58 protein-coding genes, 1 other RNA gene and 2 riboswitches (2 of these 61 only partly in view) are annotated in these 57,671 nt (G+C 42.8%); of the genes, 47 read left to right on the forward strand and 12 right to left on the reverse strand.

The window, feature by feature from the left end; translation table 11 throughout:
• From gpmI to ssrA, 7 genes are all read left to right on the forward strand, one after another.
• Positions 1 to 651, forward strand: partial view of a 2,3-bisphosphoglycerate-independent phosphoglycerate mutase gene (gene gpmI, locus ACY8D0_RS13635; protein WP_462411042.1) — the final stretch only. The gene continues 885 nt to the left of window position 1, outside the view; only the last 651 of its 1,536 coding nucleotides appear in the window; the start codon falls outside the window, past its left edge; its stop codon occupies positions 649 to 651.
• A gap of 32 nt (positions 652 to 683) precedes the next feature.
• Complete coding sequence (gene eno / locus ACY8D0_RS13640; RefSeq protein WP_462411043.1) at positions 684 to 1,982, forward strand: phosphopyruvate hydratase; 1,299 nt, start codon at positions 684 to 686, stop codon at positions 1,980 to 1,982.
• Between the two features lie 190 nt (positions 1,983 to 2,172).
• Positions 2,173 to 2,406, forward strand: coding sequence for a preprotein translocase subunit SecG (secG, locus tag ACY8D0_RS13645; RefSeq protein ID WP_462411044.1), 234 nt, complete (start codon positions 2,173 to 2,175; stop codon positions 2,404 to 2,406).
• Between the two features lie 337 nt (positions 2,407 to 2,743).
• On the forward strand, positions 2,744 to 3,490 hold the full coding sequence (locus ACY8D0_RS13650; protein ID WP_462411045.1) for an alpha/beta hydrolase: 747 nt from the start codon (positions 2,744 to 2,746) through the stop codon (positions 3,488 to 3,490).
• 58 nt (positions 3,491 to 3,548) lie between these two features.
• On the forward strand, positions 3,549 to 5,852 hold the full coding sequence (gene rnr / locus ACY8D0_RS13655) for a ribonuclease R (protein ID WP_462411366.1): 2,304 nt from the start codon (positions 3,549 to 3,551) through the stop codon (positions 5,850 to 5,852).
• Positions 5,853 to 5,942: 90 nt separating this feature from the next.
• Positions 5,943 to 6,410, forward strand: a complete 468-nt coding sequence (gene smpB, locus ACY8D0_RS13660) for an SsrA-binding protein SmpB (protein ID WP_462411046.1) — start codon at positions 5,943 to 5,945, stop codon at positions 6,408 to 6,410.
• Positions 6,411 to 6,581: 171 nt separating this feature from the next.
• Positions 6,582 to 6,918: a transfer-messenger RNA gene (ssrA, locus tag ACY8D0_RS13665) on the forward strand.
• A 514-nt stretch (positions 6,919 to 7,432) separates the two neighbouring features.
• Here ssrA and ACY8D0_RS13670 read toward each other — a convergent pair.
• From ACY8D0_RS13670 to ACY8D0_RS13680, 3 genes are all read right to left on the reverse strand, one after another.
• A complete protein-coding gene (locus ACY8D0_RS13670; protein ID WP_462411047.1) occupies positions 7,433 to 8,785 on the reverse strand; it encodes a M20 family metallopeptidase in 1,353 nt (450 codons plus the stop codon).
• 132 nt (positions 8,786 to 8,917) lie between these two features.
• Positions 8,918 to 9,973 carry a TadE/TadG family type IV pilus assembly protein gene (locus ACY8D0_RS13675; RefSeq protein WP_462411048.1) on the reverse strand — a complete coding sequence of 352 codons (1,056 nt, stop codon included), beginning with the start codon at positions 9,971 to 9,973 and terminating at the stop codon, positions 8,918 to 8,920.
• Between the two features lie 85 nt (positions 9,974 to 10,058).
• On the reverse strand, positions 10,059 to 10,391 hold the full coding sequence (locus ACY8D0_RS13680; RefSeq protein ID WP_462411049.1) for a DUF192 domain-containing protein: 333 nt from the start codon (positions 10,389 to 10,391) through the stop codon (positions 10,059 to 10,061).
• Between the two features lie 232 nt (positions 10,392 to 10,623).
• On the opposite strand from ACY8D0_RS13680, the gene ACY8D0_RS13685 reads away from it, so the two are divergent.
• The 12 genes from ACY8D0_RS13685 to ACY8D0_RS13740 all read left to right on the forward strand — a co-directional run bounded on the left by ACY8D0_RS13685 (position 10,624) and on the right by ACY8D0_RS13740 (position 20,783).
• On the forward strand, positions 10,624 to 10,794 hold the full coding sequence (locus ACY8D0_RS13685; protein ID WP_462411050.1) for a Flp family type IVb pilin: 171 nt from the start codon (positions 10,624 to 10,626) through the stop codon (positions 10,792 to 10,794).
• A gap of 58 nt (positions 10,795 to 10,852) precedes the next feature.
• Entirely contained in the window at positions 10,853 to 11,362 is a 510-nt protein-coding gene (locus ACY8D0_RS13690) for an A24 family peptidase (protein WP_462411051.1), read from the forward strand.
• Positions 11,362 to 11,733 carry a TadE/TadG family type IV pilus assembly protein gene (locus ACY8D0_RS13695; protein ID WP_462411052.1) on the forward strand — a complete coding sequence of 124 codons (372 nt, stop codon included), beginning with the start codon at positions 11,362 to 11,364 and terminating at the stop codon, positions 11,731 to 11,733. Before ACY8D0_RS13690 ends, ACY8D0_RS13695 begins: the two co-directional genes overlap by 1 nt.
• 116 nt (positions 11,734 to 11,849) lie before the next feature.
• Positions 11,850 to 12,476, forward strand: a complete 627-nt coding sequence (gene cpaB / locus ACY8D0_RS13700; protein ID WP_462411053.1) for a Flp pilus assembly protein CpaB — start codon at positions 11,850 to 11,852, stop codon at positions 12,474 to 12,476.
• Entirely contained in the window at positions 12,473 to 13,654 is a 1,182-nt protein-coding gene (locus tag ACY8D0_RS13705) for an AAA family ATPase (RefSeq protein WP_462411054.1), read from the forward strand. The genes cpaB and ACY8D0_RS13705 overlap by 4 nt, the downstream gene beginning before the upstream one ends.
• A gap of 13 nt (positions 13,655 to 13,667) precedes the next feature.
• On the forward strand, positions 13,668 to 15,011 hold the full coding sequence (locus ACY8D0_RS13710; protein ID WP_462411055.1) for a TadA family conjugal transfer-associated ATPase: 1,344 nt from the start codon (positions 13,668 to 13,670) through the stop codon (positions 15,009 to 15,011).
• Between the two features lie 2 nt (positions 15,012 to 15,013).
• Positions 15,014 to 15,976 (forward strand): type II secretion system F family protein, encoded by a 963-nt coding sequence (locus tag ACY8D0_RS13715; RefSeq protein ID WP_462411056.1) that lies wholly within the window; start codon positions 15,014 to 15,016, stop codon positions 15,974 to 15,976.
• A gap of 2 nt (positions 15,977 to 15,978) precedes the next feature.
• Complete coding sequence (locus ACY8D0_RS13720) at positions 15,979 to 16,911, forward strand: type II secretion system F family protein (RefSeq protein WP_462411057.1); 933 nt, start codon at positions 15,979 to 15,981, stop codon at positions 16,909 to 16,911.
• Between the two features lie 394 nt (positions 16,912 to 17,305).
• The gene (locus ACY8D0_RS13725) at positions 17,306 to 18,262 is read left to right on the forward strand and encodes a polysaccharide deacetylase family protein (RefSeq protein ID WP_462411058.1); all 957 of its coding nucleotides are present in this window, start codon (positions 17,306 to 17,308) and stop codon (positions 18,260 to 18,262) included.
• 108 nt (positions 18,263 to 18,370) lie between these two features.
• Positions 18,371 to 19,390, forward strand: coding sequence for an AI-2E family transporter (locus ACY8D0_RS13730; protein WP_462411059.1), 1,020 nt, complete (start codon positions 18,371 to 18,373; stop codon positions 19,388 to 19,390).
• Between the two features lie 86 nt (positions 19,391 to 19,476).
• Complete coding sequence (locus tag ACY8D0_RS13735) at positions 19,477 to 19,710, forward strand: hypothetical protein (protein WP_462411060.1); 234 nt, start codon at positions 19,477 to 19,479, stop codon at positions 19,708 to 19,710.
• Between the two features lie 98 nt (positions 19,711 to 19,808).
• Entirely contained in the window at positions 19,809 to 20,783 is a 975-nt protein-coding gene (locus ACY8D0_RS13740; RefSeq protein WP_462411061.1) for a cation diffusion facilitator family transporter, read from the forward strand.
• A gap of 258 nt (positions 20,784 to 21,041) precedes the next feature.
• On the opposite strand, the gene ACY8D0_RS13745 is transcribed toward ACY8D0_RS13740, so the two are convergent.
• Positions 21,042 to 21,554 carry an acyl-CoA thioesterase gene (locus ACY8D0_RS13745; RefSeq protein WP_462411062.1) on the reverse strand — a complete coding sequence of 171 codons (513 nt, stop codon included), beginning with the start codon at positions 21,552 to 21,554 and terminating at the stop codon, positions 21,042 to 21,044.
• Between the two features lie 142 nt (positions 21,555 to 21,696).
• Between ACY8D0_RS13745 and nadE the strand changes: the two genes are divergently transcribed.
• The 8 genes from nadE (at position 21,697) to ACY8D0_RS13785 (ending at position 31,144) form a co-directional block, all read left to right on the forward strand.
• Complete coding sequence (gene nadE, locus ACY8D0_RS13750) at positions 21,697 to 22,518, forward strand: NAD(+) synthase (protein WP_462411063.1); 822 nt, start codon at positions 21,697 to 21,699, stop codon at positions 22,516 to 22,518.
• Between the two features lie 151 nt (positions 22,519 to 22,669).
• Entirely contained in the window at positions 22,670 to 23,869 is a 1,200-nt protein-coding gene (locus tag ACY8D0_RS13755; RefSeq protein ID WP_462411064.1) for a membrane-associated sensor domain-containing protein, read from the forward strand.
• Between the two features lie 108 nt (positions 23,870 to 23,977).
• Positions 23,978 to 25,411: an amino acid permease gene (locus ACY8D0_RS13760; RefSeq protein WP_462411065.1), complete on the forward strand. Its 1,434-nt coding sequence runs from the start codon at positions 23,978 to 23,980 to the stop codon at positions 25,409 to 25,411.
• 186 nt (positions 25,412 to 25,597) lie between these two features.
• Positions 25,598 to 26,140: an NfeD family protein gene (locus ACY8D0_RS13765; protein ID WP_462411066.1), complete on the forward strand. Its 543-nt coding sequence runs from the start codon at positions 25,598 to 25,600 to the stop codon at positions 26,138 to 26,140.
• A 51-nt stretch (positions 26,141 to 26,191) separates the two neighbouring features.
• The gene (locus ACY8D0_RS13770) at positions 26,192 to 27,706 is read left to right on the forward strand and encodes a flotillin lipid rafts scaffold protein FloT (RefSeq protein WP_462411067.1); all 1,515 of its coding nucleotides are present in this window, start codon (positions 26,192 to 26,194) and stop codon (positions 27,704 to 27,706) included.
• A gap of 183 nt (positions 27,707 to 27,889) precedes the next feature.
• On the forward strand, positions 27,890 to 28,690 hold the full coding sequence (spo0A, locus tag ACY8D0_RS13775) for a sporulation transcription factor Spo0A (RefSeq protein WP_462411068.1): 801 nt from the start codon (positions 27,890 to 27,892) through the stop codon (positions 28,688 to 28,690).
• A gap of 329 nt (positions 28,691 to 29,019) precedes the next feature.
• A complete protein-coding gene (locus tag ACY8D0_RS13780; RefSeq protein ID WP_462411069.1) occupies positions 29,020 to 29,730 on the forward strand; it encodes a response regulator transcription factor in 711 nt (236 codons plus the stop codon).
• Positions 29,708 to 31,144 (forward strand): HAMP domain-containing sensor histidine kinase, encoded by a 1,437-nt coding sequence (locus ACY8D0_RS13785; RefSeq protein WP_462411070.1) that lies wholly within the window; start codon positions 29,708 to 29,710, stop codon positions 31,142 to 31,144. Before ACY8D0_RS13780 ends, ACY8D0_RS13785 begins: the two co-directional genes overlap by 23 nt.
• 67 nt (positions 31,145 to 31,211) lie before the next feature.
• Here the strand turns inward: ACY8D0_RS13785 and ACY8D0_RS13790 are convergent, their stop codons facing one another.
• The 5 genes from ACY8D0_RS13790 to ACY8D0_RS13810 form a co-directional block, all read right to left on the reverse strand.
• On the reverse strand, positions 31,212 to 31,970 hold the full coding sequence (locus tag ACY8D0_RS13790) for a (S)-benzoin forming benzil reductase (protein WP_462411071.1): 759 nt from the start codon (positions 31,968 to 31,970) through the stop codon (positions 31,212 to 31,214).
• A 134-nt stretch (positions 31,971 to 32,104) separates the two neighbouring features.
• The gene (locus ACY8D0_RS13795) at positions 32,105 to 32,848 is read right to left on the reverse strand and encodes an ATP-binding cassette domain-containing protein (RefSeq protein WP_462411072.1); all 744 of its coding nucleotides are present in this window, start codon (positions 32,846 to 32,848) and stop codon (positions 32,105 to 32,107) included.
• Positions 32,845 to 33,543 (reverse strand): ABC transporter permease, encoded by a 699-nt coding sequence (locus tag ACY8D0_RS13800; RefSeq protein ID WP_462411073.1) that lies wholly within the window; start codon positions 33,541 to 33,543, stop codon positions 32,845 to 32,847. Before ACY8D0_RS13800 ends, ACY8D0_RS13795 begins: the two co-directional genes overlap by 4 nt.
• 73 nt (positions 33,544 to 33,616) lie before the next feature.
• Complete coding sequence (locus tag ACY8D0_RS13805; RefSeq protein WP_462411074.1) at positions 33,617 to 34,486, reverse strand: ABC transporter substrate-binding protein; 870 nt, start codon at positions 34,484 to 34,486, stop codon at positions 33,617 to 33,619.
• Positions 34,483 to 35,421 carry a helix-turn-helix transcriptional regulator gene (locus tag ACY8D0_RS13810; protein WP_462411075.1) on the reverse strand — a complete coding sequence of 313 codons (939 nt, stop codon included), beginning with the start codon at positions 35,419 to 35,421 and terminating at the stop codon, positions 34,483 to 34,485. The genes ACY8D0_RS13805 and ACY8D0_RS13810 overlap by 4 nt, the downstream gene beginning before the upstream one ends.
• Positions 35,422 to 35,668: 247 nt before the next feature.
• Between ACY8D0_RS13810 and ACY8D0_RS13815 the strand changes: the two genes are divergently transcribed.
• Positions 35,669 to 36,331 (forward strand): FMN-dependent NADH-azoreductase, encoded by a 663-nt coding sequence (locus ACY8D0_RS13815; protein WP_462411076.1) that lies wholly within the window; start codon positions 35,669 to 35,671, stop codon positions 36,329 to 36,331.
• 85 nt (positions 36,332 to 36,416) lie between these two features.
• Here the strand turns inward: ACY8D0_RS13815 and ACY8D0_RS13820 are convergent, their stop codons facing one another.
• Positions 36,417 to 37,199, reverse strand: a complete 783-nt coding sequence (locus ACY8D0_RS13820; protein ID WP_462411077.1) for an undecaprenyl-diphosphate phosphatase — start codon at positions 37,197 to 37,199, stop codon at positions 36,417 to 36,419.
• Between the two features lie 205 nt (positions 37,200 to 37,404).
• On the opposite strand from ACY8D0_RS13820, the gene ACY8D0_RS13825 reads away from it, so the two are divergent.
• From ACY8D0_RS13825 to ACY8D0_RS13835, 3 genes are all read left to right on the forward strand, one after another.
• Complete coding sequence (locus tag ACY8D0_RS13825) at positions 37,405 to 38,178, forward strand: DUF4931 domain-containing protein (RefSeq protein ID WP_462411078.1); 774 nt, start codon at positions 37,405 to 37,407, stop codon at positions 38,176 to 38,178.
• Between the two features lie 132 nt (positions 38,179 to 38,310).
• Positions 38,311 to 39,480, forward strand: coding sequence for an FtsW/RodA/SpoVE family cell cycle protein (locus ACY8D0_RS13830; RefSeq protein WP_462411079.1), 1,170 nt, complete (start codon positions 38,311 to 38,313; stop codon positions 39,478 to 39,480).
• Positions 39,481 to 39,498: 18 nt separating this feature from the next.
• On the forward strand, positions 39,499 to 39,750 hold the full coding sequence (locus ACY8D0_RS13835) for a DUF2573 family protein (protein WP_462411080.1): 252 nt from the start codon (positions 39,499 to 39,501) through the stop codon (positions 39,748 to 39,750).
• Positions 39,751 to 39,780: 30 nt separating this feature from the next.
• On the opposite strand, the gene ACY8D0_RS13840 is transcribed toward ACY8D0_RS13835, so the two are convergent.
• Positions 39,781 to 39,912: a YuzL family protein gene (locus ACY8D0_RS13840; protein WP_462411081.1), complete on the reverse strand. Its 132-nt coding sequence runs from the start codon at positions 39,910 to 39,912 to the stop codon at positions 39,781 to 39,783.
• Between the two features lie 321 nt (positions 39,913 to 40,233).
• On the opposite strand from ACY8D0_RS13840, the gene ACY8D0_RS13845 reads away from it, so the two are divergent.
• From ACY8D0_RS13845 to ACY8D0_RS13880, 8 genes are all read left to right on the forward strand, one after another.
• Positions 40,234 to 42,621: a 3-hydroxyacyl-CoA dehydrogenase/enoyl-CoA hydratase family protein gene (locus tag ACY8D0_RS13845; protein WP_462411082.1), complete on the forward strand. Its 2,388-nt coding sequence runs from the start codon at positions 40,234 to 40,236 to the stop codon at positions 42,619 to 42,621.
• Positions 42,622 to 42,696: 75 nt separating this feature from the next.
• A complete protein-coding gene (locus ACY8D0_RS13850; RefSeq protein ID WP_462411083.1) occupies positions 42,697 to 43,872 on the forward strand; it encodes an acetyl-CoA C-acetyltransferase in 1,176 nt (391 codons plus the stop codon).
• A 63-nt stretch (positions 43,873 to 43,935) separates the two neighbouring features.
• Positions 43,936 to 45,717, forward strand: coding sequence for an acyl-CoA dehydrogenase FadE (locus tag ACY8D0_RS13855; protein WP_462411084.1), 1,782 nt, complete (start codon positions 43,936 to 43,938; stop codon positions 45,715 to 45,717).
• Positions 45,718 to 45,893: 176 nt separating this feature from the next.
• Complete coding sequence (locus ACY8D0_RS13860) at positions 45,894 to 46,253, forward strand: arsenate reductase family protein (RefSeq protein ID WP_462411085.1); 360 nt, start codon at positions 45,894 to 45,896, stop codon at positions 46,251 to 46,253.
• Between the two features lie 48 nt (positions 46,254 to 46,301).
• Positions 46,302 to 46,685 carry a glycine cleavage system protein GcvH gene (gene gcvH / locus ACY8D0_RS13865; protein WP_462411086.1) on the forward strand — a complete coding sequence of 128 codons (384 nt, stop codon included), beginning with the start codon at positions 46,302 to 46,304 and terminating at the stop codon, positions 46,683 to 46,685.
• A 233-nt stretch (positions 46,686 to 46,918) separates the two neighbouring features.
• Positions 46,919 to 47,155: a YusG family protein gene (locus tag ACY8D0_RS13870; protein WP_462411087.1), complete on the forward strand. Its 237-nt coding sequence runs from the start codon at positions 46,919 to 46,921 to the stop codon at positions 47,153 to 47,155.
• Between the two features lie 138 nt (positions 47,156 to 47,293).
• Positions 47,294 to 47,653, forward strand: a complete 360-nt coding sequence (locus tag ACY8D0_RS13875; protein ID WP_462411088.1) for a toprim domain-containing protein — start codon at positions 47,294 to 47,296, stop codon at positions 47,651 to 47,653.
• A gap of 3 nt (positions 47,654 to 47,656) precedes the next feature.
• The gene (locus ACY8D0_RS13880) at positions 47,657 to 47,968 is read left to right on the forward strand and encodes a thioredoxin family protein (protein ID WP_462411089.1); all 312 of its coding nucleotides are present in this window, start codon (positions 47,657 to 47,659) and stop codon (positions 47,966 to 47,968) included.
• A gap of 629 nt (positions 47,969 to 48,597) precedes the next feature.
• Here the strand turns inward: ACY8D0_RS13880 and ACY8D0_RS13885 are convergent.
• Complete coding sequence (locus tag ACY8D0_RS13885; RefSeq protein ID WP_462411090.1) at positions 48,598 to 49,080, reverse strand: nuclease-related domain-containing protein; 483 nt, start codon at positions 49,078 to 49,080, stop codon at positions 48,598 to 48,600.
• 192 nt (positions 49,081 to 49,272) lie between these two features.
• Between ACY8D0_RS13885 and ACY8D0_RS13890 the strand changes: the two genes are divergently transcribed.
• The 8 genes from ACY8D0_RS13890 to ACY8D0_RS13925 all read left to right on the forward strand — a co-directional run.
• Complete coding sequence (locus ACY8D0_RS13890) at positions 49,273 to 49,626, forward strand: SCP2 sterol-binding domain-containing protein (protein WP_462411091.1); 354 nt, start codon at positions 49,273 to 49,275, stop codon at positions 49,624 to 49,626.
• Positions 49,627 to 49,705: 79 nt separating this feature from the next.
• Positions 49,706 to 49,806: riboswitch (SAM riboswitch) on the forward strand.
• A gap of 158 nt (positions 49,807 to 49,964) precedes the next feature.
• Positions 49,965 to 51,281 carry an O-acetylhomoserine aminocarboxypropyltransferase/cysteine synthase family protein gene (locus ACY8D0_RS13895; protein ID WP_462411092.1) on the forward strand — a complete coding sequence of 439 codons (1,317 nt, stop codon included), beginning with the start codon at positions 49,965 to 49,967 and terminating at the stop codon, positions 51,279 to 51,281.
• 131 nt (positions 51,282 to 51,412) lie between these two features.
• Positions 51,413 to 51,517: riboswitch (SAM riboswitch) on the forward strand.
• Positions 51,518 to 51,637: 120 nt separating this feature from the next.
• Positions 51,638 to 52,663 carry a methionine ABC transporter ATP-binding protein gene (locus ACY8D0_RS13900; protein ID WP_462411093.1) on the forward strand — a complete coding sequence of 342 codons (1,026 nt, stop codon included), beginning with the start codon at positions 51,638 to 51,640 and terminating at the stop codon, positions 52,661 to 52,663.
• The gene (locus ACY8D0_RS13905; RefSeq protein ID WP_462411094.1) at positions 52,656 to 53,330 is read left to right on the forward strand and encodes a methionine ABC transporter permease; all 675 of its coding nucleotides are present in this window, start codon (positions 52,656 to 52,658) and stop codon (positions 53,328 to 53,330) included. Before ACY8D0_RS13900 ends, ACY8D0_RS13905 begins: the two co-directional genes overlap by 8 nt.
• Positions 53,331 to 53,345: 15 nt before the next feature.
• Positions 53,346 to 54,182: a MetQ/NlpA family ABC transporter substrate-binding protein gene (locus ACY8D0_RS13910; RefSeq protein WP_462411367.1), complete on the forward strand. Its 837-nt coding sequence runs from the start codon at positions 53,346 to 53,348 to the stop codon at positions 54,180 to 54,182.
• A gap of 360 nt (positions 54,183 to 54,542) precedes the next feature.
• The gene (gene sufC / locus ACY8D0_RS13915; RefSeq protein WP_462411095.1) at positions 54,543 to 55,328 is read left to right on the forward strand and encodes a Fe-S cluster assembly ATPase SufC; all 786 of its coding nucleotides are present in this window, start codon (positions 54,543 to 54,545) and stop codon (positions 55,326 to 55,328) included.
• 22 nt (positions 55,329 to 55,350) lie between these two features.
• Positions 55,351 to 56,661 (forward strand): Fe-S cluster assembly protein SufD, encoded by a 1,311-nt coding sequence (sufD, locus tag ACY8D0_RS13920; protein WP_462411096.1) that lies wholly within the window; start codon positions 55,351 to 55,353, stop codon positions 56,659 to 56,661.
• Positions 56,662 to 57,671 carry the 5' portion of a cysteine desulfurase gene (locus ACY8D0_RS13925; RefSeq protein ID WP_462411097.1) on the forward strand. The gene runs 220 nt beyond the window's last position, so the window shows 1,010 of its 1,230 coding nt (coding positions 1-1,010); its start codon is at positions 56,662 to 56,664; its stop codon lies beyond the right edge, outside the window.

Raw genomic sequence — 57,671 nt, forward strand, 5'->3', positions numbered from 1 at the left:
ACCCACTTCAGCGAATCAGTTGACGGGTATGTTGCGTTTAAACCAACTAACTTGGATAATACTTTGGGTGAAGTGCTGGCCCAAAATAATTTGAAGCAATTACGGATCGCAGAAACGGAAAAGTATCCGCACGTTACCTTCTTCATGAGCGGCGGTCGTGAAGCGAAATTCCCTGGTGAGGAACGGATTTTAATCAACTCACCAAAGGTTGCTACCTATGACCTTAAACCGGAAATGAGTGTTTATGAAGTAACGGAAGCTTTGACAAAAGAAATCAGTGCTGATAGGTTTGACGCGATTCTCCTGAACTTCGCTAACCCAGATATGGTTGGGCATTCAGGTAAGCTTGAACCAACGATCAAAGCAATTGAGGCTGTAGACGAATGCTTAGGAAAAGTGGTTGATTTAATTCTTGAAAAAGGCGGAGCAGCGATCATTACGGCTGACCATGGTAACGCTGATGAAGTGGTTACACTTGAAGGCGACCCAATGACTGCCCACACCACGAACCCTGTACCGGTCATCGTGACGAAGCAAGGCGTTGAATTACGTGACGGCGGTATTTTAGGTGACTTGGCACCAACCATGTTGGAGCTGTTAAATGTTCAGCAACCTGCTGAAATGACTGGAAAATCAATAATTAAAAAATAAATTTATTTTAAATAATAAGGAGAGATTTTACAATGCCATATATTGTTGACGTTTATGCTCGTGAAGTATTAGATTCCCGCGGTAACCCTACTGTTGAAGTAGAAGTGTTCACTGAATCAGGCGCTTTCGGACGCGCATTAGTACCAAGTGGTGCTTCTACTGGTGAATACGAAGCAGTAGAACTTCGTGACGGTGACAAAAGCCGTTACCTTGGAAAAGGTGTACAAAAAGCAGTAGATAACGTAAATGAAATCATTGCACCAAAATTGATTGGTGAAGGCTTCAGCGTTTTAGACCAAGTTTCTATCGATAAAGCGATGATCGAGCTTGATGGAACAGAGAATAAAGGTAAATTAGGTGCTAACGCCATTCTTGGTGTATCCTTAGCAGTTGCCCATGCAGCAGCAAACTACCTTGATGTTCCTTTATATCAATACCTTGGCGGCTTCAATGCAAAACAGCTTCCAGTGCCAATGATGAACATCGTAAACGGTGGAGAGCATGCGGATAATAACGTAGATATTCAAGAATTCATGATTATGCCAGTTGGAGCTCCTAACTTCAAAGAAGCACTTCGTATGGGCGCTGAAATTTTCCATACGTTGAAATCGGTTCTTAAAGCAAAAGGTCTTAACACTGCTGTTGGCGATGAAGGCGGATTTGCACCAAACTTAGGTTCAAACGAAGAAGCTCTTCAAACAATTGTGGAAGCTATTGAAAAAGCAGGCTACAAGCCAGGAGAAGAAGTAAGACTAGCAATGGATGCTGCTTCTTCTGAGTTCTATAACAAAGAAGATGGAAAATACCATCTTGCAGGTGAAGGCGTTGTGAAAACTTCTGCAGAAATGGTTGACTGGTACGAGGAACTTTGCAATAAATACCCAATCATCTCTATCGAAGATGGTCTAGATGAAAACGACTGGGAAGGCCACAAGCTGCTAACTGAGCGCCTTGGCAAAAAAGTTCAATTAGTGGGTGACGATTTATTCGTTACTAATACGAAGAAGCTTGCTGAAGGTATTGAAAAAGGAATTGGCAACTCTATCCTAATCAAAGTTAACCAAATTGGTACGCTTACAGAAACTTTTGATGCCATTGAAATGGCGAAACGTGCTGGCTACACTGCAGTTGTTTCTCACCGTTCTGGTGAAACTGAAGATGCTACAATCGCTGATATCGCGGTTGCTACAAACGCTGGTCAAATTAAAACAGGTGCTCCATCACGTACTGACCGTGTAGCAAAATACAACCAATTGCTTCGTATCGAAGACCAATTAGGCGAAACTGCACAATTCAACGGTATCAAGTCTTTCTACAACCTAAGCAAGTAATCTTTTTATTAAAGGCATCCATGTTTTCATGGGTGCCTTTTTATCGTTTAATGGAGGGTTCTGTCCTCTAATGTCCGGGTAGACGGCTAGTTTGCCAAAAGCTGTCACAATGCATCTATTGTTAAAACCACGATAATATGGTAAATTTAAAATATTGTGAGCATGTACGTTTCTACAGGAGGTGCACTTTATGCATACATTTTTAGTCATTTTATTAATTATCGTCTGTATTGCCCTTATTGCGGTTGTTTTGCTTCAATCAGGTAAAAGCGCCGGGTTATCAGGTGCCATTTCCGGTGGTGCGGAATCCCTTTTCGGAAAGCAAAAAGCGCGTGGGATCGATTTGATTTTGCACAGGATTACAGTAGTACTATCAGTACTATTCTTCCTACTGGCTCTTGGCGTAACCTATTTCCAAATCTAAATACCAAAAAAACCTGGCCGAATACAAGCCAGGTTTTTTTATTCTAATGATCATAGACTGTCTTGGCGACAAAATTGTCGGCCCAGAAGCAAAAACTGTCGTCAAGAAGGGGCCTTGGCGACAAAAATGTTAGTCCAGAGGCAAAAACTGTCGTCAAGAAAGGGACTGTGGGGACAAAATTTGTTAGTGAAAGATAGCCTACATTATTATTCCCAAGGTAAAAAAACTGTCTACCTGTTCCTTTGTACCCGCCATCAAGCCTTTTTGGTGGAATGTTGCCCCCATTAATGCTTAAACTAAAACAAGAGAATTTTAGTACATAAAGGAGTTTTGCATCATGAAATTAGCATTGCCAAAACCATTTACGTTTGAAGGAGGAAAGCGGGGAGTTCTGTTGCTTCATGGCTTCACGGGTAACTCATCCGACGTTCGGATGCTAGGCCGCTTTCTTGAAAATAAGGGCTACACTTGCCATGCCCCCCACTATAAAGGCCACGGTGTGCCACCCGAAGAACTGGTTCTGACCGGACCGGAAGATTGGTGGCAGGACGTTTTGGCAGGATATCATTATTTGAAAAAAAAGGGCCACGAGGAAATTGCCGTTGCCGGTCTTTCACTAGGTGGGGTATTTTCTTTAAAATTGGGATACACTGTACCTATAAAAGGAATTGTACCTATGTGTGCCCCGATGCATATAAAAAGTGAAAAGATTATGTACGAGGGCGTGCTGGAGTATGCCCGGGAGTTTAAGAGACGAGAAGGAAAATCGGAGGAACAAATTGAATTAGAGATGAACGAGTTTAAAAAGACTCCGATGAACACGTTAAAAGCTTTACAGGAACTGATTGCAGATGTCAGGGGAAATGTCGATATGATTTACGCCCCGACATTTGTGGTTCAAGCGCGCCACGATAAAATGATCAATACCGAAAGTGCCAATATAATTTATAACAACATTGAAACGGACTTGAAGCAAATGAAATGGTACGAGGAGTCAGGCCACGTCATCACGCTGGATAAAGAACGGGAACAGCTGCATGAAGACGTGTACGCCTTTTTGGAAAAGCTCGATTGGCACGAATAAGATTCCTTACGAAGGAGGGATATTTTTGGATCATATCCAAAATCATATTGAAAAATTAATGAATTATATGAAGGACGAGGCATACAAACCACTAACTGTCCAAGAGCTTGAAGCGGCATTTGGGATAGAGGACTCGGGCGACTTTAAAGAGTTTGTCAAAGCCCTTGTCCAAATGGAAGAAAAAGGGCTTGTTGTCCGGACCAGGGCCAACCGATATGGCCTGCCGGGAAAAATGAACCTAATCCGTGGAAAACTGACGGGACATGCCAAGGGATTTGCCTTTGTGATTCCGGAGGAACCAGGGATGGATGATATTTTTATTCCCCCGACGGAAATTAACAATGCCATGCACGGTGATACGGTTCTAGTTCGGGTCACTTCTGAAACCTCCGGTCAGCGCCGGGAAGGCAGCGTCATCCGGATAGTCGAAAGAGGCACGAAACAAATCGTTGGGACTTATGTGGAAAGCAAAAACTTCGGGTTTGTCATTCCCGATGATAAAAAATTTGCCAGTGATATTTTTATTCCAAAAGAAGCTTCCAAGGGAGCAGTCGAAGGGCATAAAGTCGTTGTGGAACTGACCTCCTATCCGGAGGGAAGAAAAAGTGCCGAGGGGGAAGTCGTTACCATCCTCGGCCATAAAAACGACCCTGGTGTGGATATTCTTTCGGTTATACATAAGCATGGCCTTCCCATGGCCTTTCCGGACGAAGTGTTGCAGCAGGCCAATGAAACACCTGATACGATTGATGAAAGTGAGCTCGCCAATCGGCGGGATTTACGAAATGAAGTCATTGTGACCATCGATGGCGCGGATGCGAAAGATTTGGATGACGCCGTTACGGTAACCAAATTGGATAACGGGAACTACAAGCTTGGTGTTCATATTGCCGATGTTAGTTATTACGTCCAAGAGGGGACACCAATTGACCGAGAGGCTGCGGACAGGGCTACCAGTGTTTATTTGGTGGATCGTGTAATCCCGATGATTCCGCACCGATTATCCAATGGAATTTGTTCGCTTAATCCAAAGGTGGATCGTCTGGTGCTATCATGTGAAATGGAAATTGACTCATCTGGCAACGCGGTTTCCCATGAAATTTTTCAAAGTGTCATCAAGACAACGGAACGGATGACCTATCATGATGTCAACCTGATACTTGTTGATAAGGATGAGGAGACACGGGCACGGTATGAGTCGCTTGTCCCGATGTTTGAATTAATGGAAGAACTCGCGGCAATTCTCCGCAATAAACGGATGACCCGCGGTGCGATTGATTTTGATTTTAAAGAATCAAAGGTCTTGGTCGATGAGGAAGGAAAACCGACCGAGGTGATTTTGCGCGATCGGTCCGTTGCCGAGCGGCTGATTGAGGAATTTATGCTGGCAGCCAATGAAACGGTGGCCGAGCACTTCCATTGGATGGACGTGCCGTTTATTTACCGTATTCACGAAGACCCGAAAGAGGACAAACTTCGAAAGTTTTTCGAGTTTATTACCAACTTTGGTTACATTGTCAAGGGTACCGCAAACAATGTCCACCCACGGGCACTTCAGGAGATTATTGAAGAAGTGCAGGGCAAGCCGGAGGAAATGGTCATATCCACTGTGATGCTGCGTTCGATGCAGCAGGCAAAATACGATCCGGACAGTTTAGGTCACTTTGGGCTATCGACCCAGTTTTATACCCATTTTACGTCTCCCATCCGCCGTTATCCGGATACCATCGTGCACCGGTTGATCAGAACTTATTTAATCGAGGGCAAGCTCGATGAGACGACACGGGAAAAATGGAATGCCCAACTGCCGGAAATCGCCCAGCATTCCTCTAAAATGGAGCGCCGTGCTGTCGATGCCGAGCGGGAAACAGATGAATTGAAAAAAGCGGAGTTCATGCTGGACAAAATTGGTGAGGAGTTTGACGGTATTATCAGTTCTGTCACTAACTTTGGCATGTTCGTCGAACTGCAAAACACCATTGAAGGTCTCGTCCATGTCAGCTATATGACAGATGACTATTACCGCTTTGATGAACGCCATTACGCGATGATTGGAGAACGGACCGGGAAGGTATTCCGGATTGGCGATGAAATTACCGTCCGGGTCATCAATGTGAATAAAGAAGAACGGTCAATTGATTTTGAAATTGTCGGCATGAAGGGCACACCCCGCCGGGAACGCCCCGCCGCTCCGAAAGTGTTCAAAACCGGAAGTGATACCCAAAAGCCGCGCCGCAATAAACAAGGCGAACGGCCGGCAGAGGCAGGCGGAAAACAGGGAGCAAGGCCGAAAAAGAAACGCAAGCATTATGAGAACGTTCCGATTTCCAAAAGCACAAAACGTAAAAAGAAGAAACGGTAGTAATATGAGGGCCGCTTTGGACGGCCCTCTTTTCGTTGTACGATGCAGTTTATTTTGTTAAAATATAAGTCATAGATTTGAGGTGAAAAAATGCCAAAAGGTGAAGGGAAAACAGTTGCTCAAAATAAAAAGGCCTATCATGATTATTTTATCGAGGAAACCTACGAGGCTGGACTTGTGCTTCAAGGAACCGAAATTAAGGCGATTCGTGCCGGACGCGTGAACCTGAAAGATTCGTATGTGAGGATACAAGACGGAGAAGCCGTGATTTTTGGAATGCATGTTAGTCCATATGAACAGGGAAACCGCTATAATCATGATCCTTTACGGACACGCAAGTTGCTGCTCCATAAAAAGGAAATCATGAAGCTGTTCGGTGATTCCAAAGAATCGGGCTTTGCGATCATTCCGCTAAAGCTTTATCTTAAAAATGGCTATTGCAAGGTATTAATCGGGTTGGCCAAAGGGAAAAAGAACTACGATAAACGGGAAGATTTGAAGAAAAAAGAAGCCAAACGTGAAATTGAACGTGCTTTCCGAGAACGCCAAAAGATGTAATCAGTGTTACTCTAAATTTCCAATTTATTTACAGTTACTTACAATTGAAAAATACTTCAAGTGTGGTATAATAAGTTTGTCGCTAAGATGCGACACAAACTTTAGCTCAACAACTTGCCAGTTTCCTAAACGTCTTGCTGAGGTTATCAGCACATTTTATAATGGGGACGCTACGGATTCGACAGGGGTAGTTCGAGCTTAGGTTGCGAGTCGAGGGGGTCGGCCTCGTTAAAACGCCAAAGCCAATAACTGGCAAAACTAACAATAACTTAGCTTTCGCTGCTTAATAGCGCTTAGGCTGTTCGCCCCTCCATTGCCTGTGTGGTAGGGTAGCGGACTCACTCTTAGCAGGCTACGCCGGATTCCACCGTCTGAGGATGAAGGAAGAGAACAACCAGACTAGCTGACCGGACGCCGGTCGATAGGCAAAAGGCTCAGCGAAGCGCCAATATATCGACTACACTCGTAGAAGCTTAAGTGCCGATATCTTTGGACGTGGGTTCGATTAAGTTTTAGTCGCCTCGTGTGGTAACATGCGAGTGATAATCCGGCTTTATCGGTGAAACCTAAGTCACTTTTTGTGATAAGGCAATGCCGAGCGGTATGTGGAGTAATCCAACAGCCGTGTATCGACTTATAGGCCGCCAATTTAAGTGGTGGTACTAGGATGCGTAACGCTTACCTGAATGGTAAAATTCTTGTTTCGCATAAGACGCCGGAGAACCTGTGGTACAGGTTCAAGATATAGTCAGTGCCATGACGAAAGCATGGAAGAGCACGTCCCACCGTCTCCACCATACATAGGTGGATAACAAGGCTAGCAGAAATGCTGGTCTTTTTTATTTATATCTTAAAAAAGTCGGCTAAATCCTGATGCGGTACGTTTCACGCTGATATTGACTGTAACGGCAGCTATAACATAAAGCTGAGAAAAATGGACTTTCAGAGAAAAAGAATACCCGTCAAATGACGGGTATTTCATTTGTATAGATCTTTTAGAAATCCAGAAGAATCTGAAAAACTCATCGAGTTAATTCATAAACCGCTTTTGCATAAATCGTCATGGCTTGGAACATTTTTTCTAACTCAACATGTTCATTCGGTTGATGTTCAGTTTTGAGTTGGTCGGGGAAAATGGCTCCGAATGCCACAAAGTTTTCCATCGCACGGGCATAGGTCGCACCTCCGGATGAAATCGGTTCTGACCCCAAATCCCCGGTCACTTCTTGGTAAACATTCATCAGAGTTTTAACCAAAAAATGATCCTTTGGAATGTAAATGGAGTTTAGAAAATCGTATTCCTTGTATTCCAAACCGTACTTGTTGGCGGTCGTAGAAAGCTGGTCAGCAATGGTTTGTTTATCCACCGTAACCGGAATTCGGATATCAATGGACAATCTTTCAACATCCCTGGTCATGTCCAGTTTACCAACATTGAATTTTAAATTTCCGGAAACATCGTCCTCACATTTTCCAAAAATTTGACTGGCGAATGCATCTTCCTTTACCAGGTCATTAATAAAATCAATCACTTTAGATGAGTAACCAATTTTCTTTAATCCAATTAATAAACGGTTAATGGCATTGATCCCTGTTTCCGCCACTTGAGCATGCACTGCTTTTCCCAGGACAACGATTTCCCCATCCTTCATTTCATACTCATAGCCCAACTCCTGTAAGGCATTCTTCAACTCGGCATTTTTGGGACCGCTATAGCTGGCGGTATCCGGCACTGCATTAAAGGAATTACCGGCGTTGATTTGTAATGATGATTCATTTATTCCCTCTAACTGCACCTGGAGTAAGCCTTTTTCAGCAAAAACGAGCGGGAAAACGGAGTCAGGAGCAAAACCCATCGCAGGTAGCTCCTCTAACTCGCTGTAGCGGTTCATACAGCGCCAAAGTGATTCTTCATCAGTGCCAAAAATAAATCGGACACGTTTACGAAAAGTTACGCCAAGATTCATTAAAGCTTTGACCGCGAACAAAGCGGCCAATGTCGGGCCTTTGTCATCTTGAGTTCCGCGTCCATACATGTTGCCGTTCTTAATGATAGGCTCGAAGGGCGGTGATAACCATTTGTCTAATTTTCCGGCGGGAACGACATCAAGATGCCCTAGAATGCCGATCATTTCCTCTCCTTCGCCAATCTCGGCATAGCCATAATAGCCTGCCGGGTCACAGTAGGTTTTGAAACCCAGCTGCTCGGAAATCTCCAACGCCTTCTTGAGAGCCGAATCGATAGGCTGGCCAAATGGAAAGCCTGGCTCGGTTTCTTGAATGTAGCTTGGAATGGAGACAAGCTCCATTAATGCCTGATGAAAATTGGCTTCTATATTTTTTAATTCTGCCGTTATAAGTGATAAATTGACCATGATGTCCTCCAGTACAATAATCCATGTTGTATTACTCTTACTGATTTTAGCGTTAATCAACCAGACCTTTCAACTTTTATATATAAAAAGGCGTGTCTTAAATGAGTTTTTAAGACACGCCGCTTTAACGATTTATAATACTAATTGAGAAAAAATTGGCAGGTTGAGTGGGACATCTCCGACATCACCTGGAACTTTCACTTCAAGAAAGGTGGCATTGATGGTTTTCTCATCTGCAGATAGGGAGTCAATTCTAAATGCTGCAAATCCTAATATGACGACCGTACTTTTTCCTGAACCCGTGTCACTAATAATGGGAACATACACCACTTGGCCGATTTTATTTTTAATCGCAGGTAGAATGTTCTCGCTTTTGGTAGAGATGCCGGTTTTGGTATCTACTTGCTGCCCGACGGATACGTCATAGGGAAATCCATTTTCAATAAATTCTCCAACAGATTTCGATCCACTGTTCGTCTTTCCATCGGCATCTGTATCGGAGCTTTTGCTGCTCATTGTGGAACTGGTGCAATCAAAGTCATCGATACCGTTCACCTTACAAATTTTTCCGTATAATTTTCCGTCCGGCATGATGGAGCTGAAATCAAGATAGCTGTAATTGCCCTGTTTACCTCCACCAGGTTCATATAGGAGCTGATACTCCGTTTCACCTTTTTCCTGTTTCTCTTTAAAATCATCTACTGGCAAACCGATTGGGATCACTCCCGCCTCAGCTTTAGCTATTTGTCCTATGTTGACTCTTGCAGTTGCTTTGACCTCGGTCAGCTTACCCATTCCTAAAACAGGCATTAGCAGCAATGAAACGTTTTCTTTTCCAGTTACTTGGACGTATTCCACGTTTTGGTCATCATCATGTTCAGCAATCGGGCTGTAGGTGATATTATTGCTGACCGAATCATCTTCATCATCATAGTTGTTTTCAGAAATTGCCTCTGCGTTGCCTGTTGCAATGGAATAATTGAATGCGCCTCGTGATTTATAATCGTCGATCATCGCATCCGCCCCGGCAAGCACACCGGCATCGACTGCCTTTTGCAATTGCGACTTGGCGATATACAGTCTCCCTCCATCAATTGCCAGGCCAGCAAAGCCTATTAATACCACTAATAGAATCGGAAAAATTGCCATGGATTGACCTTTTTCATCAGCAAAAACCCTTTTTAGCAAAAAAAATGCCTCCTTTCATCTTTTTGTTCTTTATAAAGAATTATAGTGCGTATCCCAGACTTTGTACAGAGAAAATAAGAACAGTCTAGCAAGGAAATTGAATGAAGCTGCCTACCTTAATAGTTAAATTATGAATGGTTCCTGCTGGTAGTTCCAGCGTAGAATAGGCATTCTTCAGGGGTTTGGTCATTTTCCATGGCTTAAGGTCAGAGTAGAGGCCAACCACTTCTTGGCGTTCGTTTAAAAGGACAACATCAATCGAAAATTTCATAAAAAACATATGAACAGCATTACAGGGCACAATCCAAAGTCCTTCATTCGTAATCGGTTCCATTCGAAACATGTATCCTTTAAGTCTAGTAAAAAATGAATCCGCTTTATTAATTTGGTAAGGTATGGCGATTGTTCTCTTTTTCATTTACAAGACTCCTTACTTTTTTTGTTGTGTTCATTATATTGTATTTTTTGTTCAATTAAAAGAACGAAAAACTAAGAAAAAAGGAGAAAAACAGAGAATTAAATTAGTTAACAAGTGAAAATAGGTAAATTTGACTAAAAGTGGAATTTTTCAAAATAGTAAGTTCGATATATACTCAAGTCAAGTTCTAAATACAGAACGACAAAACAAAACCTATTAAGGAGGAAAAGAAATGCTAGAAAAAATGAAAAATCTTGTTGTTGAAGAAGAAGGGCAAGCGTTAACTGAGTACGGGTTGATCATTGCACTAGTGGGAATCGCCTGCATAGCTGTCTTAGGTTACTTGGGAGATGAATTATTTAATAAGTTAAAAGTTGTAAAGGATGCAATTAAAAATTCTTAATAATATCTATAAGCCCTGCTTTGGCAGGGCTTATTAGTAAGATTTGGAGATGATGAAAATGGAGTTTATCGTATTATTTTTAACTCTGGGAATTTGCCTTGTTACTGATATTAAATCCAGAAAAATATTAAATATCGTTACTCTTCCTACCATACTATTTGCATTGATATATTCTATTTTTACCAATGGGTTAGAAGGCTTTTTATTTTCAGGAAAAGGGTTATTAGTAGGATTTATCTTTTTATTTATCCCTTATTTATTGGGGGGGATGGGAGCCGGAGATGTAAAGCTTATGGCAGCTATCGGTGCTCTTATGGGAACAGAATTCGTATTTAACTCTTTTATTTTCACAGCTCTGATTGGCGGTGCAATTGGGCTTTTTTTAATCATTAAGAAAAATGGATTTATAACTCTTATTAAATCAATCTACTTAAATATCGTTTATTTTAGAAATAATATTGGTTCTATTATTTTATCTAAAGCAAAAGATGGCAGAAGCATATCCTTTCCATATGGCATTGCCATTGTATTTGGTACATTGTGTTCAGTTGTTTGGAGCAGATTCTAATGAAACTTGAAAATGGTCAATCACTGGTTGAATTTGCCCTTATACTTCCTATTTTCATTATGTTATTATTCGGCATTATCGACTTTGGCCGCGCGTTTCATGCCTATTTAACCATTGATCATGCAGGTAGAGAAGCAGCACGTGCAGCAAGTATTGGTAAAAGTGATTCACAAGTCAAACAAATTGCTATGAACCAAGGGACAAGTATCCACTTAAACGAAGCATGGGTCAGTGTTTCAACTAAAACAGAGGGAACAGATAAAGTTGCAACGATTACCATTTCCTATCCTTTCCAATTTATCACTCCGGTACTTGGACCGCTTGTTAAGACTATGGAACTGAAAGACGAAACACAAATGAGAATAGAATAGAACGCTAATTATTGAGAAGACGGCTGTTGTTCTTATCGGACTATACAATGAAACACAGCTTTAATAATAGATGCAAAAAACGGTAAGAGTTAAATACCTAGATACAGGAGGACGAAATGGATACGAAAAAAATTTGGATAGTATCGTTTGTTATCGGCTTAATGGCAGCAGGAGTCCTTTACATAACTGTTTTTGCAAAAGAAGATTCACCCAAGCCGGCCATAGCATCGGTCAGCGATGAAGGGACAAAAGAAAAAGAACAAACGTCCCAAGAAAAAACTGAAAAACAGAAACAGTCGGAAAAAGATAAGGCGCTGGCAAGAGAATTTACCAATCCAATTGCCGATGTAAGCAAAGGCAAGCGGGCCATATCCATCAAAGTAGATTTAGACAGCGGGGTTTCCGGATATGTGGCCCCGAATTCCATGGTAGATGTAATTGCTTATGAAACAGACAAAGATGATGCAACAAAAAAAGAATATAAATCAGCGGTTTTAGCGCTTGAAAACGTCAAAGTATTGACATCCGGCCAATCTTCAGATGATAAAGAAGGGGCGCTTAAATATCAAACCGTCACATTGGAAGTAACGGTGGAGGAAGGAATCACCCTGAGCTTAGCTTCCAAGGATAAGGATGGGTTCTATTTAATGCTGCGCAATCAAGATGATGCCGAAACTGGAAAAGCCGGGATGAAACAGACAAGAGAAGTAATTAAAGAAGATAAAGAGGAGGAGAAACAATGAGTATAAATTGGGTTTATTTTTCCGATACAGCTTCTTCTCTTGGAGAGGTGAAAACCTTTCTGGAAAAACAGTTGTATTCATTGTACGAAACCAATGAAATGAAGCAGCTGGACTCACTATTGAGAGAATCCAATCAAACGGTTCTATTCCTGGATGCCAATACACAATACAATAACTACAGTCTTTGTCGGGAAATTTCAGCCATTTATCCGCATGTCTATATTATTTTGATGGTGTCAGAAGAAAGAGAGGACCTGAAAAAGGCGATGCTGATGGGTGCTTCTGATACTCTCCGTACTCCATATAATCTCGAAGGGCTTTCAGAAGCTGTAGCGCATGCAAAAAGATTTATGCAGCATCGTGCGAAAATGGATCATTCTCCTAATCTAGTAAAAGAAAAGAGCAGGGTCATTGCCATTACTAGTCCAAAAGGCGGTGTAGGCAGAACTTCATTCACGGTTAATCTTGCCGTAGCATTTGCCAAAATGGGAAACAAAGTCGCTGTGATTGATGGAAACCTGCAATTTGGGGAAGTTGGGGTCTATTATAATGTGAAACCCAAAAGAACGATTTATGAATGGGTAAAGGAAGCATATGGCCGTCCTAACTACTCCATCACCCAATATATGACTGAATTGGATGTCGATGTTACCGTTCTTGCCGCTCCGCCCAGGCCTGAGTTTTTCGAGGGAATCTCTGAAAAACATATCCATGATGCAATTGAAGAGGCGAAGCAGTTATTTGATGTCATCCTCATTGATATGCCGGTTTATTTATCGGAGATTCATTTGCGGTGTTTGGCCATAGCAGACGAGATTTTACTATTATCGTTAAATGAAATTTCGGGGCTGCGCCTATGTCAGCTGTACTTAGATACTTTAGAGAATGTTCATTTAAAGGATAAGGCAAAACTAGTATTAAACCGCTACGGAAAGGGCCAAGGGCTTGAATTGAAAAGGATAGAAGAGATCCTGGGTACCAAAGTTTTTCATACTCTTCCCGATCAGCCGAATGTAGTTTCTACCTCAATCAAGACAGGCCTGCCATATATGCTATCAAACCCGCGAAGCAGTATCGGCAAGGCGGTTTTAAGTTTATCGGAACAGTTAGTTGAACAAGACAGACAGAGCTCAAGCCCTGTGAAAAATGAGAAAAAGTGGTTTAAAGTCGGCAAGTAAGGGGGATAAAGGGATGTCGCTTTTTAAAAAATATATAGAAGAAACCAGTGAAATAACACCGGTCAAGGAACTAATTGAATTCCCCACACCGAAAAAAACAAAAGAATATTGGAATCTTGAAACCAATCTTCATAACTACCTTCTGGAAGAATTAAAGAAATACCCTGGACAAGATAGAGAAAAAGAAAAGAGTAAAATAGAGGAACTGTCAGAGACCTTTTTTGAGCAAGAAGGCAGCAGACTGACGTTTGAAGAAAAACAGGAAATATTGACCTATGTTAAAGATGAGCTTCTGGCTTATGGGCCGATTACCCCCTTATTGGAAGATCCGCTGATTAGTGAGGTCATGGTAAACAACTTTAATGATGTCTATTACGAGAAAAGCGGGAAAATCTATCGAAGCCATGTGCAATTTATCGATAATCAGCACGTGATAAGGGTGATTGAGCGGATTGTTTCACCTCTAGGGCGCCGCATTGATGAAAGTTCTCCAATGGTGGATGCGCGCCTGCCGAACGGCTCGCGTGTGAATGCCATCATCCCGCCGCTAGCCCTTAAAGGCCCTAGCTTAACCATCCGGAAGTTCTCTGAAACTCCATTTACCATAAAAGATTTAGTACAATTTGGCACATTAAATGAGCAGATGGCAGAGTTTTTGGAGGTTTGTGTAAAATCAAGGCTGAATGTCTTTATCAGTGGTGGTACCGGTTCGGGGAAAACTTCCACTCTAAACGTTTTGTCTTCGTTTATTCCCAACCAAGAGCGGATTATTACCATAGAGGATGCGGCCGAACTGAAATTGTTTCAGGATCATGTGGTTAGTCTGGAATCACGGCCTTCAAATATTGAAGGCAAAGGAGAAATAAAGATTAGGGATTTAGTGCGGAACTCACTTCGGATGCGTCCTGACCGGATTGTGGTCGGGGAGGTTCGGGGGGCAGAAGCACTTGATATGCTTCAGGCCATGAATACGGGCCACGACGGCGGATTAAGTACCGGACATGCCAACTCACCAAGGGATATTTTGTCCCGTTTAGAAACGATGGTATTAATGGCAGGTTATGACCTGCCAGTTAGGGCAATCCGAGAGCAAATTGCCAATGCATTGGATTTAATCGTCCACCAATCCAGGATGAAAGACGGAACAAGAAAAATTACTTATATAACGGAAGTATTGGGGATGGAAGGCGATGTGATTGTCCTTCAAGATCTGTTTGTCTATAAGGAAACAGGCTTCACCCAAGATGGGACCATAGAAGGGGAATTTATCTCTACCGGAATACGTCCTAGGTTTACGGAACAGTTGGAACTGAATGGCTTTAAAATCCCTCCATCCTGGTTTGTTAGGGAGTGGTAATAATGAACATGGTTATAGAATTATTATTTGTTATCATTGCTGTCACACTGGTTATGTATTTAATCTTAAAAAAGGTAACCCATAAGCGGAGACTGGCCAGCCGTGTAAAGGAGTTTTTGCCCAATGGTTCTGCCCAGGAAGGGACAGAGCAGCATGAAAAGGCGCCCTCCTTTTTAGCGAGTGTTATTTCTGCTATTTCCAAGTTTTTTCAGAGTGTGCAATTTAGTGAAAAGACAAAAAAACTCTTATTGGAATCAGGCAGTCAACTGAAACCCGAAGAATTCTTGGCCATTAGGGTCATCGCTGCTATCGGTGCGGGGATTCTCTGTAGCCTTTTGGTATCTAATTGGTACCTGTCGTTTTTGGCTGCTATTATTGGATTTATCATTCCTAATCTGGTGATGAAACAGAGAAGAAAAAAACGGCTGGCAAGGGTGAATTATCAATTAATCGAAGTGTTGGGAATGACTGCTAATTCAATGCGGGCAGGTTTTAGCTTTTTACAGGCCATGCAACTTGTCGGCAAAGAAGCCCCTGATCCGCTTGGTCCGGAATTTGAACGGGTTGTCCGGCAGATTGGTCTTGGTGTTCCAATGGACGAAGTGTTTGAAGAAATGATGATCAGGCTGCCCAACAAGGAACTAGAAGTGGTAATTAGGGCCATCCTCGCCCAAAGGAAAAGCGGCGGAAACTTGGCAGGATTGCTTGAGACCATGGAGGAAACCGTTCGGGGCAGAGTGAGAATATTAGAGGAACTGAACACCATGACTGCACAGGGGAGAATGTCCTCTTGGGTCATTACCATGATCCCAATTGGTCTGGGCATTTATTTAGCGTTAGTAAATAAAGAATACTTTTCCCCCATGTTTGAGCACCCATTAGGATGGATCATGCTGTTTGTCGCCTCGTTCTCCATACTTCTTGGATGGGTGTTTATCCAAAAAATTATCCGGATTGAGGTGTAATCATGTTAAACTTTTTATTCTTGTTTTTGTTTACAGCGTTTATTACCTCATTCCTGGCAGCCATTTTATTTACCATCCTTAAAAATCAGATTGTTCATCAAAAGCGGATCATGCTGTATTTTGGAGAACGTGCCAACGAGGTCCATAACATTCCAATAAACGAGAAGAAACCAGGCCGATTAAAAAGGCTTACTGAAAATTATTGGGACAAAGGGACGCAAGGACTAAGTAAACGAATTTCAAAAGTGGAACGGAAAAGGATTGACACCATGCTGAGAGAGGCAGGTTACCCTTTTAAGTCAGCAACTGACTTTAGGATGTTTCAGCTATTATTGAGCGCAGGATTAAGTCTTCCTTTCTTTATTTTTATTATGCCTTTAGCGGAAAGCAAGCTGTTAATTTCGCTGTTGATTATCACGATGGCTTTATTGGGCTTGCGTTTGCCGGTTTTCTATTTGGGAAAAAAGAAAACGGCAAGAATCAAAGCCATCAATAAGGCAATGCCTGACTTTTTCGATACAGTAAATTTGCTGCTCGAAGCAGGAATGGGACTGGATTTGGCACTGGCAGAGGTTTCGCAAAAAAATAAAGGGCCGTTGGCTGACGAATTTTTGCAAACTTTGGAAGATATGAAACTAGGAAAGTCCAGGAGGGAAGCATTTTATGAGCTCCGCAAGCGTGTCCCATCGGATTCGGTCCAAAGTGTTATTACCTCCCTGATTCAAGCCGACCAGCTTGGGATAGGGATGGTAAAGGTATTAGGCAGTCTGACCGTCCGAATACGCGAACAGCGGCGGGAGGCCGCACGGGAGCAAGCCATGAAGGCTCCTGTGAAAATGTTGTTCCCTATGGTGTTTTTCATCTTTCCCTCGATCTTTATAGTCATTTTGGGACCGCTCGTTATTTATTTGCTTACAAAGGGGCTTGGTGGATAAGCTACTATCCCCTTCTGGATTCGGGAACAGAAGAAAAGAGGCTGATAGGTCAGCCTCTTTTCTTTTGTTCCTTTTTACAATAGTCGGTCATTATCCAGGATATTTCTAATATAATTCCATCATCGAGAAAAAAGGTGGCTGTTAGACATAAAAAAAATAATGACTGCATTTTGGAAATTAATAATGAAAAATCCACACAAGACCTGCTTTTTAAGGTAAAATAAGGAAGAAGAATTTTGTTGGAATTTGTCTGAATTTCCATTTATGTGGATGAGATATCAATAGATTTGTCATTTTTTTAATAGATTTGTAACATAAGTGTAACAAAATCGTCTATAATGGTGGAGTCACGGAAATTATGAGGCAGTGAGGTAATAAAACAATGGGGAAACTTATGCGAGGTCGTTCAAAAGGGGTATTGGCGGCAGTTTTTCTGATCGGTCTTTTTGTTTTGGGCATTTTTGCAACAGAAACGACGAACAAGACTACAAACTTGCAAAACCATGAAACTAGTAAACATACAAAAGAAGCATTGCAAACTACTAAGGATTATCGCCAGGAAAACAAAAGGGGCGAGAAGCAGCCGAAAAAAGCAGAAGCAAAGGAAAATCATCAGCCGAATCAACCAGTACCAGCATCTTTGCCGGCAAATCAAGCCCCCAAACAGGAGGCGGCTAATCAACCTGCACCAACTCAAGTGGCGGCTGGTAACCAAGCGCCGACTCCGCCCCAGCCGGCAAGCACTCCGGTTGAAAATTCAAAAACCATTTATTTAACCTTTGATGATGGCCCAACGGCTTTTTCGGGGGATATTATTGCCCTTCTGGAACAATATCAGTTTAAGGCAACGTTTTTTATGATTGATGGAAACATCCGGAGATATCCTGATTCCGTAAAGTTAATGGTTGCGTCTGGAGAAGGAGTCGGACTTCACAGCGTAACTCACAGGAAGGATACCTTCTATGCTTCGGCGGCTTCAGTCATAGGGGAGCTAAACCAAAACCATAACACGCTGTTGGAAATTTCAGGGGTGGATTCTCCCCTGGCAAGAACCCCTTACGGAAGTTCACCCTATATGACAGACGAGTATAAAGCTGCGGTGAAAGATAATGGATACATCATGTGGGATTGGAATATAGATAGTAAAGACTGGTATTATAAGGACGAACGCTATATACAGAGTGTGATTGACCAAATTAACAATATGGCTGGCCATAACGGGCCCCTGGTTATTTTGATGCATGAGAAGAGGGAAACACTTGCCCATTTGCCCAAGCTATTGGATTATTTAAAATCACAAGGTTATCAATGTAAAGCGATTGATCGCTCGGTTGTTCCCGTTCAATTTTAATACACTTTTTAATTCAGGAAAATGAATAAATGATTTGGTATAATGAAACCATACTTCACAAAAATGATTGTGAATTTTTAGTAGGAATGTTGAGGTTCTAAACTAGCCATGATGAATAAACTATTACAGAGCAGCGGTTTTAAAAGAGTTCTCATATTTGTCGTTATAGCCATTGCGTTATATGCGATGCGCTCCATGATTAATTTAATTTTACTAACATTTATATTTGCGTTTTTGATGGATCGGCTTGTTCAATTTATCGAAGGGAAGGTTCCTCTCAACCGCAAATTGATTGTGGTTATTTCATACGCCAGTATCGTCGGCTTGGTATCCTATGGAGTCGTTACGTATTTGCCGATGATTGCCAGTGAAATCACCACTTTAATTAAGCAGTTAACGGCTTTTTATACTTCCAAGCATGATAATGTTGTGTTGAATTATTTAGTGAGGCGATTTGAGGAAGTCAAGATTTCCAGTTACCTTGAACAAGGTGTAACGTTTGTCCTTAAGTATTTTACCGATATCAGCAAAGTCAGCCTGCAAGTTCTTCTGGCCCTGTTGTTAAGCCTGTTTTTCCTATTGGAAAAACCGCATTTGATTGAATTTACCAAAAAGTTTAAAACAAGCAAAGTTTCATCGATTTATGTGGAAATTGAATATTTTGCCAAAAAATTCGTTGGAACCTTTGGTAAGGTAATTGAAGCGCAATTAATTATTGCAGTTGTCAATTGTGTACTGACCACGATTTCCTTGTGGCTGCTTGATTTTCCGCAACTAGGTGGTTTATCCATCATGGTTTTCATTTTGGGGTTAATCCCTGTTGCCGGAGTGATTATCTCGCTCATCCCGCTGACGATTATTGCTTATAGTATCGGCGGAATGATGAAGGTGTTATATATCGCCATTGCGATTGCGATTATCCATGGGATTGAGGCCTATATCTTAAACCCGAACCTCATGAGTTCCAAAACGAATCTTCCGGTTTTCTATACATTTATTGTGTTAATCTTTTCTGAACATTTTTTTGGCGTCTGGGGACTGATTATCGGGATTCCCGTATTTGTTTTCCTTCTGGATGTCTTGGAAGTGACAGGGACAAAACATAGATCGGATAAGGGCACTTCGTAAACAAAAGGTCAGGCTGATGCTTGGCTTTTTTCTTTTGCCGGAAACATGATATGCTATAGAAAAATGAAAACAAGGGAGGGAACCACATGGGCGAATGCAAGCTGGACCATGCGCAGGAAGATGTTAAAAAGAAGTATGAATCGCAAATTCCTTTTTTGCCAGAGGACATGAAGCCATTATTTGAGGGGTTTTTTGTCAAAGATCATACACAGGAAATATTGAATGAGGTGTTTCATCTGCTGAAGAAATATGACTTGGCTTCGGAAGAAGAAAAAAATGAGCGAAACAACAGATTGTATTTAGTGCTGCGCAATCTTTAGCAAAAATAGGTGTGAATGATAAAAAGTGATTATTTGGAAAAATTAATAGAAACAAAAGTCAATATCGATAAAATTTGATTTTGAAAATGGGGGGCACAATGGGAGAGTTATTAAAATTATTAAAGCGGGGTAATCGGTCTGCCATGCTGGCGGCTGTTGTCAATACAATTATCGCTATTATAAAGGGAGCAGCATTTATATTTACGGGGAATGTTGCCATCTTTGCGGAAACGATGCATAGTTTAGGGGATGCTGCCAATCAGTTTTTTGTATTTGTGGGTTCAGCATTAAGTAAAAAGGCCCCGACAGAAAAGTTTCCCAATGGGTTTGGCCGTCTAGTCAATTTAGTGCTTCTTGGAGCGGTATTAATCGTCGGGATTATGGCCTTTGAAACCATTCGGGAAGGGTATCATCATGTTTTGCATCCGACAGAGTCGAGCGGCTTTTGGATTAATATTATTGTTTTATTGGTTTCAACCTTGCTTGAAACCTTTGTGCTATATAAAGCCATGAAGGAGGTTCTCCATGATAATCAAGTGGAGGCCAGCGGTCCAAGTGTATTTTTCAAGAGTTTTTCCTTTTTAGGAAGAGCTAAACCGGCAACCAAGTTGGTTTTTATGGAAGACTCGGTGGCAACGTTGGGCGGATTATTAGCGATTGTGGCGGTGGTAGCAGCCCGTTTCACCGATTTTCATCAGCTCGAGGGAATGGCATCAATCCTGATTGGTGTGATGATGTTTTTGGTGGTGGGAAAGGTGTTCCTGGATAATGCAGCCGGGGTAATCGGCCAAGCTGATGAGGAAATGGAATATAAAATTGGAGAACTGGTGATGGCGGACCCTGATGTAAAGGATATTCAAGATATTACAGTGATCAAAGAAGGCGAGGACCTGCATGTAGAACTGGAAATTGAGATTGACCCTAGTCTAACCGTTGCAGCCGCCGATGATATCAAAGACCGTTTAGAAGAAAAAATTCTCGGTGAGAACGGGGTGGTCGATGTCACGATTGAAATAGATGAAGAGGACGGAGTCATGACTTGGAAAAAACAGAAAGAGCCAATCGAGGAGTGACAGGTACATATTTTATCAAAAGGTTCGCTGACAAATGCGCGAACCTTTCTTTATAAAAAAAAGAATATTGCTCGGCTTCAGTGCACTTCTCTAAAAATAAAAAAAATATATGATTATCGACTTTGAGAATTGTCCAGATCCACAAGGAAAGCTTCGGCAGCCTAGATATCGAACGAAGAAAAAGCGATAGCTTTATCGAGTAGCGCCCCAGCGCCTAGTGTCCTTCGGTGCTTACCAGGGCGCTTGCGCTTTTATTATTTATTCCCATGGCTTTTGTGTAGTGAAATAGTTTGCCAGTTCCCTGCTCAACCGGCGATGTGTTTTACGATACTCGGCCCGTTCTTTTCCGGTTTCGTGCAATTTTTTTTCTTCTTCTGTTTCCGGAATAATGACAGGTACCTTTGCGGGCTTTCCGTTCCCGTCCAATGCTACAAAGGTCAAAAAAGCCGTTGCCGCAATTTTTCTGTCACCTTTAAGCAGATTCTCCGCAATAACTTTGACAAACACTTCCATCGACGATGATCCTGTCCAGGTGACAAACGATTCCAGACAAACTGAATCATTTGGGGTAATCGGACTCAGGAAGTCTACTGAATCCGTGGAGGCCGTGACACACTCCATCCGGCAGTGCCGCGCGGCGGAAATTGAGGCAAGCATATCGATGTCGCTCATCAGTTTACCGCCGAACAATGTATTATGATTATTGACATCATTCGGGAAAATCCTGCTTGTCCTTACCACCCTTGTCTCATTACACGTTTTTGCTTCCAAATTCAAATCCTCCCATGCAGTTAAGCTACTATTACTTTACCCAAAAAGGGCAGCAATCTCAATTTTTAGTGATAAAGTAATAATTGTGGTACATTACTATAAAAGGATGATTCTATTTTTAATATGAAGGGGGTTTTTCCCATTGAGTTTACAGGAGCAAATCATCAGGGAATTAAACGTATCTGCTTCCATTGAACCAAAAGAAGAAATCCACAAACGCATCGATTTTTTAAAAAACTATTTGCGGAAAACCGGGGCGAAGGGTTTTGTCCTGGGAATTAGCGGCGGGCAGGACTCGACACTGGCCGGACGGCTAACCCAAATGGCAGTGGAGGAACTTCGAAACGAAGGGACAGAAGCGGTGTTTATTGCCGTCCGTCTTCCATATGGGACACAGAAGGATGAAGAGGATGCCAAACGGGCGTTATCCTTCATTCGCGCGGACCGTGAACTTGTTTTTAATATCAAGGTTGCCGTGGATGAAGTGCAAAACCAGTATAATTCCTCTAACGAATCGGCACCGTTAAGCGATTATCATAAAGGCAATGTAAAGGCACGTATGCGGATGATTGCCCAGTATGCGATTGGCGGCATGGAAGGCCTGCTGGTAATCGGAACTGATCATGCGGCTGAGGCCGTTACCGGATTTTATACCAAATACGGGGATGGCGGGGCTGATCTTCTTCCGTTATCCGGCTTAACGAAACGTCAGGGAAAAGCCTTGTTAAAAGAACTGGGAGCGGATGAACAGCTGTATTTAAAAACGCCTACGGCTGACCTGCTCGACCAAAAACCGGGCCAAGCGGACGAGACGGAACTGGGCATTACATATGATGAGCTTGATGATTATTTGGAGGGTAAATCTGTTGCTAAGGAAGTGGCTGAAAAAATTGACCAGCGCTACCGGGTGACAGAGCACAAACGAAGACTGCCAGCCACCATGTTTGATGATTGGTGGAAATAATGAAACGGAGATTGCCAGTACAGGCAGTCTCTTTTTTTGTCTGCACTTGAATTCGAAACATTCATAAAAATGCTACAATCTGGGCCGTTTTAGGATGATATTAGACCCTATAATAGGGTAAAGAATACAGTGAAAAAAAGGTGGTGTTTAGGTGAAGTCCAGTCTAACTGAGGTCAAGTTCCTTTTATATGCAACACTATCCATTATCTTACTGATGGTGGTCCATTTGTTCCAACCGGAATTAAATGCGATCTACAATCCGGAAAATTCAACTGGGTTCCATACCTTACTTGAGACCTTCAGTATTTCAATTTCTGCAGCTATTTTCCTTTATGGATTCAAAAACTATCAGAACACAAATTCAAGTAAAATGTTGCTGCTATCGTTTACCTTTTTACTTGTTGGTGTACTTGACCTGTTCCACACCCTTTCCTACAAAGGAATGCCTTTTTTTATAACGGATAGTTCTGTTGATAAAGCCACTTGGTTTTGGGTGATTGCCAGGATTGTTCAATCTGTCTTCATCCTGCTCATTTTAGTCACTCCAGACCGAAAACTGAAAAGGGACTATCGGCCGGGAATGTTTTTGCTGGGCATCGCCATTGCCAGTGCGTGTATATTCACAATATTTTACTTTGAAAAAAGTTTGCCGGTACTTGTTATTGATGGAAAAGGAACAACTGATTTAAAGAATGGAATGGAATATTTCATTTGCTCAGTTCAGTTCGCTTCATTAATTATCAGCCTATATCAATATTATATGAAACAATCTGAGACTAGCTTAACCTTGGCATTGGCATTGGTTTTGTTGCTGTTAACCGACTTGATCTTTACTATTTACCAAAGTGTATTTGACTTTTATAACTTCTCAGGTCATATCTTTAAAGTGGTGGGATTTTACTTTATATTAAGAGGGTTCTATTTTCTTAAATCGGTGGAGGAACAAGAAGAGCCAAAATCGGAGCTTCAAAACTTTATGTCGGAAGTTCCTGGTTTGGTTTTTAAAGCGGAAAAATACAAAAAGGAGTTTATACTTACATTTTGTCAAGGGGAGCTAATCCATCATCTCGCGCTGGAACCCGATGAAATGGCCGGAAAGCCATTTAAGGATGTTTTCTTGGGGAATCATGTATTGATTACTGATTATTGTCATTTATCTCTAAGGCTTCAGGAGAGAATTGTCTTCAACTTTGACTTTTTTGATAAGGTCTTGCTTTTCTCCATCAAACCGCATATCGAGGCAAATGAGAAAGAAGTCATCCTTGGAACGATTATTGATGTGACAGGGCTCCATGATGAACCTGCATTTGTTCAAAAAGGCAAGAAAAAGGTACCATTTTCGGTTATGTAATCCAGGAGGTTGCGTAACCTTTCTTTATATCCATTTCATAGATGTGATGCTATTTTTTACTTGAATCGGGAACAGTATTGGTAAAAACAGCAAGGAGTTTTGCTTAACATGTCAAAATCACATCAGCTTGGCTTTTGGGTACTAACCGCACTAGTCGTCGGAAATATGGTTGGTTCGGGAATCTTTATGCTTCCTAGGTCATTATCCGAGGCAGCCAGTCCTGCTGGGGTGATGTCGGCTTGGGTGCTAACCGGTTTTGGCGTTCTGATGATTGCCCTTGTATTTGGCAATTTGGCCATCCGCAAGCCGAAAATTACCGGCGGCCCTCAGGTTTATGCCAAAGAGCTGTTTAAACCTGGCTCTAAAGCTTCGATTTTATCGGGATTTATGTCCACTTGGGGCTACTGGATTGGCAATATTGCAGCCAATGTAGCGGTAATTACCACGTTCACAAGTTATTTAACAGCTTTTTTTCCGGTACTGACAAGCGGGACGGTTTTGATTGCCATGGACGGCTTCACTATAAGAGTGGGTAACGCTCTAACATTTGCGGTCTGTACATTGATGTTGTGGCTAATCCATTTTATCATCCTCCGTGGTATGGAAGGTGCCGGAAAATTAAATCTCATCGCAACCTTTGCAAAGGTTATCGGTTTCTCATTGTTTATCATAATCGGATTGTTCGCCTTTGAAAAAAGCAATATTCTTCCATTTGCCCAGGCAAGAGTGGGGGATGCCGGAAACAACATCAGTATGATGTCGCAGGTAAACAATGCCGCATTAGCGACCTTGTGGGCATTTCTTGGTATAGAATCGGCTGTCGTGTTTTCTTCGCGTGCTAAAAAACAGTCCGATGTGAAATGGGCAACCATTGTCGGGTTATTTATTGCGTTGGCCATCTATATGGCCATCAGTATTTTAGTCATGGGGATGCTTGACCAAGAGACCCTGATTCACTCTGAAAAACCATTGATCGATGCGATTGAAACGGTATTAGGAAAAACGGGCGGTCAAATTTTGGCGGCCATTGGATTAATCAGTCTCATTGGATCGATGATAGGCTGGATTATGCTAAGTGCGGAAGTGCCCTATCAAGCAGCCAAACAAGAGGTTTTCCTTCCTGGCTTTTTGAATGAAAATAAACAAGGATTTCCGGCTTTCTCTTTGCTTGTTACTAATTTAATCACCCAATTATTTATTTTTTCCACTGTTTCCAAATCGATTGCCGATGCATTTGACTTTGTCATTGTCATTGCGACTCTTGCTTACTTGGTTCCGTATTTCATCGCTTCCATTTACCAATTAAAGTTGGTTTTGACAGGAGAAACCTATTCTGATGCTCGTTCGCGGCTGGGAGATGGACTCATTGCGGCTTTGGCGACGGTTTATTCTGTGTGGGTGATAATCGGTGGAACAGCAGAGCTTAAGACATTTCTCTATGGAATTCTTTTACTTGCAAGCGGGATTTTATTTTATGGGCCGCTCCTTAAAAAGAGGGACCATGATGACGATGAAGAAACCTTGTCTCCCAATTATGACTAGAATCGACTCCGCTGTCGAAACCATTTGTATTTGACAGCGATTGCTATGTTTTTTTACAGTTTTTTGAATCTTTTTCTTTTCTGAATCGTATGAAATGACATACATAAAATGTAAAGAAAGTTCCCCGTACCGGGCTCCCTTTCTTTAATAAACAGCAACTCCCATACATGGAAAGGTGTGATGCATATGGAACTTTTCGGCCTGCCTTTAACCACGGTTTACCTGTACGGGTTAATCATTTCGGGTGTATTAACGGTTATTTATGTGCTGTTTTCGGATGTGTTTCATATTGACACAGGTGATGGCGGATTGTCCTTTTTAAATCCGGTATTGGTGTTTGCTTTTGTGACCATCCTGTCGGCAAGCGGCTATTTGTTGGAACGGCTTTCTTCTCTCAATGAGTTGCTTATTTTCGGTATCTCGGCCGCGGTTTCCTTTATTCTTGTAAGCTTGTTAAATGTATTTATCCTTATTCCAATGTCCTCAGCCGAGGAGTCGCTTGTTTATAGGGAGTCTGACCTTCGGGGCCGGATTGGAACCGTCATTACAGCCATCCCTGCCGATGGCTTTGGCGAAGTGATGATTGAAAATGCCAGCGGCAGAATTGCCAAGCCAGCGGCAAGCTTTGATGGGGAATCGATTCCAAACGGCACCCGCGTATTGGTGATTCAAGTGAAAAATGGCGTATTGGAAGTATCGATTCATCAAGAATTAGAAAGTTTTCTTTAATAAGGTAGTTTGTTAGTATTCATTAAATAGATAAATAGAGGAGGAATAGGTATGGAGTTTAGCTTTGTATGGGTAGTCATTGGTGTTGTTGTCCTCATTTTAATTGCATTAATCGGTGTTTTTGTTACAAAATACCGGACAGCAGGCCCCGATGAAGCATTAATCGTCACCGGTAGTTACCTGGGGAATAAAAATGTCCATGTGGATGAGTCAGGCAATAGAATCAAAATTATCCGCGGCGGAGGTTCGTTTATTCTGCCGGTGTTCCAGCAGGCCGAACCGTTAAGCCTGCTATCGAGTAAACTAGAAGTTACCACACCAGAGGTATACACCGAGCAGGGCGTACCGGTTATGGCCGATGGGGTGTCGATCATTAAAATCGGCGGTTCTATCAGTGAAATTGCCACTGCCGCCGAGCAGTTTCTCGGAAAACCTAAGGAAGAAAGAGAGAACGAGGCAAAAGAGGTTTTGGAGGGGCATTTGCGATCCATCCTTGGTTCGATGACCGTGGAGGAAATCTATAAAAATCGCGACAAATTTTCACAGGAAGTGCAGCGGGTGGCGTCGCAGGATCTTGCCAAAATGGGCTTGGTCATTGTATCGTTTACCATTAAAGATGTCCGAGATAAAAACGGCTATCTTGATGCACTTGGTAAGCCTCGAATTGCCCAGGTAAAGCGGGATGCCGATATTGCAACAGCAGAAGCCGAAAAAGAAACCAGGATTAAAAAGGCCGAAGCGTCTAAAGAGGCTAAGCGCTCTGAGCTGGAGCGGGCAACGGAAATCGCCGAGGCGGAGAAAACCAACCAGTTGAAGATTGCTGAGTTCCGCCGCGAGCAGGATATTGCCAAAGCGCGTGCTGACATGGCCTATGATTTAGAAAGTGCCAAAGCAAAGCAAGATGTGACCGAACAGGAAATGCAGGTTAAAATTATTGAGAGACAAAAGCAGATTGAACTAGAAGAAAAAGAAATCCTTCGCCGCGAACGACAGTATGATTCTGAAGTGAAGAAAAAGGCAGACGCTGACCGGTACGCTGTTGAACAAGCAGCTGCCGCTGAAAAAGCCAAACAAATGGCAGATGCCGAGGCAAACAAATACCGCATCGAAGCGATGGCGAAAGCGGAGGCAGAACGGGTTCGCATCGATGGTCTCGCCAAGGCGGAAGCACAGAAGGCACAAGGTCTTTCCGAGGCAGAAGTTATCCGCATGAAAGGTTTGGCGGAAGCGGAAGCCAAGCAGAAAATCGCCGAAGCGTTCGAGCAATTCGGTCAGGCAGCAGTACTCGACATGATTATTAAAATGCTCCCGGAATATGCAAAACAAGTGGCCGCACCGCTTTCAAATATTGATAAGATTACGGTTGTGGATACTGGAGGCGGTTCTGGCGTCAATGGCGGGGCGAATAAGGTGACTGGTTATGCAACAAACTTAATGGCCAGTCTTCAGGAATCATTAAAAGCAGCGAGTGGCATTGACGTGAAAGAGCTGATTGAAAACTACTCAGGAAAAGCCAACGTAAAAAGAAGCATCGATGAGCTCACAGAAGAAATGAAAAATAAATAGCTAGAATCATATAAAGCCCTTATCTATGGTTGATAAGGGCTCTTTTCATGGGCAATAAAGCACGATGGCCCGCATTATTTACAAAATATGATACAAATTGTCAAAAGATTCCCCTTGTTTAAAATAATTTTATAGTAGAAAATGGAATTATTGGGAAATAGCAATAAAGGGGAGCGGAGTATCATGATAAAAATAGCGATTGTTGATGATAATTATCAATTTACCGAGATAATGAATGATTACTTTATGACACAGGATGATATGAAGGTGGTGGGGATAGCTTATAACGGGCTGGAAGGTATGGAATTAATAAGATCAGAAGAGCCGGACCTGATCATTCTGGACCTGGTTATGCCCTATTCCGACGGGCTCTCTATTTTGGGCAACCTTCATGTCGAAAAACGGGATACCAAAGTTTTAATGCTTACATCCATGGGAACCGAAAATATTATTCAAAAAGCGAATGAGTATGGGGCGGCTTATTTTTTGATGAAACCAGTTGACCTATCTGTCCTGTCTGATAATATCAGGTCGATTTGTTCACAAGAGGGCTATGTTGCGAATCGACGGTTTCATGACCATCCAGTAATCGAGGAAAATAAGGTTTCCAACGATATGATCGATCACAAGTTGGAAATGCGTATTACGGATGTATTGCGTTCCATCGGAATACCTGCGAATTTGAAAGGCTACTTTTTCTTGAGAGAGGCCATCGAAATGGTACTAAGTGACTCAGGTTTACTGGGAGGGGCCGGCGGAATCACAAAAGTCATTTATCCGACCATTGCCGATCGACATTATACCACTCCAAGCCGTGTGGAAAGAGCGATCAGACACGCCATCGAGGTTTGCTGGAACAGAGGGGATGTCGAGATGTTAAAATCTGTGTTTGGTCCTGCCGTGGGCCAGTTGAAGGATAAACCTGCCAACGGGAAGTTTATTATGCTGATGTCCGATTATTTTGGATTGAAGGGGGCCCGTTAATTTTTCTCGGACCTTATCCTGATGGAAAGGAGCCAATTAACATTTTAACCAAGTTCATGATAGGCTCAAAAAAATGGGGTGTCCTATACAAATAGGGCACCCGTTTTATTTAAAGAGAGGTTATTTTGGGATGGGTAAGAGCGATAGCTTTACGCACCATGAAAAGATAGACAATAACTTGGGGGTCCTTGAACCTATCTTCTCTTCCAAATACAGCATTATCATATCGAAAAAGATTGAAGATGTTATGAAGAACTTGTGGTGATATTGTGAAGTTACAAAAATCACTGACTGCCCATGATATATTTAAAATATGGGGAGTGAATAGTATGAAAATATTATTAGTCGATGATGAACGCAGAATTATCGAGGTTCTTGAAGCGTATTTGGAAAGAGAAGGTTATGAGATTCACAGTGCCGATAATGGCCTCGATGCCCTAAAAAAAGTGAAAAATGTCCATCCTGATTTAATCATACTAGATTTAATGCTGCCTGACATTTCGGGAGAGGAAGTCTGCCGGCTCGTCCGTAAAGAATCGGACGTTCCCATCTTGATGCTGACCGCCAAATCAGCGGAGGATGACCGGATTAACGGTATTGTCATGGGAGCTGATGACTATTTAACCAAGCCATTCAGTCCAAGGGAAGTGGTCGTTCGTGTTCAAGCGATTCTAAGGAGAGTGAAAAAGGCAGAACGAGTGGAACGGCTTGAGTTTAACGGGAAAAAATTGGCTATCGACTTAATTAAAAAAGAGGTTACGGTAAACGGTACCCCGATTACCTTGACACCGATTGAGTATAAATTATTAACCAACATGGCTTTAAATCCTGGCAGAGTATACAGCAGAATGGATTTGCTGGAAAAAATTCAAGATGAAGGCATGTATTATGAAGGCTATGAACGCAGCGTAGATACCCATATCAAAAATCTTCGAAAAAAAATAGAACTGGATTCCAGACAGCCCGAGTTTATTATCACGGTATTTGGAATGGGGTATAAATTTGGAGGAACAGTCGATGCTGCAAACGCTGCGGTCTAAGATTCTATTTTACTTAATCATGATTTCTTTGGTCGGCATCTTGATTGTCAGCTATTTTATTCAATATGGCTTTGAAGAGAGTTTCACGAGCTATTTGGATCAAAATCGGGAAAAAAAGATTGACCGGGTGATAAAGGAAATTGAGAAGGATTACCGGACGAATGGCCATTTTACGAGTGACCCTGTATTTGGCATGCTGCATGAATATGCCATGACTGACCAGCTCTACTTTCAGTTGTATGACCGATATGGCCAAATTCAAATGGACTCTTCGAATATCCGATCCATGCTAAATAGCCTTGGCTTAACAGAACCGGAGCCGGACGGGGAAAAATGGCATTCCAATACCTACACTCTTAAGGTCAATAATACGATGATTGGAAAGCTGGTTGCCATCTATCCTGAAGGTTTGGTCGATGATGAATACAAGTTTATTCAAACCATTCAATTTTATATTTATGGGGCGGTTTGTTTAACGATTATCCTGGCAATTGTGACCAGTTTTATTTTTTCAAAACAAATCACTTCCGGCTTAAACAAACTCTCATTTGCAGCCAATGAACTGCAGATGCACCATTTGGATATCCGGATTCCTTTACAAGGTCTTCCGAGTGAAGTGAAGCAACTGGCAATTTCGTTTAATAAACTGGCGGAGTCACTCTCGAAAGAAGAGATGTTGCGCAAGCAGTTTACCGGTGACTTGGCCCATGAACTGCGGACGCCCCTCTCCACGTTACGCAGCCAAATCGAAGCGTTTCAAGACGGGATATGGGAGCCGACGCCCCAACGGCTGCAGGTCTGCCATGAGGAGCTCATGCGGCTGGTGAGGCTTGTCAACGAGCTGGAAAAATTGCTTGCAGCGGAAAATCCGCAGATTCGACTAGAAAAAATGGAGGTCGAAGCCGGCAGTGTACTGGCCGCGCTCTCGGAAATGTTTTTACCAATCTTCAAGGAAAAAGGGGTGGACCTGCAGATCAAGGAGCCCGTTCAAGAAGAGTTCTTCGAAGCGGATAAGGACAAGTTGATGCAAATCCTGTCCAATGTCCTTAACAATGCGCTTAAGTACACTCCTGAGGGTAAAAATGTAACCCTTTCGGTTGTAACCGAAAGAGAGGGCTTTGTCGGATTTAACATTCAGGATGAGGGAGCGGGCATTGCCGAGGATGATACCCCGTATATTTTTGAGCGGTTCTATCGCGGAGACAAGTCACGCGACCGAAAGACAGGCGGGGCCGGTATCGGCCTGTCGATTGTGAAGGCTTTAATGGATGCCCATGATGGAATGATAAAGGTAAAAAGCAAGCTAAATAAAGGAACGAGCATCACATTATGGTTTCCAAGGGAACTTGAGGAGAAACGGGTAACCATGTCCCCGCCATTCACAAAAAGAAAAGCGCAAGCGCCCGTTCAGTGAAGCGCATTAGTTCTCCCCGCCAACAAAGAGAATAGCAAAAGGCCCTGCACCATGCAGCGGCCTTTTGCTATTGCAACAATTCCTTAATATTATAGACTTTTCCGTTCACGGCTTTCCCGCTTAACACTAGTCTTACTAAAGCTTCCGTTACTATCTCGGGTGTTCGCAGCAGATTATCATTCTTGAATGCTTTGAATCTCTCCAATTCCTTAAACGATTCAATCGACGAGGAGCGGATGGTTTCCTGCATTTGCGTATCCATAATACCTGGTTCAAAGGCAATCAGTTTGTGCGGGGTGTTCAATGTCTCTTGCTCCATCGCGGCGGTTTGAGTGAACATAAGCAGTCCAGCCTTTGCACTGCAGTAGGCACTCCAGCCCTCTTTAGGCCGGATGGCGGCACCGGAGGTCACATTGACCACCTGGACGGTTGCATTGATCATGGGAGCCCTGCTAATTAACAGGTTAGTAATAACCATGGGCGCAATTAAATTCACCTGGATATTGCGAATGACAGGTGATGGCTCTAAGTTGCCGACTGTATGAATGGGCTCAATGAGGCCGGCATTATTAAACAGTAGGATTTCCTTAGGTTCTTTCTGAAAAATAATATGGGAGATTTCCATAAAGACTTCCTGAACTTCTGTTTCTAATGACAGATTGCAGGGAAAATGTTTATACTTCACGCCTTGTTCCAACGCAAACGTTTTGAGTTCTTGATTTTCTGTCCGGGAAACAGAAATGACGGCCACATTTTCTGTCATAAGCCGTCTTGCAATAGCCTCGCCTAATCCTTTAGAGGCCCCGGTTATGATGGCGTATTTCACCTTAAAGCCCCCCTTAAAACCACTGCTGCCAAATATTTATCCTTATTGTAAGGCTGCCGGTTTGAATAAGCAAATAATAGCAAAACCTTCGCGTTTGGATATGGAAAAAGGCAGCCCCTGTTATGGAGCTGCCATCAACGTGCAAGGGGATAGAACTTTTTCCATTCATTCAGGAAGGATTGAACGGAAGCATTGGGATGTTTCAGGACCTGAGAGGTAGGACCGGTTTGTTTTACTTCACCATCCACGATTATCGCCAGTTGATTGGTCAGGTAATGAACTTCCATGATATCATGGCTGACAAATACAGCGGTTGTTTGTGTTTCAGCCATAATTTGTTTGAAATCTTCCATTAACTTAATTTTAGTAGGAAAGTCGAGCGCCGAAAAAGGTTCATCGAGAAATAGGATCTCCGGTTCGACAATCATGGCCCGGGCAAGATTGACCCTCTGTGCCTCGCCGCCGGATAAATAGAGAGCATTTTTCTTGGCTAAATGGCGGATACCAAACAGCTCCAGCCAATGGTTGACCTTTTCCTTTATCACCATCTTAGGAACCTTGCGCAATGTTAAGCCAATTGCCACATTGTAAAATACGGTTCCATCTAACAATAAGGATTGCTGAAGGGCAATCGAAAATTTGCGCCGCAGCTCGATTGGGGCTCCTCCTGCCGGTAACAGCTTTCCGCCGTAGTAAATTTCCCCGCTTGTCGGCTTTTCCAAGCAAGCGAGTTGTTTTAATAGTGAACTTTTCCCAGCACCATTGGGTCCCATGATGCCTAGAAATTCCCCTTGTTGAATAGTAAACTCAGGAATATTTAAAATTTGTTTTTCTTGGGCACGGTAGGTCAGGTTTTTCAGTTCAATCAATGGATTCATGAAAAACGTCTCCTTTGCTGTAAGAAGGTTAACGCTGCTGTGATGAGCAAGGCAATGGATAACAGAATGAACGAGAGCGCCAGGGCGATATCAAAGTTTCCTTTGGAAACCTCCATGACAATCGTGGTAGTCAAAATTCTGGTGTCGCCTTGTATATTGCCTCCAACCATCATTGCTGCCCCCACTTCGGCAATCACCCGGCCGAACCCGGCCATAATCGCCGCCATAATGGCAACCTTTGACTGCCGCACAAGCAACATGAACATCTGCAGTTTCGTGGCTCCAAGCGCTTTAATTTGCAAGAGCATTTTGTCGTTAATCTGTTGGAACGCCGAACAGGTTAGGCTGGTGATAATCGGAAGTGATACTAGGATTTGCGCCAAGACAATGGCTGTTGGTGAATAGAGCAGACTCATTGTACCTAGGGGTCCAGAGCGCCATAACAGCATGGTTATCCATAGCCCCGCCACGACAGGAGGCAGGCCCATGCCGATATTGACAAAGGTCAACAGAATCCGCCGGCCCTTAAATCGTGTCAGTCCCAGCAGAATCCCAAGAGGCAATCCGAGGAGGGTACTGATTAACGTGGAAATAAAACAAACTCTGAGAGTTAGCCATGTAATCGCAAAAATATCCGGATTACCGGTGAAAATAATCTCAATCGCCTTTTTTAGTCCATCAATGAGCAGTTCCATATGTGCCTCCGGGATTTTTGTGTGATAAAAGGAGGCACTGGTGAGTGCCTCGCCCTAGAAAACTTTTATTCTATTATTCAGTATATCCAATAAATAAGGATTGTCCGTATTCTTTTTTGCCAAAGCTTTCAATGACTTCTTGTGTCTTCTTGTCTACCATAAAGTTCACGAATTTTTCGGCATCTTTGCTGTTCACCATATCGTGTTTTTCCGGATTGACCTGCATGACATGGTAGATGTTCATTAAATCTTGGCCGCCTTCGACAACGATTTTAAGGTTGGTTAAATTTTTCGATTGAGCAAGCCAAGTGGCACGGTCTGTTAACACATAGCCTTTTTTCTCAGCGGCCACCTGAAGGGTCTGTCCCATGCCCTGGCCGGTGGAAACATACCAATCACCCTGAGGCGTAATGCCTGCGGCTTTCCATATTTCCAGTTCTTTTTTGTTGGTGCCTGAGTCATCACCACGGGATACAAAGACAGATTTTGTTTCAGCTAATTTTTTAAGGGCGGTTTTTACATCATCTCCGCTGACTCCTGCAGGATTATCTGACGGACCGACCAAGACAAAGTCGTTGTACATTACCCGTTTGTAGTTGATGGCATCACCAGCATCTACGACCGCCTTTTCGGAAGCAGGAGCGTGCACGAGCAGGGCGTCGGCTTCCCCTTTAGTTCCCATTTCCAAAGCTTGTCCAGTGCCAACAGCAATGACTTTGACTTTCACGTTGTTTTCCTTTTCAAAAATAGGAATGATTTCATCAAGCAAGCCACTGTCCTGAGTGCTGGTTGTGGTGGCTAAAATCATTTCAGTCGGTTCTGCCTTCGGTGCCTCTTTCTTGTCCGCAGATGATGCAGTGTCCTTTGTTTCCGAGCTGCCACAAGCGCTTAACAAAAGCAGCATGAAAGCAAATAATAGCGTGAATAACTGTTTTTTCTTCATACAAATTCCTCCATGGTGGTAGTTTGGTAGATAATGTTTCCTAGTTCAGAAATATCGTAGCCTTCTAAAAGCGATAAACTATTTTTAAACTCCGTGGATTGCAGATAATGGATTAAGCTTGTCAGACTTTGCCTATTTTCATTGGTAAATCGAAATACCAGGTCGAATTTTTCTTTGGCAACCGGGATAAAGTCCAGTCCCAAATGAGTTGCGGCAGATTGAATACCGAACGCCACGTCGGCAATTCCTCGGCTTATGTAGGATGCGGCTGACAGGTGGTTCCATTCTTCGTTTTCATACCCGTTGATTCTGCCGGGGACGATTTCATGGCTTGATAGTTTTGAATCAAGCAGGAACCTTGTGCCTGAACCTTTTTGCCTGTTAATAAACTGAATTTCCTTTCGGGTTAGGTCGGGAAAATCATGAATCTGCTTGGGATTCCCTTTGGCCACGATAAATCCCTGTTCACGAGCAGCCAATCTCATCACCAAAATGGACTCATACACGAAAAGCTGTTGGATAAACGGCAGGTTATATTCGTGGGATGCAGGGTCCAATAAATGCATGGCTGCGATATCACTTTGACCGCGATATAACATCATTAAACCTTCCAAACTGCCGATGAAACTGGGCAGTATTTGCTGGTTTAGGTCTTGAGCTGCCTGTTTACTAAGGTGCTCGACCAAAAAGTCGTGGCTGCCAGATAGGATGATTGCTTGAACCGATGCATTGGCAGCGGGCTGTTCCGGCACGTTTTTTTTGGCTGGTGCTTGGGCACTTTGTTTAAATCTTTCCAGCTCTTCTTGTTCAATTCTCATTTTATTGCCGATTTTAAAGGCCTTTAGTTCTCCACGTTTAATCAATTCATAAACGGTGTGCTTGGAAATTTGAAAAATTTGGGCGACTTCATCGGGAGTATAGGCCTTTTCTTCCATTGGGTAACCTCCTTTTTCTGCCATTTTAAAAAAATCATAACATATTGAACGTGAACTTTGTTAAGTTTTGTTGTGTTTTATTATGTTTTGTTAGGAATTGTACCAAATTGTTCAATAGTAGGTATTCTGTACTAGGAAATTTCACCATTTTTACAAATTCGTCACCGATTGTTCGATTGTGAGCAAGCATAAATAGTGTAGTATTACTATTAGAAGCAAAAATATGAACTAAAAGGAAGGGTTGTTAATGTCAAAGCTTTTGTACATTACCGCGAATCCCAAAAATAATATGAAGCTTTCAAAAGGGATGCAAATTGGCGAGGTCTTTTTAAAAGAGTTCCAAAAAGTGCAGCCAGAGGTCGAAATCGAACGCTGGCACTTATATGACATGGATATCCCCGAAATTGACATGGACTTATTATATGCACGTGCAAAATTGTCTTTTATGGGTTATACAAAAGAGCAGTTGACGGAAGCCGAACGGACGAAGTTGGAGAAAATGCACGCGCTTGCGGATCGGTTTATTGCTGCCGATTATTATGTGTTTGTCACCCCGCTTTGGAACCTCGGGGCACCGGCAATCCTAAAAGCATTTATGGACAATCTGTTTATCGCGGAAAAAACGTTTACGAATACTCCAAGCGGACCTCAAGGACTGCTGACCAACCGGAAAGCGATTCATATTCAAACCCGTGGAGGCATTTATTTGACCGGACCCATGGTGGAATATGAAATGGGTGACCGTTATTTAAGCAAAGCACTGGATTTCCTTGGCTTTGAACGCTTGGAAACAATCGTGGCTGAAGGGATGGACCACTTCCCGAAACAAGCACCTGAGATTATGGCGCAAGCGAAGGAAAAAGCAGCTGCAGCAGCACAAGAAATGGCAAAAACTCCAGTTACCCTATAAAAAAAACGGTTCGAACCTATTTGTTCGAACCGTTTTTTGCACTTTTCGGGTTCCATCGGGTTTTATTTGCGAATTTACATTAAACTTAAAACTTACCGGTGAACTGGAAGAACAGAACGACTAGGCCCAATATCCAAACATAGACAGCGAACGGTTTTAGTGAGTGCTTCTTCAAGTAACCGACCATCCATTTTACGGCTACATAACCGAAGAAAGCGGAAGAGATGATTCCCACCAGCAACGCAGACAAGGTAATTTCCTCTCCGCCACTGCCAAGCAAGTCCTTCATTTGCAGGACAATCGCTCCGGCAATCGCTGGAGTTGATAATAAAAACGAAAAATAAGCGGCCGTCTCGCGATCCAATTTTCTCCAGAGAGCGGCGGCAATGGTCATCCCCGAGCGGGAAATCGCCGGCATGATGGCCACGGCTTGAAATGTTCCAATCACTAAAGCATCTTTATAGCTGATATCGTCCATTTTTTTGTAACCATTTTTCGCAGAATCAGCCAGCCACAAGAATAAGCCGGTAATCAAAAACTCCCAGCCAATCGTCACACCGGATTTTGAGATTCCATCAATAAAATCTTTAAAAGCAAGTCCGAAAATTACGGCAGGAATCGTACCGACAATCAATAAATAGGTCAATTTGCTAAATGGATTTTTGATAATTTTAATAAATTCATCCTTATAAAACACAAATACCGCGAGCAAGGTTCCGACATGAAGCATGGTGTCAAGCAAGAGTCCTGCTTCCTGCAGTCCGAATAAGTTTCTGCCAAGATAAAGGTGTCCCGTACTGGAAATCGGCAAAAACTCTGTCAGTCCCTGAATGATACCAAGGATAAGCGCTTCTAATTTCGTTAACATACTTTCCCTCACAATCTCCATTTTTTGGCGGTCTGTCCTATGATTCATATGCCATTGTTCTCTATATCATGTACATCTTTCTATTTTAGGGAAAATGCCAATAGTCGGTCAATGAAAATATTAGGTGGGCAGGAACAAAATGGGTGCAATCAGGAGGTTTCCTGCCATAAAATAGAAGTAAAGCGTTTGGAAGGGAGAAACGGGATTGGAAAACAAACATCTCTACTTTAATACAGCGATTGGTGTCAAAAAACCGGAGAATTACCGGAATAAACAGACAGCATGCCCCTTTTGCGAACGGGAAAAGCTGACAGATTTGCTAGCAGTGGACGGTGCAATTATTCTATTGAAAAATAAATATCCGGTATTGGAGAATGCCTATCAAACCGTATTGATTGAAACGGACGATTGTCACGCCGAACTATCCACCTACTCAAACGGGGACTTACATAGACTGATGAGGTTTGGTATCCGGCATTGGCTTGAAATGGAGCAAACGGGAGACTATCGCTCGGTTATTTTTTTCAAAAACCATGGCCCTTTATCAGGGGGGACGATTGCCCACCCCCACATGCAAATAGTCGGTTTAAAAGATCTGGAATACTTAGACCATGTGTTGCCTGAAATGTTTGAAGGAATCCTGATTGCAGAGGACGAGGGAGTCAGGTTTACCCTATCGACCAAGCCGAAGGTGGGCTTCTACGAGTTTAACATCTGCATGGATGATGCCGGTTATCAGCCAAAATTTGGCGAATACCTGCAGATGGCCGTTCATTATATTTTGAACCACTTCCCATTTAAGGCATCGAGCTATAATTTGTTCTTTTATCATATGAATAAGAAGATTTACGCAAAAGTGGTGCCGCGGTTTGTGACAACCCCGTTATATATTGGCTATGGCCTGCCTCAGGTTCCAAACAATTTGAATTGGATGGCGGGGGAAGTGGAACGATTATATTTTAAAAACGAGGTAGTATAAGGAATGCCTGTCATGGAGGGAACTTCCATTAATATGTAAATGTACCCATGGGCCTTTTTGAAGTTGTGATTTTGATTGTAAAAAAATATAATGGAGGAATGTACAAGTTTAATTCAAGGTGGAGACTTTCACATGACTTCCAATAAAACTGCAACTTCCAAACTGGATTACAGTCTGGTCCTAATAGTAATACTATTGTGTTTAGCGAGCTGTTTAGCGATTTATAGTGCCCAAACGACCGGGCAATACGACCGTAACTTCTTAATCATGCAAATTGCCTGGTATGCGGTGGGCGGTGTCATTATCGCAGGGGTAATGACGTTGGATTCCGATCAGCTTCGAAAAATTTCCTGGTACGTATATGGGTTGGGGATTGTGCTCCTCATCCTGTTAATCCTGGCACCGGAATCGATTGCCCCAAGGATTAATGGTGCCAAAAACTGGTTTAGGCTGCCTGGAATCGGTTCACTCCAGCCCTCGGAATTTGTCAAGGTATTTCTTATTTTGACCTTGTCGCGGGTAGTAGAAGATCACCATCAAAAAAATCTAATCAAAACCGTCCAATCTGATTTCTGGCTGTTAATTAAACTCGGATTGGTTACCATGGGCCCGTTGGTGCTGGTCGTAAAAGAGGACTTGGGAACGTCGCTCGTGTTTCTTGCCATTCTTTTAGGAATGATTTTTATTTCCGGTATCACCTGGAAGCTGTTAGTGCCAATTTTTTCAACTGGCATCATCCTGATTTCGACGATTTTTTATTTTGTGTTATGGCATCCAGAGATACTGGAAAAATATCTGGGTGTGAAGCAGTATATGTTCGGACGGATTTACTCTTGGCTCGATCCGTATAACTACGAAAGCTCGACAGGGTTCCAGCTGACAAAGTCGATGCTGGCCATCGGTTCAGGTATGACAAGCGGTAAAGGATTTGGCAATCGTGAAGTGTATCTGCCGGAGAGCCAAACCGACTTTATTTTCAGTATTGTTGGTGAGGAATATGGGTTTATCGGGGCAAGTGTGCTGATTAGTTTATTCTTTTTGCTGATTTACCATATTACCAAAGTGGGAATGGAAACAAAGAATCAATTTTATACCTATATCTGTGTCGGCGTCATCAGCATGATTACCTTCCACGTATTCCAAAATATCGGGATGACCATTGGCGTCTTGCCTATCACAGGGATTCCACTGCCTTTTATCAGCTATGGGGGCAGCTCCTTGATGGGGAATATGATGGCGTTGGGATTGATTTTCTCCATTCGCTACCATTATAAAAAATATATGTTTTCGACAACCGCGTAGGAGATGGAAGGTGTTATAATGGAAGACCAATTTTTTGAGCAATTCGAGACATTACTTGAAAAATATAGTGAATTATTAGTCGGGAAAACAGACGAAAAAACAGTAAAAAAAGTGAAAGCATGGGCACTATATACACACATTGCCAAGACCATGCCGGCACTCATCAGCCATTGGAGCGCCCTATATCCGGAAGCTCGGGCTGACATGAAAGATATCATTCAAGAGATAAAGCTCTTAAATGAGCAGCACAGGGAACAGCAGAAAAAATAAAAACAGGCAGACTATGCCTGTTTTTATTTTTTAATGCTTATATTGACTGTTCTGGCTGTTTTGCTTATCGACGCCGCTCGCTTCACGGCCTGGTCCGGCGTTACCCTTCACACTGGCTGCGCTGACTCCTGCTTTGGAAGGGTTCTTTTTCATTTTTGCCATGCTAATCACCTCATCATGTAGATTGCCCATTCCTATTGGACTTTATCGATTATCTTTAAGAATTGTCCAGTTCCACAAGGGAGGCCTTGTAGCACGGGCATCACACGAACAAAAAGCGTTTGATTTTTGGAGGTTGCTATACGGTGCTGATGAGGGCGCTTGCAATTTTCCTTTAATGTTCAAAAAAAATTCAATTTTCCACTTTTACTAATTGCAGAATTTTTCAAAATATTTTATAGTTATTAGTAGTAAAGATCTTTCACCTTATTTTTTTTACTAAAAAATGAATGAGTATTCATTCAAAGTCTGAAGGGGGAGACAATGTTGAACCAATTAATTAAAAAAGCGGCTGTACTAGGATCTGGCGTCATGGGATCGGGAATTGCTGCCCATCTGGCCAATATCGGTATACCAACACTGCTGCTTGATATTGTTCCACGCGAATTGACGAAGGAAGAAGCAGCAAAAGGACTCACTTTAGAGGACAAACAGGTACGCAATCGTATCAGTACAGCGAACATTCAAAAACTATTGAAGCAAAAGCCTGCACCCCTGACATCAAAGAAAAATATTGACCTTATCGAAGCAGGCAACTTAGATGATGACCTTGTTAAGCTGAAAGATGTGGACTGGGTAATTGAAGTTGTCGTTGAAAATCTCAACGTTAAAAAACAAGTGTTTGAGAAAGTTGACCAGTTTCGCAAGCCAGGCAGCATCGTCAGCTCCAACACTTCCGGTATTTCCGTTGAAGCGATGGTCGAAGGACGTTCCGAGGACTTTAAAAAACACTTCCTTGGAACCCACTTCTTTAATCCGCCACGCTATTTAAAATTGCTTGAAGTCATCCCAACCCAATACACCGACCCAGAAGTTTTGTCATTCATGAAATCCTTTGGCGAGGATGTTTTAGGCAAAGGCGTGGTTGTCGCGAAGGATACACCAAACTTCATCGCGAACCGAATCGGTACCTACGGCCTGCTGGTCACTGTAAGGGAAATGCTGAATGCGGACTTGAGTGTCGGTGAAGTCGATTCCATCACAGGCCCGCTGATTGGCCGTGCAAAAAGTGCCACCTTCCGAACTTTGGATGTGGTCGGATTGGATACATTCTACCATGTGGCCGGCAACGTATATGATCAAGTTGAAGGCGAAGAAAAAGAAGTCTTCCAAGTACCGGAGTTTTTGAAAAAGATGATTGAAAATGGCTGGCTTGGAAGTAAGTCAGGTCAAGGTTTCTTCGTGAAAAAAGGCAAGGAGATTTTAGAACTTGATCCCAACACATTGGAATACGGTCCGCGCAAAAAGCTGTCCGCTCCTTCCATTGAGCTAGCGAAGCAGGAAAAAGGCACTGCCAATAAATTGAAAGCGCTTGTTTATTCGGATGATAAGGCTGGACAGTTCTTATGGAATACATTTACGCAAAATATACTCTATTCGGCAAAGCTGTTAGGCGAAATCGCTGACGATATCGTCGCCATCGACCGCGCCATGAAGTGGGGCTTTGGCTGGGAAATGGGTCCTTTTGAGACATGGGATGCGATTGGCATTGAAAAGTCTGTTCAAAAAATGCAGAATAGCGGTCTTGATGTACCTGCTTGGGTACTAGAAATGCTGGAAAAAGGCTTTACTTCTTTCTATAAGGAAGAAGAGGGCGAGCTATATTTTTACAATAACGGAGAATATAAACCAGTCGAATTCAATCCTAAAGTCATAGACCTTAAAAAAATCAAAAAGCAAAAAGGGGTCATTAAGAAGAATAGCGGGGCCAGCTTAATCGATATTGGCGACGGCGTGGCACTCCTTGAATTCCATTCCCCTAACAATGCGCTTGGATTCGATACGATTCAAATGATTAACTTTGCCATTGACGAAGTGGAGAAAAATTATAAAGGTCTTGTCATCGGCAACCAAGGCAAGAACTTCTGTGTCGGCGCTAACTTGGCGATGATGCTAATGGAAGCGCAAGATGACAATTATGATGAACTGGACATGGTTGTACGCCAGCTTCATAACGCCATGCTGAAAGTAAAATATAGCTCAAAACCGGTGGTTGCAGCACCATTTGCCATGACACTGGGTGGTGGCGCGGAAGTATGTCTGCCAGCATCCAAAATACAAGCATCCTCCGAGACCTACATGGGTCTTGTCGAAGTCGGAGTCGGATTGCTGCCGGGCGGCGGTGGAAACAAAGAATTATATATTAAACATTTGGAAGGCCTCCCGAACGGAGTGCAGGTTGACCTGCAGGCAGTCGCCAACAAAGTGTTTGAAACGATTGCAACAGCAAAGGTTTCCACATCAGCAGAAGAAGCACGGGATAATAATTTCTTAAGTGCAGCTGATGGGATTAGCATCAACAGCGATCATCAGCTATATGATGCCAAACAGGCTGTTCTTGCCTTGCATGAACAAGGATTTAAACCAAAAGTCCGCCGGAAAGTTCCGGTTGTGGGTGAACCAGGCTATGCAACCCTGCTTTTAGGAGCGGAAGGAATGCGGCTCTCCGGTTATCTGTCAGATCACGATATGAAAATTGCCAAAAAGATTGCATACGTCATTGCCGGCGGAAAAGTTCCATACGGCACCGAAGTGGATGAGCAATACTTATTGGATTTGGAAAGAGAAGCATTCTTAAGCTTAATCCGTGAGCCGAAGACTCAGCAGCGGATGCAGCACATGCTGTTAAAAGGTAAGCCGTTAAGAAACTAGGGTCAGGGGCAGTAAATGGCCCCTGGAAAAATAGATTCGCATTTTTTAAACATGATAGAAAGAGAGGGAACTTTCATGAGAGAAGCGGTAATCGTTGCCGGTGCAAGAACCCCAGTCGGCAAGGCGAAAAAAGGATCGCTTGCGACGGTACGTCCAGACGACCTCGGCGCATTGGTCGTGAAGGAGACGTTGAAGCGCGCCGGAAATTACGAAGGAAATATCGATGATTTAGTCATAGGCTGTGCCACCCCAGAAGCAGAGCAGGGAATGAACGTGGCAAGAAACATTGGGGCGCTTGCAGGACTGCCTGATACGGTTCCAGCCATCACGGTAAACCGGTTCTGTTCCTCCGGCCTGCAGGCCATTGCCTATGCGGCGCAAAGCGTCATGTTGGGTCATACCGATACGGCCCTTGCCGGCGGTGTCGAGTCCATGAGCTTGCTGCCTATGGGCGGTCACGTGATTCGTCCGAATGCCAAACTGGTAGAAACCGCACCCGAGTATTATATGGGAATGGGCCATACAGCCGAAGAAGTGGCAAAAAGATATGGCATCAGCCGCGAAGAACAGGATGCCTTTGCCGTAAGAAGTCATCAGCGCGCCTATAAAGCCATTCAAGAAGGAAAATTCGTGGATGAAATTGTCCCAGTTGACGTGAACATCCGCTCGGTTGGAAAAGACAACAAGTTGGTAGAAAAGACATTCCAATTTTCACAGGATGAAGGGGTTCGTCCGGGCACCAACCTGGAAACGTTAGCCAAACTGCGCCCGGCCTTCTCTGTAACAGGCTCCGTAACAGCGGGTAACGCTTCACAAACGAGTGATGGTGCTGCTGCTGTGATGGTCATGGACCGGGAAAAAGCGGAATCTCTTGGCTTAAAACCATTGGCTATATTCAGATCCTTTGCTGTTGGCGGAGTTCCTCCTGAAGTAATGGGAATTGGGCCAATCGTAGCCGTACCGAAAGCGCTGAAGCTTGCTGGACTCGAGGTTTCAGATATTGATCTCTTTGAATTAAATGAGGCTTTTGCTTCGCAATCCATTCAAGTTATTCGCCAATTGGGTCTTGATGAGGAGAGAGTGAATGTAAATGGCGGTGCCATTGCTCTCGGACACCCGCTTGGCTGCACAGGGGCGAAACTCACTTTAACCCTTCTTCACGAATTAAAACGCAGACAACAGCAATTCGGTGTTGTCACGATGTGTATTGGCGGCGGAATGGGTGCAGCCGGCGTATTTGAATTATTGTAATCCACACTGGGGGCTTCTCCTGGGGAGCCCTCCCAAATCAAAATAAATTAGGAGGAATTATACATGACAGAAACAAAAAAAGTTGTCAAAGGCGGAAGCTTTTTAGTTGAAGATATCACTTGCAATCAGCTGTTTACTCCAGAAGATTTCACCGAAGAGCATTTAATGATTGCCAAAACGGCTGAAGATTTCGTCGAAAAAGAAGTGCAGCCGGTGCTTGAAAAACTGGAAAACCATGAGTTTGACATCACGGTTAAATTATTAAAAGAAGCCGGCGAACTTGGCTTGTTAGCGGCGGATGTTCCGGAAGAATACGAGGGTTTAGGATTAGATAAAGTAACTTCTTCTCTCATCACAGAAGCTATGGCGGGCGGTGGCGGCTTTGCTTTGTCACACGGCGCTCACGTAGGAATCGGTTCCCTGCCAATCGTTCTTTTCGGCAACGAAGATCAAAAGAAACGATATCTTCCAAAGCTTGCTTCCGGTGAAAAATTAGCTGCTTATGCTTTGACCGAGCCAGGTTCCGGTTCAGATGCACTAGGTGCCAGAACGACAGCCAAATTGAATGCAGCGGGTACTCACTACATCCTAAATGGAGAAAAACAATGGATCACCAATGCCGGTTTTGCTGATGTCTTCGTTGTTTATGCAAAAATTGACGGCGAACAATTTTCAGCTTTTATTGTGGACCGCGACCTTCCTGGCGTATCGACTGGTGCTGAAGAGAAGAAAATGGGGATTAAGAGCTCCTCTACTCGCACGCTTATTTTAGAAGATGTGCCTGTACCTGTAGAAAACCTATTAGGGGAAATCGGCAAAGGCCACGTGATCGCGTTTAACATCTTAAATATTGGCCGTTATAAACTAGCTGTCGGAGCTGTCGGCGGTTCAAAGAAAGCGCTGGAAATGACTATTAAATACGCGAATGGCCGCCAGCAATTTAAAACGCAAATTTCTCAATTTAACTTAACAAAAGAAAAGTTTGGTACCTTGGCATCTGAACTGTATGCGGCCGAAAGCTCTGTGTACCGTACGATTGGTTTATATGAAGAAAACCAAGGCAAATTGTCTCCTGAAGATACAAAAGACATTAAGAAGCTCGCTAATTCCATTGCTGAATATGCAATTGAGTGCTCTCTCAATAAGTTCTTCGCAAGTGAAGTATTAGCCCATGTTGTCGATGAAGGCGTGCAAATTCACGGTGGATACGGATTTATGCAGGAGTACCCAATCGAGAGGGCCTACCGCGATGCCCGGATTCAGCGGATCTTTGAAGGAACCAACGAAATCAATCGTCTCCTAGTTCCTGGAACACTCGTGAAAAAAGCATTAAAAGGTGAACTGCCTCTGTTCCAAAAGGCAATGGCGCTTCAAGAAGAGCTGATGATGATGATGCCAGAAGAGCCAGGAGATGAGCCGCTTGCCCAAGAAAAATATCTGGTAAGAAATGCGAAGAAAATTACCTTGCTGGCAGCCGGCCTTGCGGCACAGAAATATGGCAAAAAGCTAGAGCAAGAACAAGAAGTCTTGGCTAACATTGCCGATATTACATCTTACGTCTATGCAATGGAGTCTGTTGTATTGCGGACAGAAAAAGCCATTGCCAAAGTTGGCTTGGAGAAGAGCAAACAAAAGCTTCGGTATACGCAAATATTCTGCCAAGAAGCCTTTAATAATATTGAAGCAATCGCTAAAGAATCATTAGTGGCAGTTGAGCAAGGCGATATGCTAAGAATAATGCTGACTTCGCTGCGCAAATTCACGCGTCACACCCCGATCAATGTCATTGCGAAGAAACGTGAAGCCGCGGATGTGCTAATCGAATCTGAACGCTACATCGTTTAAGCGACTTTTGGTCCCTTTCCTATTGCGAAAGGGGCCTTGTTATTTTTTGCATAAAAGGATTTTAGGGAAATTGTCGAAAGATACTGGGGAATGCAGCTTTGCTGATTAGGAATTTACTAATGGATATGGTAAAATTTTAATGTTGCAGGACGAATAAGGTAAGGGCGGTGAACGTAATGTCTCTGACGTTTTACTGGTACCCGAAGTGTGGTACATGCCGAAACGCCAAGAAATGGCTGGATGGGCATCAGTTGTCCTATGAAGCGATACATATTGTGGAGAGTCCACCATCCCGGGACGAATTAAAGGAACTTTATCAAAAAAGCGGACTGGAATTGAAAAAGTTTTTTAACACCAGTGGTTTAAAATACCGTGAGTTAGGTATCAAAGACAAACTGAAGACCGCTTCTGAAGATGAGTTGCTGGATCTTCTAGCCTCCGACGGGATGTTAATCAAAAGGCCGATTGTCACTGATGGGAATCGTGTCACTTTAGGTTTTAAGGAAGAAGAGTTTGAAAAAAATTGGCTGCAATAACTTTTGTTATGATGAGAAAATCATTAAATTCAGTGGAGGGATTAACCAATGAGTGTACCAAAGGACTTACGTTATTCTGAAGAACATGAGTGGGTAAAGGTGGAAGGCAACCGTGTCCGTGTCGGCATTACCGATTTCGCCCAGCACGAATTAGGGGATATCGTTTTTGTGGAACTTCCAGAGGTAGGCACGGAATTATCGGCAAATGAACCGTTCGGAAGCGTTGAATCAGTTAAAACTGTATCCGAGCTATACGCTCCAGTCAGCGGCAAGGTTGTCGAAGTGAACGAAGACCTAAATGACAGCCCTGAATTTGTCAACGAGTCACCATATGATAAAGCTTGGATGATTGTGGTAGAACCGTCCAACAGCAGCGAGATTGACGAAATGCTAACTCCTGAAAAGTATGAGGCCATGATTAAAGAAGATTAATCTCTTTTTGGAAAGCAATGAATGTGAACTACTACCCCGTAAATGTTAGACACTCTGCTGACATTTACGGGGTGTTTTTATGGCCAAATTTACAGCTGAGAAGAAATTAGAAGTTGTTCAAAAATACTTAAATAATGAGGCGCTGGTTACCAGCCTTATATTTCCACGTTTTCTCTTGGCTTTATGGGAAACCTAAACATAAATAAAGATGCTATAGAAAGGTGGAAAAAGTGGTGCTAAAACAAAGTAAGAAAGATGTAACCGATCAAGTGGTAGGGAAATTGCGAAATGGCGAAATAGAGCTTTTTTTGGATAATGAATCGATAGGAAAGATTAAACTGCAGGAGAGCCTTGATGCTGAGTTGTCGCATCATTTTGAAGTGGACCAAAATAAAATATATCAGCATGTGACAGTAACAGAAGGCCGGGACGCCAAATACACAGATTGTGATGATGGCGGCTGGTGTTAAGCGGGAAGCTGGACTGAGCAAAATCCTGTTTTTTATGATGACAATAATGATATAGTTAACATACTTAGAACAAGGCACACCGTCATATATATTTTCGAATATGTTAACAGTAAACCACTTCTATTACAGGTGATGGACATGAATGATGCGTATGTTGACAAAGTTCTTATTGTCGAAGGAAAATCGGATAAAAACAAGGTAATGAACATTATTAAAGAGCCATTGGAAATCATTTGCACGAACGGCACGATCAGTCATTCCAAATTGGATGAGTGGATTGAACTCCTTGAAGACAAGGAGTTATATATTCTCGTGGATGCGGATGAATCCGGTGAAAAGCTTCGCAAGTTGTTTAAACGGGAATTTCCCAATGCGGAACATTTATATATTGACCGGATGTATCGCGAGGTGGCAACGGCCCCAGAACAGCATCTGGCAACGGTTTTATTGGGCGCAAATATCGATGTCCACAAGGAATATTTAGAAATGGGATTATGATGTATGAATGAATGGAATCGAGATCAATTATCAGTGTTCCTTGGCAGGGAAGCGACGGGTTTAGTCTATTTTTATACTCCCATGTGCGGAACTTGCCAGCTCGCAGGGAAGATGCTGCGGGTGGTTGAGGAACTGGTCAGTATGGAAATGGGAAAAATGAATTTGAACTATTACCCGGACCTGGCGGAGCAATTCAAGATAGAAAGCGTGCCCTGCCTGCTGTTTGTAAAAAACGGAAAGGTCATTGAAACAATATACGCATTTCATTCCATTCCCTATTTGTTGGAAAAAATAAAACAAAATTTGGATTCGTAAAGCAGATGCTACCTGAGCATCTGTTTTTTTAAATCATGAGGACAAAATCAACGGCCGAAAGGAGGGACTTGTCCCCATAAAAATCATGAGGACAAAACCGGCGGTCAAGAGAGGAATCTTGTCCACATGAAGGGTCTATGAGGACAAAACTGGTGGTCAAGAGGGGAATCTTGTCCTCATGAAAAATCAAGAAATTAAACATAATAGGAGTACTTGCCATGACCTGTTATTGTATAGTTCTTCACTAATAACCTATTAATCCTTTTTTTGTGAATCCCTCCGCCACACCATTCATGAACAACATTCGTCGTAATCTTCAAATCAGGAAACAGCAACCTGATCTCTCAACGCTTCGTAAAACAACCGAGCCAATCTCTTCTTTGAAGCCACATTTCATGCACACACAATATCCATCTGAAACAATCACGTCTAATGATAGACAAGATAAACAAAGAGGCCCCTTCTCCAATTGGGTAAAATGATAGGGACACAAGCGAGAATACGGATTATCATCTTTATGGAGGGACAATAACAGGTCAGCCAGTTTTTTATCATAAGAAGTTAGCGTAGAAGGAGTGGCAGTCAGCTTACGGAAGAAAGTGTTTATCTGGGTAAGAAGAATAATCGATTCATGTGGCTTCGGAAGATAAAGAGTAAAACTCGGGGTTAATGAAGATAATGTAGTAATGAATCGGCACTTTGTAGCCTTTACTGTGAAGGAGCTGTCGGAGCAAAATCTCACTACGGCCGGATTGATGCAGGGGATTGGTTATATCATGATCATACTGTGAGGTGAATCTGTCTGTTTTGGGATCATATAAATATTCCCCTTCATAATTTTTAACTTCATAAAACGATATCGCCCGTTGAGTAATAAAAGTAGAATCTATCTGAAATGAAGTATTATTTGTTTCCAGCAGCAAATCATTCAGGATATATCTATCTTTTGTAAACTCTTCGGCTCTAGCATCAAACATCACCTCCCCTTCATACCCCTTCTGTAAATTGACATAACGTTTGCGTTCTTTTTCCGGTAAAACCATTCGGGAATTCAGAGACCTAAGAATTTTTAATTCTTTCGGAAAGGGCCTCGGTTTCATAAATGTCTCCATTCTTCGCCTCCTATAACATATACTAAATACATTTTACAGAAAAGCCTCATAATTTCCCGATACAAATATGAAAGTTTTCCGAATCCGACATTTCCTGCGAGCCGCCTCCAATAATTGTCGAGTCTTTTTAACAGGAATTCCCCGTCCATTGCTGAATAGTAATGTTAAAGAGACAAGATCGGAGTGGTGAATATGTTAGATGCCATTAACACCTTTTTACTAACCGTTAGAGGGAGGGCGGATATATTACCGTTGATTGACAATGCGGAAATACAGCTGGATATCAGCTGTGAACAGAAATCCATCATGCTAAAAATAAAAAACGGGGAAATCTCCATTGCGGCTGAAAAAGACAGCCGACTACAGAAAGTTACGATTTGCGGCAGTCTGTCAGCCATCACACTAATGTTGGAAGGAAAAGAAAAACTGCGAATTCTCCAAAAAAATGGTGCATTAAAAGTGACAGCCCCGTTGCGCGCAACCTTAATGCTGGAATCACTTTTTTATTTAGTAAAAGCAGACCCGCAACTAGCCAAAATAATTTAATCATAGGTATTGACTCGGAATTGAACATCATGTAAGATAATTTTAAACATTCAAGAGATTATGACATTCTAATACATCATTCTTATCAAGAGAGGCGGAGGGACCTGGCCCAGCGATGCCCGGCAACCGGTAGATACACGGTGCTAATTCCAGCAGAGCACATGCTCTGAAAGATAAGAAGAGACAACCCCTCTTCTTTGAAGCGGGGGTTTTTTTGCCGGTAGGAAAATTTAAACTTTTCCTATCGGGAATACGCCTCTGTCTTCGCCTAAGGGCTTGCCAGTCGGCGAGTTTTCTTTATAAAAAAAGCTTTTTAGCCAAAGAGAGGAGCGAGAAACGTGGGAGAAAATCAAAAGAAGTATCGGTTGGAAACATTGAGTGTTCATGGGGGCTTAGCACCGGATCCAGTAACGGGGGCGCGGGCCGTTCCAATCTATCAAAACAATGCCTACCAATTCAAAAATACAGAACACGCAGCAAACCTGTTCAGCTTGGCGGAACCTGGTTACATATACACGCGGATTCATAATCCGACGACAACCGTTTTTGAAGACCGAGTTGCTTTACTCGAGGGCGGAGTGGGTGCATTAGCTGTCGCCAGCGGAATGGCGGCAATCACTTTGGCCATTTTAAACATCGCCGAAGCAGGAGATGAAATTGTCTCAGCGGCCAATCTATACGGCGGGACCTATAATTTATTTGCCGTGACGCTGCCTAAATACGGAATTAAGGTAAAATTTGTTGACGGGGAAAATCCGGAAAACTTTCGGGAAGCGATTACGGACAAAACAAAAGCCATTTTTGCCGAAACGATCGGAAATCCGAGCCTGCGCGTGTTGGATATCGAAAAAGTGGCTGAAATTGCCCATGAGGCTGGGGTACCGCTGATTATCGATAACACGTTCGCTACTTCATACCTGTGCCGGCCTATAGAGCATGGTGCCGACATTGTGGTTCACTCTGCTACTAAATGGCTGTTGGGGAACGGCACGACCACAGGCGGCATTATTGTCGATGGCGGTAAGTTTGATTGGAATTCGCCACGGTTCCCAGGCTTCACCACTCCAGATGACAGCTATCATGGCTTAGTGTACGCTGAAGCTTTAGGTGCGGCAGCCTATATCGTCAAAGCCCGTGTTCAACTGCTGCGTGACCTCGGACCGGCATTAAGCCCGCAGAATGCCTTCTTATTCACCCTTGGCCTGGAAACCCTGCATGTAAGGATGAAGGAACATGTGGCGAACACGAAACAACTCGTCGATTATTTATTAAATCACCCGGCTGTTGATTGGGTATCTTACCCGGGACATCCATCGCATCCAGACCATGAATTATCGGAAAAGTACTTGCCTAAAGGGGCCGGCTCGATGGTTGTTTTTGGCATCAAGGGCGGAAAGGAAGCCGGAGCCAAGCTGATCAATTCTCTTTCCTTATGGGCGCATGTGGCCAATGTCGGCGATGCCAAGAGCTTAATCATCCACCCGGCAAGCACCACTCATCAGCAATTGGATGCCGAAGGCCTAAAAGCGGCCGGAGTTTCAGAGGACTTAATCCGATTATCGGTTGGAATTGAAAATGCGGCGGATCTGATTGAAGATTTAGAACAAGCCATTGAAACGGCAACCGGTCTATTTTCCTTGAAGGCAAATGCTTAATTTTACCAGTCGGAAATCGGAATAAAGATAGGAATTTTTCGTTGACATCTGCTTTTTTCAGTGGTAGCATTGCATTTGTATTAAATTTCAGAAATAAATTTAAATTATATAAATATAGGATTTGCTATATGCTCTTATCTAGAGAGGTGGAGGGATGTGCCCGATGAAGCCCGGCAACCGTCAATTTATTGAAATGGTGCCAATTCACACAAAGCGCTTGCTTTGAGAGATGGGAGAAAGGACTAGTTTTTTGATGCCTTTCTGCCTGCGCAGAAAGGCTATTTTATTTTTCTAATAAAGCATCTTCTAATGTCAAACCCTATATTTATGATATCGGTAAAAAAGTAGGTGATTGAATGATATCCATCAAAAACGTCAGTAAAATTTTCCCCTCCAAACAGAAGGATTTAACGGCGGTCAACCATGTAGATCTGGAAATTCAAGAGGGGGAAATTTTCGGAATTATTGGATACAGTGGTGCAGGGAAAAGTACCCTGATACGTATGCTGAACGGACTTGAACTGCCAACCGACGGAACCGTAACTGTGGCAGGTCGGGAAATATCTAAAATAAAGGGCAGCGAGCTCAGAAAAGCCCGCCAGGAAATCAGCATGATTTTCCAACACTTTAATTTACTCTGGTCAAGGACGGTTAGTGATAACATTGCTTTTCCGCTTGAAATTGCCGGCGTAAGCGGACCTCAAAGAAAGCAGCGGGTTGCAGAGCTAATTAAGCTGGTGGGTCTTGAAGGAAGGGAAAATGCATACCCTTCACAGTTGAGCGGCGGACAAAAACAAAGGGTCGGAATTGCCAGGGCTCTGGCCAACAACCCTAAAGTGCTGCTTTGTGATGAAGCAACTTCTGCGCTTGATCCGCAAACAACCGACTCTATTTTGGATTTATTGGTTGATATTAATAAGCGGCTTGGGCTGACCATCGTGCTGATCACCCACGAAATGCATGTTATTCGTAAGATTTGCCACCGGGTGGCCGTGATGGAAAGCGGAAAAGTCGTGGAGCTTGGGTCAGTATTGGATGTGTTTAAAAATCCGCAACAGCCGATTACCAAGCGCTTTGTGAAACAGGTGACCGAGCCGGAAGATACGACGGAAACAGCGGAACATTTGCTGGAGCGTTATCAATCGGGGCAAGTGGTACAGCTGACTTTTATCGGAGAATCCGCAGAACAGCCGTTGATTACTAATTTAATTAGACACCATGATGTAACAGCCAACATTCTCCAAGGGAAGATTTCACAAACCCGCAGCGGTTCTTACGGGACGTTGTTCATTCACCTTGATGGGGATTCAGTGGAAGTCAATAAAGCGATTGACTATATCCGTTCCCAGCAAGTAGGAGTGGAGGTGGTCAGCAATGGATAACAGCGGCAAATTGTTAGAGAATGTCGACTGGCTGGTCATGTGGGAAGCAACCAAACAAACTTTATATATGACTGCGATTTCGGTTGTGGCTACCTTTATCCTCGGGACTTTGTTGGGTATGCTGCTATTTCTGACATCTAAAGGAAACCAGTGGGAAAACAAACCAATAAATACCGTCATAAGTGCTATCGTAAATATTTTCCGGTCCATTCCGTTTATTATCCTGATTGTCTTACTGATTCCTTTTACTACCCTTTTAGTAGGATCCATGATTGGGGAAACGGCGGCCCTTCCGGCTTTGATTATCGGGGCAGCACCGTTTTACGCTAGGTTGGTGGAGATAGGCTTAAGGGAAATTGATAAAGGCGTTATCGAGGCAGCAAGGTCAATGGGAGCGACAACAGGTACGATTATCTGGAAGGTGCTTCTGCCTGAATCATTGCCAGCACTCATTTCTGGAATAACGGTTACAGGCATCGCGATTGTGGGATACACGGCAATGGCCGGAGCGATTGGCGCCGGCGGCCTGGGAAATCTGGCATATAATCTCGGCTTCCAGAGGAACCAAAATGACGTCACCTTTGTGGCAACCGTCATTATTCTTATCATCGTTTTTGTCATTCAGTTTATTGGTGATTTTATCACTTCAAAAATAGATAAAAGATAAAAGGAGATCATGAAAATGAAAAAGATACTTTCTATATTAGTTGCTTTAACTGTGCTGCTGACTCTGGGAGCTTGCGGCACTTCGGAGGATAAATCCTCCTCTGGAGACAATGAAAAAACAACAAAATTAGTTGTGGGTGCATCAACCGTTCCACATGCTGAAATTCTTGAACAAGCCAAACCGATTTTAAAAGAAAAAGGCATTGACCTTGAAATCAAAACGTTTACTGACTATGTGCTGCCGAACAAAGCTTTGGCTTCGAAAGAATTGGATGCTAACTACTTCCAACACATCCCATATTTAAATGCCCAAATTAAAGAGTTTGGTTATGACTTTGTTAGCGCTGGCGGCATTCATATCGAACCAATCGGTGTCTATTCAAAAAAATACAAGAGCCTAAAAGATCTTCCAAATGGCGCACACTTAATCATGAGCAACTCTGTAGCAGACCATGGCCGTCTTCTTTCATTATTAGAAGCACAAGGATTAATCAAGCTTAAAGAAGGCATTGATAAAACAAAAGCAGAAGTTAAAGATGTTGTGGAAAATCCAAAGAACCTAAAATTTGATGCTAACTATGAAGCAAAGCTTCTTCCGCAAATTTACAACAATGGTGAAGGCGATGCTGTGTTAATCAACTCAAACTATGCGATTGATGCAGGACTAAATCCAGTCAAAGATTCCATTGCCATCGAAGATGAAAATTCACCATATGTAAACGTCATTGCCGTTCGTAAAGGCGATGAAAAGAAAGAAGCCATCAAAACATTAGTGGAAGTGCTTCACTCTAAAGAAATTCAAGACTGGATTCTTGAAAAATACAAAGGTGCGGTTGTACCAGTTTCAGAATAATGATTCTAAAGTAAAACAAAAGCCAGTGAAAACACTGGCTTTTGTTTATTTGTACATTAAACCGAGAATTAAGGTAAAAAATACATAAGAAAATTAACAAGTATTTTCTTGGTAAATGTCGAAAAATACGGTATGATTTGTATCAGAATGCTGTTACATAGGAGTTTCTTTTTTTTATTTTCAATTAAAAATAAATCTATTCTCATTTAGACTATTCCGAGTGAAAATAAACATGAGTTTCCACTGCTTAAAAGTTGATAATAAATTTCATTTGTTATAAGATTGTAATGAGAATAGATTGAGAATAGGATCATACTGATTCTTTTTAATAGCGCACTAAACATATTCGGAGGTATTAAAATGGCTGGATCAACTTTAACAATCAAAGATCTGCATGTTGCGATTGATGGGAAAGAAATTTTAAAAGGGGTAAATCTAGAAATTAAAGGCGGGGAAATCCACGCAATCATGGGGCCAAACGGAACAGGAAAATCTACCTTGTCCTCTGCGATTATGGGTCACCCCAAGTATGAAGTAACCAGCGGAAGCATTACCTTGGACGGAGAAAATGTACTGGAAATGGAAGTAGACGAGCGTGCTCGTGCCGGTCTGTTCTTGGCTATGCAATATCCAAGTGAAATTACCGGCGTTACCAACGCTGACTTCCTTCGTTCTGCCATTAATGCGCGCCGCGGCGAAGGAAATGAAATTTCGCTTATGAAATTTATCCGCCAAATGGATAAACAAATGGAATTCTTGGAAATGGACCTTGATATGGCGCAGCGTTATTTAAATGAAGGTTTTTCCGGCGGGGAGAAAAAACGGAACGAAATCCTGCAATTAATGATGATAGAGCCGAAAATCGCCATCTTGGATGAAATCGACTCTGGACTTGATATCGATGCCTTGAAGGTTGTTTCCAAAGGTGTCAATCAAATGCGTGGTGAAAACTTTGGCTGTTTAATCATTACCCACTATCAACGTTTGTTAAACTATATTACTCCTGACCATGTGCATGTTATGATGCAGGGCCGAATTGTTAAATCAGGCGGACCTGAATTGGCACAACGCTTAGAAGCTGAGGGTTATGAAGTACTTAAGCAAGAGCTTGGAATTGAAGATGAAACGGTAGAGCAAGAAGCATAAGCGCAGAGTTAGGAGGATAACCATGACTACGGAAACAAAATTACCTTTCGATAATGGGTTTGTCAGCTCGGTGGCTAAAGCAAACGGCGAACCTGCTTGGTTTGAAGAGCTTCGCTTAAAAGCTCTTGAGCAGTTTAACATCCTGCCAATGCCAAGACCCGATAAGACGAAAATAGATAAATGGAACTTTACCCAATTTGAGCAGCATACCGTAAAAAGTGAACCTTTTAATTCCATCGGAGAACTACCGGAGAATTTAAAAGCACTTATTGATGTGGATGCTGCCAATCCAAATTTATATATCCAACGGAACCAAACCCCAGCTTTTCTTTCCCTTTCTGAGGATTTAAAAGCAAAGGGTGTTATTTTTACCGATATCCTGACAGCTGCTAAAGAGCATGCAGATCTGTTGAAAAAATATTATATGACACAGGCCATCAATGCAGATGAACATCGTTTAACTGCGCTGCATGCTGCTCTGTTAAACGGCGGGGTCTTCTTATATGTTCCTAAAAATGTAGAAATGACTGAACCGATTCAAGCGGTATTTGTGCATGATGATGCTAAGGCCAATTTGTTTAACCACGTTTTGGTTGTGGCAGAAGATAATAGTTCTGTAATCTATGTAGAAAACTATATTTCTACAGTGGAGGAATCGGCTGGATTGGCCAATATCTTAACGGAAGCTATTGCCAATACTAATGCTAAAATCCAATATGGAGCGGTAGACCACTTGGCTAAGGGCATGACTACCTATGTCAACAGACGCGGTGTCGCCGGGAGAGATTCCCGCATTGAATGGGCACTTGGTTTAATGAATGAAGGAGACACCATCTCTGATAATACCACCAATTTATTGGGCGACGGTTCATTTGGGGATACGAAAACGGTAACGGTTGGCCGCGGAGACCAAACGCAAAACTTCACCACAAAGGTTGTTCACTTTGGACGCCATACACAAGGAAACATCTTAAACCATGGTGTCGTAAAAGATAGTGCAACACTTATTTTTAACGGAATCGGCAAAATCGAGCATGGCGCTTCAAAATCCGACGCAGAGCAAACATCCCGTGTGTTAATGCTGAGTGAAAAAGCCCGTGGCGATGCCAACCCGGCACTCCTGATTGATGAAGATGATGTAATGGCAGGGCATGCAGCTTCTGTTGGCCGTGTTGACCCAGTCCAGTTGTACTACTTAATGAGCCGCGGAATTCCAAAAACAGAAGCAGAGCGGTTAGTCATTCATGGTTTCCTTGCTCCGGTTGTCAATGAGCTGCCAATCGAAAAAGTAAAAGAGCAATTGACGGAAGTTATTGAAAGGAAAGTGCGATAAATGAATACCGAGGCTATACGCGGCCAGTTTCCCATATTACATCAAGAAGTAAACGGACACCCGCTTGTGTACTTGGATAGTTCAGCTACTTCCCAGAAGCCTGCGCGAGTGATTGAAACATTAGAAAAATATTACCGTGAATATAATTCAAATGTGCATCGCGGGGTGCATACACTAGGTACAAGAGCCACCGATGCATATGAAGGTGCACGTGAAAAGGTCCGAAAGTTTATCAACGCCAAATCCATTCAGGAAGTCATTTTTACAAGAGGAACGACTACTTCTTTGAACTGGGTGGCAGCCAGTTATGCAACGGCTAACTTAAAGCAAGGTGATGAAATCGTCATTACTTACATGGAACATCATAGTAATATTATTCCATGGCAGCAGGCTGCAAAACGTACTGGCGCAACACTGAAGTATATTCCACTTCAAGAGGATGGAACAATTTCTTTAGATGATGTCCGTGCCACTGTGACAGCTAATACCAAAATCGTTTCGGTTATGCAGGTTTCAAATGTCCTCGGTGTGATTAACCCAGTGAAGGAAATTGCCCAAATTGCCCATGAAAATGGAGCGGTTATGGTCGTGGACGGTGCGCAAAGTGCTCCACATATGAAAATCGACGTTCAGGACTTGGATTGTGATTTCCTTGGATTTTCGGGACATAAAATGTGCGGCCCTACCGGCATTGGGGTTCTTTACGGGAAAAAACATCTGCTTGAAAACATGGAACCTGTTGAATTTGGCGGTGAAATGATTGACTTCGTTGATTTGTATGATTCAACCTGGAAGGAACTTCCGTGGAAATTTGAAGGCGGTACGCCAATTATAGCTGGTGCGATTGGTCTCGGTGCAGCCATTGACTTTCTGAATGAAGTCGGAATGGACAATATCGCTGAGCATGATCATAAATTAGCTGCCTATGCATTGGAAAGAATGGCTGGGATTGAGGGAATCAGCATTTATGGCCCACTAGATCCCGCAAAACGTACCGGCATGGTGACATT

This window comes from Neobacillus camarae, assembly GCF_054950115.1.

Bases quoted from the DNA above. Each gene is read 5' to 3' on its own strand.
- ACY8D0_RS13650 (WP_462411045.1), top strand. From the start codon at position 2,744: ATGAAATTAGCATTGCCAAAACCATTTACGTTTGAAGGAGGAAAGCGG.
- eno (WP_462411043.1), top strand. From the start codon at position 684: ATGCCATATATTGTTGACGTTTATGCTCGTGAAGTATTAGATTCCCGC.
- sufC (WP_462411095.1), top strand. From the start codon at position 54,543: ATGGCTGGATCAACTTTAACAATCAAAGATCTGCATGTTGCGATTGAT.
- ACY8D0_RS13765 (WP_462411066.1), top strand. From the start codon at position 25,598: ATGGAACTTTTCGGCCTGCCTTTAACCACGGTTTACCTGTACGGGTTA.
- ACY8D0_RS13725 (WP_462411058.1), top strand. From the start codon at position 17,306: ATGCGAGGTCGTTCAAAAGGGGTATTGGCGGCAGTTTTTCTGATCGGT.
- ACY8D0_RS13890 (WP_462411091.1), top strand. From the start codon at position 49,273: ATGTTAGATGCCATTAACACCTTTTTACTAACCGTTAGAGGGAGGGCG.
- ACY8D0_RS13810 (WP_462411075.1), bottom strand. From the start codon at position 35,421: ATGGAAGAAAAGGCCTATACTCCCGATGAAGTCGCCCAAATTTTTCAA.
- ACY8D0_RS13800 (WP_462411073.1), bottom strand. From the start codon at position 33,543: ATGGAACTGCTCATTGATGGACTAAAAAAGGCGATTGAGATTATTTTC.
- ACY8D0_RS13910 (WP_462411367.1), top strand. From the start codon at position 53,346: ATGAAAAAGATACTTTCTATATTAGTTGCTTTAACTGTGCTGCTGACT.
- ACY8D0_RS13690 (WP_462411051.1), top strand. From the start codon at position 10,853: ATGGAGTTTATCGTATTATTTTTAACTCTGGGAATTTGCCTTGTTACT.
- ACY8D0_RS13685 (WP_462411050.1), top strand. From the start codon at position 10,624: ATGCTAGAAAAAATGAAAAATCTTGTTGTTGAAGAAGAAGGGCAAGCG.
- ACY8D0_RS13735 (WP_462411060.1), top strand. From the start codon at position 19,477: ATGGGCGAATGCAAGCTGGACCATGCGCAGGAAGATGTTAAAAAGAAG.
- ACY8D0_RS13880 (WP_462411089.1), top strand. From the start codon at position 47,657: ATGAATGAATGGAATCGAGATCAATTATCAGTGTTCCTTGGCAGGGAA.
- ACY8D0_RS13840 (WP_462411081.1), bottom strand. From the start codon at position 39,912: ATGGCAAAAATGAAAAAGAACCCTTCCAAAGCAGGAGTCAGCGCAGCC.
- spo0A (WP_462411068.1), top strand. From the start codon at position 27,890: ATGATAAAAATAGCGATTGTTGATGATAATTATCAATTTACCGAGATA.
- ACY8D0_RS13670 (WP_462411047.1), bottom strand. From the start codon at position 8,785: ATGGTCAATTTATCACTTATAACGGCAGAATTAAAAAATATAGAAGCC.
- ACY8D0_RS13875 (WP_462411088.1), top strand. From the start codon at position 47,294: ATGAATGATGCGTATGTTGACAAAGTTCTTATTGTCGAAGGAAAATCG.
- ACY8D0_RS13770 (WP_462411067.1), top strand. From the start codon at position 26,192: ATGGAGTTTAGCTTTGTATGGGTAGTCATTGGTGTTGTTGTCCTCATT.
- ACY8D0_RS13730 (WP_462411059.1), top strand. From the start codon at position 18,371: ATGATGAATAAACTATTACAGAGCAGCGGTTTTAAAAGAGTTCTCATA.
- ACY8D0_RS13720 (WP_462411057.1), top strand. From the start codon at position 15,979: ATGTTAAACTTTTTATTCTTGTTTTTGTTTACAGCGTTTATTACCTCA.
- smpB (WP_462411046.1), top strand. From the start codon at position 5,943: ATGCCAAAAGGTGAAGGGAAAACAGTTGCTCAAAATAAAAAGGCCTAT.
- gcvH (WP_462411086.1), top strand. From the start codon at position 46,302: ATGAGTGTACCAAAGGACTTACGTTATTCTGAAGAACATGAGTGGGTA.
- ACY8D0_RS13740 (WP_462411061.1), top strand. From the start codon at position 19,809: ATGGGAGAGTTATTAAAATTATTAAAGCGGGGTAATCGGTCTGCCATG.
- ACY8D0_RS13705 (WP_462411054.1), top strand. From the start codon at position 12,473: ATGAGTATAAATTGGGTTTATTTTTCCGATACAGCTTCTTCTCTTGGA.
- ACY8D0_RS13785 (WP_462411070.1), top strand. From the start codon at position 29,708: ATGCTGCAAACGCTGCGGTCTAAGATTCTATTTTACTTAATCATGATT.
- secG (WP_462411044.1), top strand. From the start codon at position 2,173: ATGCATACATTTTTAGTCATTTTATTAATTATCGTCTGTATTGCCCTT.
- ACY8D0_RS13815 (WP_462411076.1), top strand. From the start codon at position 35,669: ATGTCAAAGCTTTTGTACATTACCGCGAATCCCAAAAATAATATGAAG.
- cpaB (WP_462411053.1), top strand. From the start codon at position 11,850: ATGGATACGAAAAAAATTTGGATAGTATCGTTTGTTATCGGCTTAATG.
- ACY8D0_RS13695 (WP_462411052.1), top strand. From the start codon at position 11,362: ATGAAACTTGAAAATGGTCAATCACTGGTTGAATTTGCCCTTATACTT.
- rnr (WP_462411366.1), top strand. From the start codon at position 3,549: ATGAATTATATGAAGGACGAGGCATACAAACCACTAACTGTCCAAGAG.
- ACY8D0_RS13900 (WP_462411093.1), top strand. From the start codon at position 51,638: ATGATATCCATCAAAAACGTCAGTAAAATTTTCCCCTCCAAACAGAAG.
- ACY8D0_RS13710 (WP_462411055.1), top strand. From the start codon at position 13,668: ATGTCGCTTTTTAAAAAATATATAGAAGAAACCAGTGAAATAACACCG.
- ACY8D0_RS13850 (WP_462411083.1), top strand. From the start codon at position 42,697: ATGAGAGAAGCGGTAATCGTTGCCGGTGCAAGAACCCCAGTCGGCAAG.
- ACY8D0_RS13780 (WP_462411069.1), top strand. From the start codon at position 29,020: ATGAAAATATTATTAGTCGATGATGAACGCAGAATTATCGAGGTTCTT.
- ACY8D0_RS13680 (WP_462411049.1), bottom strand. From the start codon at position 10,391: ATGAAAAAGAGAACAATCGCCATACCTTACCAAATTAATAAAGCGGAT.
- ACY8D0_RS13795 (WP_462411072.1), bottom strand. From the start codon at position 32,848: ATGAATCCATTGATTGAACTGAAAAACCTGACCTACCGTGCCCAAGAA.
- ACY8D0_RS13805 (WP_462411074.1), bottom strand. From the start codon at position 34,486: ATGAAGAAAAAACAGTTATTCACGCTATTATTTGCTTTCATGCTGCTT.
- ACY8D0_RS13905 (WP_462411094.1), top strand. From the start codon at position 52,656: ATGGATAACAGCGGCAAATTGTTAGAGAATGTCGACTGGCTGGTCATG.
- ACY8D0_RS13855 (WP_462411084.1), top strand. From the start codon at position 43,936: ATGACAGAAACAAAAAAAGTTGTCAAAGGCGGAAGCTTTTTAGTTGAA.
- ACY8D0_RS13835 (WP_462411080.1), top strand. From the start codon at position 39,499: ATGGAAGACCAATTTTTTGAGCAATTCGAGACATTACTTGAAAAATAT.
- sufD (WP_462411096.1), top strand. From the start codon at position 55,351: ATGACTACGGAAACAAAATTACCTTTCGATAATGGGTTTGTCAGCTCG.
- ACY8D0_RS13715 (WP_462411056.1), top strand. From the start codon at position 15,014: ATGAACATGGTTATAGAATTATTATTTGTTATCATTGCTGTCACACTG.
- ACY8D0_RS13760 (WP_462411065.1), top strand. From the start codon at position 23,978: ATGTCAAAATCACATCAGCTTGGCTTTTGGGTACTAACCGCACTAGTC.
- ACY8D0_RS13860 (WP_462411085.1), top strand. From the start codon at position 45,894: ATGTCTCTGACGTTTTACTGGTACCCGAAGTGTGGTACATGCCGAAAC.
- ACY8D0_RS13820 (WP_462411077.1), bottom strand. From the start codon at position 37,199: ATGTTAACGAAATTAGAAGCGCTTATCCTTGGTATCATTCAGGGACTG.
- ACY8D0_RS13830 (WP_462411079.1), top strand. From the start codon at position 38,311: ATGACTTCCAATAAAACTGCAACTTCCAAACTGGATTACAGTCTGGTC.
- ACY8D0_RS13845 (WP_462411082.1), top strand. From the start codon at position 40,234: ATGTTGAACCAATTAATTAAAAAAGCGGCTGTACTAGGATCTGGCGTC.
- ACY8D0_RS13885 (WP_462411090.1), bottom strand. From the start codon at position 49,080: ATGGAGACATTTATGAAACCGAGGCCCTTTCCGAAAGAATTAAAAATT.